Source organism: Mariniflexile sp. TRM1-10, assembly GCF_003425985.1.
Classification (GTDB): domain Bacteria; phylum Bacteroidota; class Bacteroidia; order Flavobacteriales; family Flavobacteriaceae; genus Mariniflexile.
This window is the reverse complement of record NZ_CP022985.1, coordinates 4,553,159-4,610,829: the sequence shown is the minus strand read 5'-3', so window position 1 is coordinate 4,610,829 and position 57,671 is coordinate 4,553,159. Positions and strand designations below refer to the sequence as shown.

46 protein-coding genes (2 of these 46 running past the window's edge) are annotated in these 57,671 nt (G+C 34.7%); 28 read left to right on the top strand and 18 right to left on the bottom strand.

What is annotated here, in order from left to right; all coding sequences use genetic code 11:
• A protein-coding gene (locus CJ739_RS18950; RefSeq protein WP_117179145.1) for a sodium:solute symporter family protein crosses the window boundary here: on the top strand, window positions 1–764 show its final stretch. Its footprint begins 958 nt before the window's first position; only the last 764 of its 1,722 coding nucleotides appear in the window; its start codon lies off the left edge, out of view; the stop codon is at window positions 762–764.
• Window positions 765–993: 229 nt separating this feature from the next.
• The gene (gene acs, locus CJ739_RS18945) at window positions 994–2,901 is read left to right on the top strand and encodes an acetate--CoA ligase (protein WP_117178184.1); all 1,908 of its coding nucleotides are present in this window, start codon (window positions 994–996) and stop codon (window positions 2,899–2,901) included.
• 125 nt (window positions 2,902–3,026) lie between these two features.
• Here acs and CJ739_RS18940 read toward each other — a convergent pair whose 3' ends face one another.
• The 4 genes from CJ739_RS18940 to CJ739_RS18925 all read right to left on the bottom strand — a co-directional run bounded on the left by CJ739_RS18940 (window position 3,027) and on the right by CJ739_RS18925 (window position 7,543).
• Window positions 3,027–4,043 (bottom strand): alpha/beta fold hydrolase, encoded by a 1,017-nt coding sequence (locus CJ739_RS18940; protein WP_205419379.1) that lies wholly within the window; start codon window positions 4,041–4,043, stop codon window positions 3,027–3,029.
• Window positions 4,044–4,116: 73 nt separating this feature from the next.
• Complete coding sequence (locus CJ739_RS18935) at window positions 4,117–4,779, bottom strand: 3'-5' exonuclease (RefSeq protein ID WP_117178182.1); 663 nt, start codon at window positions 4,777–4,779, stop codon at window positions 4,117–4,119.
• Window positions 4,780–4,790: 11 nt separating this feature from the next.
• Window positions 4,791–6,710, bottom strand: coding sequence for a DUF294 nucleotidyltransferase-like domain-containing protein (locus CJ739_RS18930; protein WP_117178180.1), 1,920 nt, complete (start codon window positions 6,708–6,710; stop codon window positions 4,791–4,793).
• A 218-nt stretch (window positions 6,711–6,928) separates the two neighbouring features.
• Window positions 6,929–7,543, bottom strand: a complete 615-nt coding sequence (locus tag CJ739_RS18925; protein WP_117178178.1) for a fumarylacetoacetate hydrolase family protein — start codon at window positions 7,541–7,543, stop codon at window positions 6,929–6,931.
• Between the two features lie 214 nt (window positions 7,544–7,757).
• Between CJ739_RS18925 and ahr the strand changes: the two genes are divergently transcribed.
• From ahr to CJ739_RS18910, 3 genes are all read left to right on the top strand, one after another.
• Window positions 7,758–8,765: an NADPH-dependent aldehyde reductase Ahr gene (gene ahr, locus CJ739_RS18920; RefSeq protein ID WP_117178176.1), complete on the top strand. Its 1,008-nt coding sequence runs from the start codon at window positions 7,758–7,760 to the stop codon at window positions 8,763–8,765.
• Between the two features lie 236 nt (window positions 8,766–9,001).
• Window positions 9,002–10,774 (top strand): ABC transporter ATP-binding protein, encoded by a 1,773-nt coding sequence (locus CJ739_RS18915; protein ID WP_117178174.1) that lies wholly within the window; start codon window positions 9,002–9,004, stop codon window positions 10,772–10,774.
• 11 nt (window positions 10,775–10,785) lie between these two features.
• Window positions 10,786–11,304, top strand: a complete 519-nt coding sequence (locus tag CJ739_RS18910) for a DinB family protein (protein WP_117178172.1) — start codon at window positions 10,786–10,788, stop codon at window positions 11,302–11,304.
• 262 nt (window positions 11,305–11,566) lie between these two features.
• Here the strand turns inward: CJ739_RS18910 and CJ739_RS18905 are convergent, their stop codons facing one another.
• Complete coding sequence (locus CJ739_RS18905) at window positions 11,567–12,808, bottom strand: multidrug effflux MFS transporter (RefSeq protein ID WP_409446129.1); 1,242 nt, start codon at window positions 12,806–12,808, stop codon at window positions 11,567–11,569.
• Window positions 12,809–13,078: 270 nt separating this feature from the next.
• Between CJ739_RS18905 and CJ739_RS18900 the strand changes: the two genes are divergently transcribed.
• The 8 genes from CJ739_RS18900 to CJ739_RS18865 all read left to right on the top strand — a co-directional run bounded on the left by CJ739_RS18900 (window position 13,079) and on the right by CJ739_RS18865 (window position 20,700).
• A complete protein-coding gene (locus CJ739_RS18900; protein ID WP_117178167.1) occupies window positions 13,079–13,540 on the top strand; it encodes an FKBP-type peptidyl-prolyl cis-trans isomerase in 462 nt (153 codons plus the stop codon).
• A gap of 20 nt (window positions 13,541–13,560) precedes the next feature.
• Window positions 13,561–14,145 carry a Crp/Fnr family transcriptional regulator gene (locus CJ739_RS18895; RefSeq protein ID WP_117178165.1) on the top strand — a complete coding sequence of 195 codons (585 nt, stop codon included), beginning with the start codon at window positions 13,561–13,563 and terminating at the stop codon, window positions 14,143–14,145.
• An 85-nt stretch (window positions 14,146–14,230) separates the two neighbouring features.
• On the top strand, window positions 14,231–14,584 hold the full coding sequence (locus CJ739_RS18890) for a SnoaL-like domain-containing protein (protein WP_117178163.1): 354 nt from the start codon (window positions 14,231–14,233) through the stop codon (window positions 14,582–14,584).
• Between the two features lie 22 nt (window positions 14,585–14,606).
• The gene (locus CJ739_RS18885) at window positions 14,607–15,185 is read left to right on the top strand and encodes a YceI family protein (RefSeq protein ID WP_117179141.1); all 579 of its coding nucleotides are present in this window, start codon (window positions 14,607–14,609) and stop codon (window positions 15,183–15,185) included.
• Between the two features lie 118 nt (window positions 15,186–15,303).
• Complete coding sequence (locus tag CJ739_RS18880) at window positions 15,304–15,918, top strand: DEAD/DEAH box helicase (protein WP_117178161.1); 615 nt, start codon at window positions 15,304–15,306, stop codon at window positions 15,916–15,918.
• A gap of 73 nt (window positions 15,919–15,991) precedes the next feature.
• Complete coding sequence (locus tag CJ739_RS18875; RefSeq protein ID WP_117178159.1) at window positions 15,992–17,605, top strand: helix-turn-helix transcriptional regulator; 1,614 nt, start codon at window positions 15,992–15,994, stop codon at window positions 17,603–17,605.
• A 1,151-nt stretch (window positions 17,606–18,756) separates the two neighbouring features.
• Complete coding sequence (locus CJ739_RS18870) at window positions 18,757–20,043, top strand: serine hydrolase domain-containing protein (RefSeq protein ID WP_117178157.1); 1,287 nt, start codon at window positions 18,757–18,759, stop codon at window positions 20,041–20,043.
• A 114-nt stretch (window positions 20,044–20,157) separates the two neighbouring features.
• A complete protein-coding gene (locus CJ739_RS18865; protein ID WP_117178155.1) occupies window positions 20,158–20,700 on the top strand; it encodes a transposase in 543 nt (180 codons plus the stop codon).
• 417 nt (window positions 20,701–21,117) lie between these two features.
• Here the strand turns inward: CJ739_RS18865 and CJ739_RS18855 are convergent, their stop codons facing one another.
• From CJ739_RS18855 to CJ739_RS18835, 5 genes are all read right to left on the bottom strand, one after another.
• Complete coding sequence (locus tag CJ739_RS18855; RefSeq protein ID WP_117179139.1) at window positions 21,118–22,470, bottom strand: DEAD/DEAH box helicase; 1,353 nt, start codon at window positions 22,468–22,470, stop codon at window positions 21,118–21,120.
• A gap of 261 nt (window positions 22,471–22,731) precedes the next feature.
• Window positions 22,732–23,847 carry a sensor histidine kinase gene (locus tag CJ739_RS18850; RefSeq protein WP_117178153.1) on the bottom strand — a complete coding sequence of 372 codons (1,116 nt, stop codon included), beginning with the start codon at window positions 23,845–23,847 and terminating at the stop codon, window positions 22,732–22,734.
• 128 nt (window positions 23,848–23,975) lie between these two features.
• Window positions 23,976–24,404, bottom strand: coding sequence for a response regulator (locus CJ739_RS18845; RefSeq protein ID WP_117178151.1), 429 nt, complete (start codon window positions 24,402–24,404; stop codon window positions 23,976–23,978).
• Entirely contained in the window at window positions 24,401–26,755 is a 2,355-nt protein-coding gene (locus CJ739_RS18840) for a PAS domain-containing sensor histidine kinase (protein ID WP_117178149.1), read from the bottom strand. Before CJ739_RS18840 ends, CJ739_RS18845 begins: the two co-directional genes overlap by 4 nt.
• A 357-nt stretch (window positions 26,756–27,112) precedes the next feature.
• The gene (locus CJ739_RS18835) at window positions 27,113–28,003 is read right to left on the bottom strand and encodes an aldose 1-epimerase family protein (RefSeq protein ID WP_117178147.1); all 891 of its coding nucleotides are present in this window, start codon (window positions 28,001–28,003) and stop codon (window positions 27,113–27,115) included.
• 262 nt (window positions 28,004–28,265) lie between these two features.
• On the opposite strand from CJ739_RS18835, the gene pabB reads away from it, so the two are divergent.
• On the top strand, window positions 28,266–29,537 hold the full coding sequence (gene pabB / locus CJ739_RS18830) for an aminodeoxychorismate synthase component I (protein ID WP_117178146.1): 1,272 nt from the start codon (window positions 28,266–28,268) through the stop codon (window positions 29,535–29,537).
• Here pabB and CJ739_RS18825 read toward each other — a convergent pair.
• On the bottom strand, window positions 29,534–30,226 hold the full coding sequence (locus CJ739_RS18825) for a hypothetical protein (protein WP_117178144.1): 693 nt from the start codon (window positions 30,224–30,226) through the stop codon (window positions 29,534–29,536). The genes pabB and CJ739_RS18825 overlap by 4 nt on opposite strands.
• Window positions 30,227–30,382: 156 nt before the next feature.
• On the opposite strand from CJ739_RS18825, the gene tilS reads away from it, so the two are divergent.
• The 4 genes from tilS (at window position 30,383) to CJ739_RS18805 (ending at window position 37,244) form a co-directional block, all read left to right on the top strand.
• Window positions 30,383–31,693 (top strand): tRNA lysidine(34) synthetase TilS, encoded by a 1,311-nt coding sequence (gene tilS / locus CJ739_RS18820; RefSeq protein WP_117178142.1) that lies wholly within the window; start codon window positions 30,383–30,385, stop codon window positions 31,691–31,693.
• Window positions 31,694–31,882: 189 nt separating this feature from the next.
• A complete protein-coding gene (gene ade / locus CJ739_RS18815) occupies window positions 31,883–33,508 on the top strand; it encodes an adenine deaminase (protein ID WP_117178140.1) in 1,626 nt (541 codons plus the stop codon).
• A gap of 240 nt (window positions 33,509–33,748) precedes the next feature.
• Window positions 33,749–34,705 (top strand): YheT family hydrolase, encoded by a 957-nt coding sequence (locus tag CJ739_RS18810; RefSeq protein WP_117178138.1) that lies wholly within the window; start codon window positions 33,749–33,751, stop codon window positions 34,703–34,705.
• A 226-nt stretch (window positions 34,706–34,931) separates the two neighbouring features.
• Entirely contained in the window at window positions 34,932–37,244 is a 2,313-nt protein-coding gene (locus tag CJ739_RS18805) for an FdhF/YdeP family oxidoreductase (RefSeq protein WP_117178136.1), read from the top strand.
• Between the two features lie 222 nt (window positions 37,245–37,466).
• On the opposite strand, the gene CJ739_RS18800 is transcribed toward CJ739_RS18805, so the two are convergent.
• Window positions 37,467–38,012 (bottom strand): fasciclin domain-containing protein, encoded by a 546-nt coding sequence (locus tag CJ739_RS18800; RefSeq protein ID WP_162880269.1) that lies wholly within the window; start codon window positions 38,010–38,012, stop codon window positions 37,467–37,469.
• 207 nt (window positions 38,013–38,219) lie between these two features.
• On the opposite strand from CJ739_RS18800, the gene CJ739_RS20420 reads away from it, so the two are divergent.
• The 9 genes from CJ739_RS20420 to CJ739_RS18760 all read left to right on the top strand — a co-directional run bounded on the left by CJ739_RS20420 (window position 38,220) and on the right by CJ739_RS18760 (window position 52,203).
• Window positions 38,220–38,387: a hypothetical protein gene (locus CJ739_RS20420; RefSeq protein WP_162880268.1), complete on the top strand. Its 168-nt coding sequence runs from the start codon at window positions 38,220–38,222 to the stop codon at window positions 38,385–38,387.
• A 207-nt stretch (window positions 38,388–38,594) separates the two neighbouring features.
• Window positions 38,595–41,111, top strand: a complete 2,517-nt coding sequence (nirB, locus tag CJ739_RS18795) for a nitrite reductase large subunit NirB (protein ID WP_117178131.1) — start codon at window positions 38,595–38,597, stop codon at window positions 41,109–41,111.
• Between the two features lie 122 nt (window positions 41,112–41,233).
• Entirely contained in the window at window positions 41,234–41,611 is a 378-nt protein-coding gene (nirD, locus tag CJ739_RS18790; RefSeq protein WP_117178129.1) for a nitrite reductase small subunit NirD, read from the top strand.
• 17 nt (window positions 41,612–41,628) lie between these two features.
• Window positions 41,629–42,213, top strand: coding sequence for a DUF4202 domain-containing protein (locus CJ739_RS18785; RefSeq protein WP_117178127.1), 585 nt, complete (start codon window positions 41,629–41,631; stop codon window positions 42,211–42,213).
• A gap of 15 nt (window positions 42,214–42,228) precedes the next feature.
• Complete coding sequence (locus tag CJ739_RS18780; RefSeq protein WP_117178125.1) at window positions 42,229–44,046, top strand: sensor histidine kinase; 1,818 nt, start codon at window positions 42,229–42,231, stop codon at window positions 44,044–44,046.
• A gap of 445 nt (window positions 44,047–44,491) precedes the next feature.
• Entirely contained in the window at window positions 44,492–45,154 is a 663-nt protein-coding gene (locus tag CJ739_RS18775; RefSeq protein WP_117178123.1) for a response regulator transcription factor, read from the top strand.
• A gap of 556 nt (window positions 45,155–45,710) precedes the next feature.
• Window positions 45,711–47,138, top strand: coding sequence for an MFS transporter (locus CJ739_RS18770; protein WP_117178121.1), 1,428 nt, complete (start codon window positions 45,711–45,713; stop codon window positions 47,136–47,138).
• 119 nt (window positions 47,139–47,257) lie between these two features.
• Window positions 47,258–50,779, top strand: coding sequence for a nitrate reductase (locus CJ739_RS18765; protein WP_117178118.1), 3,522 nt, complete (start codon window positions 47,258–47,260; stop codon window positions 50,777–50,779).
• Complete coding sequence (locus CJ739_RS18760; RefSeq protein WP_117178116.1) at window positions 50,776–52,203, top strand: rubredoxin domain-containing protein; 1,428 nt, start codon at window positions 50,776–50,778, stop codon at window positions 52,201–52,203. The genes CJ739_RS18765 and CJ739_RS18760 overlap by 4 nt, the downstream gene beginning before the upstream one ends.
• Here CJ739_RS18760 and CJ739_RS18755 read toward each other — a convergent pair.
• The 6 genes from CJ739_RS18755 to tsaD all read right to left on the bottom strand — a co-directional run bounded on the left by CJ739_RS18755 (window position 52,196) and on the right by tsaD (window position 56,645).
• Window positions 52,196–52,696 carry a TrmH family RNA methyltransferase gene (locus CJ739_RS18755; RefSeq protein ID WP_117178114.1) on the bottom strand — a complete coding sequence of 167 codons (501 nt, stop codon included), beginning with the start codon at window positions 52,694–52,696 and terminating at the stop codon, window positions 52,196–52,198. The two genes, CJ739_RS18760 and CJ739_RS18755, sit on opposite strands and share 8 nt — an antisense overlap.
• Window positions 52,697–52,804: 108 nt before the next feature.
• Window positions 52,805–53,449, bottom strand: a complete 645-nt coding sequence (locus CJ739_RS18750) for a DUF4159 domain-containing protein (protein WP_117178112.1) — start codon at window positions 53,447–53,449, stop codon at window positions 52,805–52,807.
• A gap of 231 nt (window positions 53,450–53,680) precedes the next feature.
• On the bottom strand, window positions 53,681–54,394 hold the full coding sequence (locus CJ739_RS18740; RefSeq protein ID WP_117178108.1) for a 16S rRNA (uracil(1498)-N(3))-methyltransferase: 714 nt from the start codon (window positions 54,392–54,394) through the stop codon (window positions 53,681–53,683).
• A complete protein-coding gene (locus CJ739_RS18735; protein WP_117178106.1) occupies window positions 54,394–55,032 on the bottom strand; it encodes a peptidylprolyl isomerase in 639 nt (212 codons plus the stop codon). Before CJ739_RS18735 ends, CJ739_RS18740 begins: the two co-directional genes overlap by 1 nt.
• A gap of 94 nt (window positions 55,033–55,126) precedes the next feature.
• Window positions 55,127–55,576: a hypothetical protein gene (locus CJ739_RS18730; protein ID WP_117178104.1), complete on the bottom strand. Its 450-nt coding sequence runs from the start codon at window positions 55,574–55,576 to the stop codon at window positions 55,127–55,129.
• Window positions 55,577–55,622: 46 nt separating this feature from the next.
• Window positions 55,623–56,645, bottom strand: a complete 1,023-nt coding sequence (gene tsaD / locus CJ739_RS18725) for a tRNA (adenosine(37)-N6)-threonylcarbamoyltransferase complex transferase subunit TsaD (RefSeq protein ID WP_117178101.1) — start codon at window positions 56,643–56,645, stop codon at window positions 55,623–55,625.
• Window positions 56,646–56,803: 158 nt separating this feature from the next.
• On the opposite strand from tsaD, the gene CJ739_RS18720 reads away from it, so the two are divergent.
• A protein-coding gene (locus CJ739_RS18720; RefSeq protein ID WP_236951558.1) for a translocation/assembly module TamB domain-containing protein crosses the window boundary here: on the top strand, window positions 56,804–57,671 show its beginning. It continues 3,533 nt past the right edge of the window; the window shows 868 of its 4,401 coding nt (coding positions 1–868); the start codon lies at window positions 56,804–56,806; its stop codon lies beyond the right edge, outside the window.

The following is a 57,671-nucleotide window of genomic DNA, read 5'->3' as shown; positions in this document are numbered from 1 at the left end:
TATCAAATAAATCATATGCTACCATGCCAGAATGGTTTAAAAAATGGGAAACTACTGGTTTAATTGTATTTGATGATAAAAACAACGACGGACACATTCAGTATCTAGCGGATGCTTCAAAAAACGAATTGGTTGTAGATAATGATATTATGGTGCTTGCAAACCCCGAAATTGCCAATTTACCCGATTGGGTTATAGCCTTGGTAGCAGCAGGTGCCTTAGCAGCAGCCTTATCAACAGCAGCAGGTCTGTTATTGGTTATTTCATCTTCGGTTTCACACGATTTAATCAAGAAAATGATCAACCCAAACATCTCAGATAAAGGCGAATTAATAGCAGCACGTTTATCGGCAGTAGTTGCTGTTTGTGTAGCAGGATATTTCGGAATCAACCCACCGGGGTTTGTGGCTGCAACAGTTGCATTAGCGTTTGGTTTAGCCGCAGCATCCTTTTTTCCAGCTATTATTTTAGGGATTTTTTATAAGAAAATGAACAAAGAAGGAGCTATAGCAGGTATGATAGTAGGTATTTTATCTATGCTGTTTTACATGCTTAAATTCAAGTTCGATTGGTTTGGTGGCGGCGGAAAAGCCGATTGGTGGTTTGGAATTTCACCTGAAGGTTTTGGAACTGTAGCCATGATTCTTAATTTTATTGTATCCATAGTTATTATGAAATTTACCCCAGAACCTCCACAGGATGTACAGGATATTGTTGAAAATATTCGTATACCTAATGGTGCTGGTGAAGCAACAGGGCATTAATTGACAATTGACGATTAAGAATTAAGAATTAGGAATTAAGAATTAGGAAAGGGTTGGATTTTAAAGAATATTAATATTCAACAAGTTGAGGTCTAAGCTTTTCCAAAGTTCAAAACTTAGGAAAAGCTATCTCTCTGATTCGTAAGGTTCATTTTCAACCCTTGATTCGCATTAATAGTTAGCAACTAAACAATTAAATCAACTCATAAACAAATCAACAGAAAAAAAGATGAGTAATTATCATATAAAACATTTAGAAGAATACTATCAAGTTTATAGGAAATCGATAAGGGAACCCGAAAGTTTTTGGGAAGAAGTAGCCGAAGAACATTTTGTTTGGCGAAAAAAATGGGACAATGTACTAAGTTGGGATTTTACCAAACCTGAAGTCAAATGGTTTGAGGGTGCGAAACTTAATATCACCGAAAACTGTATTGATAGACATTTAGCAACACGTGCCGATAAAACCGCTATATTGTTCGAACCAAACAATCCTGATGAACCTTCAGAGCATATTACATACAGTCAGTTGCACAAACGCGTCAATCAGTTTGCCAATGTACTTAAAGCACAAGGTGTTCAAAAAGGCGACCGTGTGTGTATTTATGTGCCTATGATACCCGAACTTGCTATTTCAGTTTTGGCTTGTGCACGTATTGGTGCTATTCATTCGGTGGTGTTTGCTGGGTTTTCAGCAACTGCATTAGCGACAAGAATCAACGATAGTGACTGTAAAATGGTTATTACTTCCGATGGGTCGTACCGTGGTGCAAAATCCATTGACTTAAAAGGCATTGTAGATGAAGCTTTAGAAAAATGCCCTGGCGTAAAAACAGTTTTAGTAGCAAAACGTACAAACTCCGAAGTTACCATGAAAGAAGGACGCGATTTATGGCTGCAACCTCTTTTAGACGCTGCTTCAACAGACTGTAAAGCCGAAATAATGGATGCCGAAGATCCGCTGTTTATTTTATATACATCGGGTTCAACAGGGCAGCCAAAAGGTATGGTACATACCACGGCAGGCTATATGGTTTACACTGCTTATACGTTTAAAAATGCATTTCAATACCGAGAAAACGACGTGTACTGGTGTACTGCCGATATTGGTTGGATTACAGGACATAGTTATATAGTATATGGTCCCTTAGCAAATGGTGCGACTACCGTTTTGTTTGAAGGGGTGCCTAGTTATCCGGATTTCGGACGCTTTTGGCAAATTGTACAAAAACATAAAGTAACCCAGTTTTATACCGCGCCAACCGCTATTCGTGCTTTGGCAAAACAAGGGGTTGAGCTGGTGGAACAATACGATTTATCATCTTTAAAAGTATTGGGAAGTGTTGGTGAACCCATCAATGAAGAAGCATGGCATTGGTACAATGATGTTATCGGAAAAAATAAAAGCCCTATTATAGATTCTTGGTGGCAAACCGAAACAGGAGGGATCATGATAACGCCTATACCGTATGTAACCCCAACGAAACCAACCTATGCGACGTTACCATTTATAGGGGTACAGCCAGCGTTAATGGACGAACATGGTAACGAACTTAAAGGCAATCAAGTAGAAGGGCGTTTGTGTATTAAATTCCCATGGCCATCGATAGCACGTACCATTTGGGGAAACCATGAGCGTTATAGAGAAACCTATTTTTCTGCTTTTGAGGGCATGTATTTTACTGGTGATGGCGCTTTGCGTGATGAAGTAGGCTATTACCGTATTACAGGTCGCGTAGATGATGTCATTATCGTTTCGGGGCATAATTTAGGAACAGCACCTATTGAAGATGCTATAAATGAACATCCAGCAGTTGCCGAATCTGCCATTGTAGGCTTTCCGCACGATATTAAAGGAAGTGCTTTATATGGCTATGTCACATTAAAAGATACAGGCGAGAGTAGGGTTCATGATAATTTACGCAAAGAAATAAACCAGCTTATTTCCGATAAAATCGGACCCATTGCAAAACTTGATAAAATACAGTTTACACAAGGCTTGCCAAAAACACGCTCAGGTAAAATCATGCGGCGTATTTTACGCAAAATAGCTTGTAAAGACACCAATAATTTAGGTGACACCAGTACGTTGTTAAACCCAGAAGTGGTGCAGGATATTATGGATAATGCGCTGTAGTGTGTTATCAATTTAATAATTTAGGGCCTGCTGATAAAGTCAGGCCCTAATTATTTCTATATGTTTGATGATGAATAATTAATAATCTTCAAATTCTATAATACCAGTTTTTAGGCTGATACTCATTAAACCATCCTTTGTTCACCATTAGTTTTCTCATAATTGATGCCGTCTAAGGTCGTTAAGAAATCGTGAAGGTGTATGTTGAATTCTTCAGGTTGTTCAAGATTCGATAGATGGCCTGCATTATCAATAACACAAAGTACAGATTCTTCAATAGCTGCTTTCATCAATTCCGATTGGGCTAGCGGTGTTACTTCATCTTCTCTACCGCAGAGAATCAATGTTGGAACGGTTATCTTATCCAAAAAGGAGCAGGTTTCCGAACGTTCGGCAAGTGCTACCAATCCCTTTTTGATAATATGTTCAGAGTTAGCAAATACAACGTTTCTCACTTGCTCTACCAATTCCTTTTTGTTTGTTATTGAATATTTGTGGAAAACACTTTTAATAAATCCATCGTTGAAATTAGCTGTTCCCTCAGCTTCTATTTCATCAATAGTCTTATAGCGTTTTTCTTTTGTTTCAGCAGTATCGGCAATACATTGTGTATCACATAAAATCAACGCCTCAAAGCGTTGGGGAAATCTTTTTATGGCATTCAGCGCTATAAATCCTCCCATAGACAATCCACAAATAATGGCTTTATCAATGCTTAATTTATCCATAAATTGTATCAAATCATCAGCAAACAAATCAATGCTTAAGGATGTTTTTTCGTCCGTTGATTTTCCAAATCCTCTGATGTCACAAGCAATTAAACGATATGAGTCTTTAAAAAAGCGAAGCTGAAGCTGCCACATCGTTTTGTCGAAGGGAAAACCATGTAAGAAGATAATAGGAATGGTTCCTTCACCAACATCATCATAAGATAAATTAAAATTATTTACAGGTATGGTTAAATCGTAACCTTTAGTTTCCGTTTCCATAGTATTATGTTTTTTAAATTTGAGTTTATAAACACCTAAATTGATTAATGATTCATAGGGTGTTTCATGTGTTAACTTTATAACACTTACAAATTTACTTATGGAACTATCTAGAGATTTTACATAATTAGTAGCAAGAATTACATAATTCATACTTTGGTAATCATGCCTGGCAATTAACAATTAACAATTGGCAATTATCAAATAACAATAATCAATAAACTGATTACCTGTCCAATAAATTACTCCAATTTAAATGCCTGTGCTTATTTAATCGGGCGATAGTCTTTAAGAAGACCAAGGCAGTTATTAGGGCGTCACCGGTAGCGGTATGGCGATCCACAGTAGGGACATTTAGTTCTTTTGCCAAATCGTCTAACGAATACGATTTGTCTTTTTGCCTATAAATAATATGAATGGACTTTTTGTACAAAACACCAGTGTCTATAAACTTATTTTTTAGCTTGCCCAAGCCGTGTCTTAAAAGCATTTCATTAACCATGTTTCTATCAAAATTAGCATGATGTGCTACTAAAATATCACTTTTAATATATAATAAAAAGGCTTTTATGGCTTCCAATTCCGATATTTTTTCTTGAGAACCTGTTTTCATTAACCCATGGATTTTTACGGTTTCGGGCTTAAAAACATCTTGGTCTAAATAGAGTTCCAAACTGTTGTTTACCTGAATGGTTTTCCCAACAAAAGACACGGCACCAATAGATAATATGCGGTCTTCTTTTTTATCGAATCCAGTGGTTTCGGTATCAAAAGCTACAAAACGTGTGTTTGTAATAGGCACATTTTTGTTTTTTTTAAAAGAGTTGATGTAATCGTTCCAAAAATCAGGAAAATCTTGTCTCTTCTTAAATAACCAATCAAAATTCATTTGTTGTTATATTACATAAAGTTTTTTAAATCGAATCTCATTTTTAAGGTCTCCTGAATTTCCTGAATGGGTTTAAAACAACGTCTTAACTTTAGTTTTTCTTCTTTTGTAAGCGTTTCCAATTCAATAAATTTTCCGGAGTTATTATGTAATAAACCTTGTTTTGTTTTAAATTTCAATAAGGCCTTAAAGGCATACGCACACGATTCGTAAAGTTCTTTATTGTTGGGTTCTATTTCAGCGAGCTTTTGAAAACGTTCAGATGTATTATTAATGCCTTTTATATTATTGCTTAAAATAAGTAACCTAGCAGCATCTATTAAAGGCATTAAGGCTCTGCTTTTTATATTAAAAAGGTCTTTTTGCTCACCGCTTTCTTCAACTAAAAACTGTTTAAAAAAGCCAAGTGGTGGTGGGTTTTTAAGGGCATCTCTACCTAAAAACTTGAAGAAGAGTGAGGTTTTACTTAATGTTTTGTAAATAGAGTTTGAAAGCTCGTCAACCAGCGTTTCATCGCCATAAACACAGTTGTAATCAAAAAAGATGGAGGCTAATAAAATGGCTTTTTCATCGGGATTTAAAATCCAGTTTTCAAATTGTAATTTCCATTCTGTTATGGATTTGCACCATTCTATATTACTCGCCATCATATCGGCTTCGCAGTATTCAAATCCGATTTTGTTTAACGATTTGGTAACTAATTTGGCTAATTCTAAAAAATAAGCTTGGGTTCCTTGGTAGTTTTCTTTTTGAACATCCTGAAAAACAATGGCATTATCTTGATCTGTAAAAAGCAATTGCTCTTTCCTGCCTTGGCTACCTATAGACATCCAAGAAAAAGCTACTGGTGGCGGTGTGGGCATTTTTTTTATAGCCAGTTCGATCGCACGAATGGTAACGGCATCATTAATTTGGGAAATGATTTTGATAATGTGCGAAATAGGAATATTTTGTTCTAAATAGTTTTTTAAAAGCGTATTGGCTTTAAGTCTGGCAGTTCTTAATTTTTTGCTGCGTTTGGCACGTTTTATTTCTTTTAGAATAACCGAAGGATTGTTACCTAAAGTCACCAAAACATCATGATGTGTTAATACGCCAATGAGCTTAGAGTTTACCGTACCGTCTTTGGTTATGCACAAATGCCCTATATTATGTTTAATCATTTGTAACTGGCCATCGGCTACCGTTAAATCTTTTTTATTGGTGATAACTGGCGAACTCATAATATTGGAAACGGGTGTCTCTATAGAGAATAAACCCGTTGCAATTTTGTTTTTAATATCGCTATTTGTAATGATGCCTACAGGTTTTATGTCTTCGTCTACAACGATAATACAGCCAATTTTATAGGTACTCATTTTTATGGCAGCATCTTTTAACGACGATTTAAAATCGCATGTAATGGGGTTTTTAGTATAATTAGCCGTTTGAAAACTAACAACATCCTGTGACGTGCTGGGTATGTAATCGGCAAAAATTTTACCGGTTTCTTCGGCCGTATAGGGGTCGTATGCATTGGTTGCAAATGCCGTAATTAAAAATTTATAAACACTGGCATTATTGCTTGTAACAGATTGAAAGGTGTCTATAGGAATGGCATATACAATGGATTCCTCGTTGGCCGTTGCAGTAAGTTTGTAATCTTCTTTTGCAATGAGTGGACGTACACCAAAAATATCGCCGGCATCACTTATGTTAACTATTTCCTGTACGTTGTTAGTGTTGGTGTGAAACGAGGTAATGGCACCATTCCGTACCATATAGAAGTGTTCATTAAACGCATCACCTTTTTTAAAGAGCGTGTCACCTTTTTCTAAGTAAACAATGGAGACTTGTTTCGAGATTTCCAACAAATCATCCTCTTTTAAAATATTAAAGGGTGGATAGTTTTTTAAAAAATCATAAACACGTTCTGCAATAGAGTTCTTCATGCGTCTTTTTTAAAGTTATAAAGTTATAGAGTTATAGAGTTATAAAGTTATAAAGTTATAAGGTTATAAAGTTGTAAGGTTGAGTAAGTTAGAAAGTTAGATGGTTAGATTTTTTAGATAATTAGAAAGTTGAAAAGTTTTAAAAGACTCATAGCTTCTTTTCTATCTCCTGCTTCCTGCCTTCCGTCCTCCGTCTTCTGTCTTCTACAAAAAAAACATTAAATCATTTTAAAATCCAAAAGCAATTCACCTTCAACAAAACACTGGAGGTGGTCGCCTTTAAAAATTTCACCAGCGCCCACGGCAGGTGTTCCTGTAAATATTAAATCACCAGGTTCTAAAGTCATGTATTTTGAAGTAAACGCAATGATATCACTAAAGGTATAAATCATTAACGACGTGTTTCCAACTTGTTTTTCTTCACCATTAATAACTAAATTAAAATTAATGTCATCCAATTTAGGAAAGTTAGAAACCGGTTTAAAATTAGAAATAGGTGCAGCACCATCAAAACCTTTACCTAAATCCCAAGGGCCTTTAGTTTCCCTGCAAGCATTAAAAACATCTTTAGCGGTATAATCGATACCAACACCAATTTCTGATATATATGAAGCGGCATCTTCTAAACTGATGTCTTTTCCTTTTTTACCAATTTTGATAACCAATTCAATTTCATAATTCAATTGATTGGTAAAGCTAGGATAAACCACATCTTTATTATCTCTTACAAGACTCGATTCCGGCTTGGAAAATATAATTTGATTGCCTGTTTTATTGCCACTAATTTCTTCTTTGTTACTTACGTAGTTTTTTCCGATAGCCAGAATTTTCATAATGTTTAATTTAATTAAAATTTAGATTGTAAATTTAATAAAATATGAAGTTTAATTTCGCTTCTTTAGTTATATTTATTAATGTAGGTTTTCGTATCTTCATAAGCAATAATTTAATATAGAAATTATGAAATCGCCATGATTTGGAAACCCAAACACCAATGAAAATAAAGCGATACCATATGACCATTAAAAAACAAATAATTATCAACATATGAAAAAAATTAATGCGTATGCTGCGAAAGAAGCAGGTGCAATACTAGAAAAATTTCAATATGAATTGCCCAAAATAGGCAAGGAAGAAGTCGATATTAAAGTGCATTACTGTGGTATTTGTCATTCTGATTTAAGTATGATTAAAAACGATTGGGGCATGAGCCAATTTCCGTTGGTTCCCGGTCATGAAATTGTTGGTGAGGTTATAGTGTTAGGTAGTGATGTTAAAGGTTTAAAAATCGGTGACAAAGTTGGCATGGGATGGAGTTCCAGTGCTTGTATGCATTGTAACCAATGTTTAGAAGGCAACCAGCATTTGTGTGGGAGTTCACAAGCCACTATTGTAGGACGCCATGGTGGATTTTCCGATGTGGTGCGAGGGCATTGGTCGTGGGTTATTCCATTACCTAAAGGGTTGGATATGGCAAAAGCAGGCCCTTTATTTTGCGGTGGTATTACTGTTTTTAACCCCATCGTGTTGTCTGGTGTAAAACCAACCGATAAAGTAGGTGTGATAGGTGTTGGCGGACTGGGGCATATGGCTATTAAGTTTTTAAAAGCTTGGGGTTGCGAGGTCACAGCTTTTAGTTCCAACCCAAATAAAAAAGAAGTGATTTTAAAAATGGGTGCGCACCATGTGGTCGATTCAACAAAACCAGAAGCTTTGGAAGGTATTGCGGGCACATTAAATTTTATTTTAAACACGACCAATGTATCACTTGATTGGAATTCTTTTTTAACTACTTTAGCACCCCAAGGTAAATTGCATACTGTGGGTGCCGTTTTAGAACCTATGGCTATTCCAGCGTTTAGCTTAATTATGGGTGAAAAATCGGTAGGAGGAAGTCCCATAGGAAGTATTGCTTTAACCAAAAAAATGTTAGAGTTTTGTGTTAGACACAATATATATCCTACGGTGGAAGAATTTAAAATGGAAGACGTTAACAAAGCCATAAAACATTTGGAAGATGGCAAAGCTCGATTTAGAATTGTACTAAAAGCATAAAAATTGATTAATTAAAAATGACTCACTATGGCAAAATCACATGACGCTAAGAAAACGGTTAAAAAGGAACCCCTTTTAACACCAAAAGAAAAGAAAGCAGCGAAACTTTCAAAAAAAGCAAAACGCACTTAAAGTTTAAATCACTTTAATAATTTAACATCAAGACCACTTTATTTAAGTGGTTTTTTATTTAGAATAGTTATTTTTACCACTCATTTTATTACAAGCTATCTATAATGCAACACCTAAAAGCGTACCCAAAGAATCCAGATAAAACAAAACCCAAAGTAACTATGGCGCAAGCCTTTAAAACCATTATTTGGCCTCGGCGCAATCTGGTTTTTATCGGGTTGTTTTTAATAGTGATTAAAAGTATATCCGGGTTAATTTTACCATGGCAAAGTAAAGTATTGTTGGATGAAGTGATACCAAATAAAGATTACTCCCAACTTTATATCTTAATTGCTATTGTGTTAACGGCTATTTTGGTACAAGCAGTCACCTCGTTTTTATTAACACGTATTTTAAGTGTACAAGCGCAGTATTTAATAAGCGAATTACGAGCACAGGTTCAAAAAAAGGTCTTATCGCTGCCCATTAGTTTTTTCGATAACGCAAAATCAGGGGCATTGGTATCGCGCATTATGAGCGATGTTGAAGGGGTTAGAAACCTAATTGGTACGGGCTTGGTGCAATTGGTTGGTGGTAGTTTTACGGCCATAATTTCGCTAATTATTTTAATAAAGATAAACCCGTGGATGACACTTTTTGTGTTTGTACCACTTTCGGTTTTTGGATACATTGCCCTTAAAGCCTTTAAATACATTCGTCCTATTTTTAGAACACGAGGGAAAATAAATGCCGAAGTAACAGGTCGTTTAACAGAAACCTTAGCAGGTGTGCGGGTTATAAAAGCATTTAATGCCGAAGTGCAAGAACAAATGGTGTTCGAAAAAGGGGTTGATAAACTCTATCAAAATGTAAAAAAGAGTTTAACGGCAACGGCTTTTATGACGAGTTCTTCAACATTTCTAATAGGAGTTGCCACCACAGGGATTATGGGCATTGGTGGTCATTATATGATTCAAGGCGAAATGACGACGGGTGATTTTCTGTTCTTCACATTAATTCTTGGTTTTATGATTGCGCCCATTGTACAAATGAGCAATATTGGTAGTCAACTTACCGAAGCATTGGCAGGATTGGACAGAACCGAAGAGCTTATGAATATGACTGCGGAAGAAGATAACAAACAGCGCCATATTCACCTAAAAGAGATAAAAGGAGACATTGCATTTAATGATGTGTCATTTTCTTATGAAGCAGGCAAAGAGGTACTGCATCATATCAACTTTACTGCTCCTGCAGGTTCGGTAACAGCATTGGTGGGAAGTTCGGGATCTGGAAAATCGACTATTGCTGGCTTGTCGGCTACCTTTTTAACACCCAAATCGGGAATAGTTACTATTGATAACCAAGACTTATCTAAAGTAAAATTAAGTACCTATCGCCAATATTTAGGCGTGGTTTTACAAGATGAATTTTTGTTTGAAGGAACCATTAGGGAAAACATCATGTTCCCTAGACCCAACGCCACGGAAAGCGAATTGCAAAGTGCCGTTAAAGCAGCTTATGTAAATGAGTTTACCGACAGGTTTGATGATGGATTGGATACTTTGATTGGCGAACGCGGTGTTAAATTATCGGGCGGACAACGTCAACGTTTGGCTATTGCGCGTGCTATTCTTGCTAATCCAAAAATCATTATCTTAGATGAAGCAACTTCAAGTTTGGATACAGAAAGTGAAGCGCTAATTCAAAAAAGTTTATCAGAATTAGTAAAAGACCGAACGACGATAGTCATTGCACATCGTTTGAGTACCATTAAAAAAGCTGACCAAATACTGGTTATAGAAGCGGGTCATATAGTAGAACGTGGTACACACCAGGAATTGATTGCTCTAGAAGGCAGATATTATGACTTATATACGTATCAAGCGAAAATTTAAAATAGTTTATTATGAAAATTTCAGAAGTAAAACCAAACGAATTTAGTGAGTTCTATGCTAATTATTTGGCATTGGTACCTAAAGAAACAACATTGATTGATGGTTTTAATAAAGATTTAAAAGAGGTTGTTGATTTCTTTCAACATATTCCTGCTATTAAATTAAATTATGCCTATGCGAAAGAAAAATGGCGTGTTAAAGAAGTTTTTCAGCATTTAATAGATACCGAACGTGTTTTTCAGTACCGTTGTTTTTGTATAGCAAGACGTGATAAAACACCATTGCCGGGTTTTGAGCAAGATGATTATATAGCGCCTTCCCAAGCAAAAAATAAAAGTATAGAATCGTTGGTAGAAGAGTTTAAGTCCGTGCGACTAAGTTTTATAGCCTTGCTAAATTCCTTAAGTAATGAAGATTTACAATTTTTAGGCAATGCGAATGGCAATACTATGTCTGCAAGAGCTGCTGCGTTTATTGTTTTAGGGCACAATCAATGGCATATTAATATTATAAAAGAGCGGTATTTGTAAACCTTGCAGTATGTCCTCTAAAACTAAATAACAATCGAATTCAGGCAAAAACCACCTCGTCTTCGGTTTCTTTCGCTGAAACCGAATCCACTCCTCCTTTTAAAGGAGGAGAATTTAAAAGGCAGTAAATATTATAATCATATCTGCCTATAAATTGAAGTTACAAATGGCTCCTTCCCTTTTTTAAGGGAAGGTGGATTTAAATCAGATAAGATTTAAAGACGGAAGGGTAAAACATTTTGAAGGTTAATATATAACTAGACTAAGCTAAACTCACGGCACGTTTTTGGTTTTTTAGAAATAGAAACACAAGCAGTGACAGGATTCCAAAAACAGAAAACCCCATAAACAGAGGTAGAACCGATATTTTAACAAAACTACCTATGTAATTGGCTATGGGAACCGCCATAACTGTAGAAATAAATCCGTTTAAAGCAGCTCCAATACCGGCTATATGTCCTAAAGGTTGCATAGCTAAAGCTCTTAAATTTCCAAATAGAAATCCCACTGCAAAAAATTGCAATGCAAAAAATCCCACTAAAACATAGATGCTTGGGTTGTTTCCAGACCAGAATAACATAACATATAAAATTGAAACAATACAGTAGGCAATAGTTGCCATGAAGCCAATACGCCTCATGCCGAATTTAACAACCAAGGTGCTGTTTAAATAAGTAGCCAGCCCAATAGAGATTGCTAAACTTGCGAAGATATACGGAAACATGTCTGCTAAATGGTACTGACTTTCAAAAATTTGTTGAGAGGTACTTAAATACACCATAAAAGACCCGGTTATAAAGCCTGAAACTAAGGTATAAGCAATGGCTTCAGGGTATTTAAAAAACTCTTTGATACCATTTGTAAATAAATGGGAAGTAAATTTGATGCGTTTTTCCTTAGGAAGCGTTTCAGGTTGGCGTTTCCAAAACCAAAACATAATTAATATTCCGATGACCAGATTAAAATAAAAAATGGCTTCCCAATTAAAAAAGTAAAGGAAAAAAGTGCCTAAAGTCGGTGCAATTACAGGAACTAATATAAAAAACATCACCACGATAGATACTATTTTAGCCATATAATCGCCACTATAAGAATCTCTTACCATAGAAATGCTTAAACTTCTGGGAGATGATAATCCGATGCCCTGCAATATTCTACCAATAATCATCACCTCAAAACTTTTGGTAGTAACACAAATAATGCTAGCAATTATAAAAACGATGAAGCCAATAAAGACAATAGGTTTTCTACCAAAGCTATCTGATAAGGGACCAAAAATGAGTTGTCCGAACCCCAAACCTAAAAAAATCATGGTAATAAGCAATTGGTTATCGTTTGGGTTGGTTATATGCAGTGTTGTGCCAATATCTGGCAAAGCAGGCAACAGCGCATCAATAGACAGTGCTACAATAGACATTAAAGAGGCCATTAAAGTAACAAATTCGAATTTGAAGGTCTGTGATTTTTGCATGGGGCAAAAATACTTTATTATAACTGAACTCATCTTAACTTTTTGTTTTTAACCGAAAATGAGATAAAATTTGTACAGATGAGACGCTTTTTGCTAGGCATAGCATCGCTACGCACAAAAAAAGTAACGAAATATGGATAAATTTTAGCCATTTTTTAGGAAATAGAAAAAGTCAAGATGAGTTCACAGATAAGAAAGTAATACCATTTAATATTTGAGTTAAGATATTATTAAAATGAAGCTTTCTTATGCTAAATAAAATATATTTGTTGCTTCATGTTAAATTCAAAATAAAATCTCACGATGAAGCACATCATTTTTTCTTTTGCCTTATTTTTATTTTTTTCCTGTAGTAGTAATGATAAAGAAGACAAAGAAATAGATTATGTTGCATTGAATGAACAACAAATTAGCGATTATATTGCAGAAAATAATTTAGATGCCCAAAGAAGCGATAGTGGGCTTTATTATATCATTGAAGAACCAGGAACAGGGGATCAACCTACTTCAACTTCTGATGTAACAGTTGCTTATAAAGGTTATTTTTTAAATGGTTCAGTATTTAATCAAAGTAATGCCCAAGGAATTTCATTTAATCTGCAAGAAGTTATTAGAGGTTGGACAGAAGGGATTACCTATTTTAAAGAAGGAGGACGTGGTAAGTTGTTAATACCTGCACACTTAGGTTATGGTAATGTTAGTAGAAAAGGCATACCAGCAGGATTTGTGCTTATTTTTGATATTGAACTTATCGCTGTCAATTAAATAGAAATTATTTTAGTAGTATGACTATACAACCCTTATTAAAATACATAAGTAATTATATAGATTTAACCCCAAATGAGATAGCGATTTTAGAATCTAAAATCACCGTTAGAAAGTATTTAAAAGGGCAATATATTGTGCAACAAGGCGATATCTGCAAATATGAATGCTTTGTGTTATCGGGATGTACCAAAACATTTTATGTTGATAAAGAAGGGCAGGAGCATATCCTTATGTTTTCTATTGAAGATTGGTGGACCTCGGATATGGGCAGTTTTATAACCCAAACACCAGCCGATTTTAATGTTCAGTGTTTGGAAAATTCAGAGTTGGTTATGTTTTCTTATGATGTTATTGAAGATTTATATAGGGACATACCAAAACTAGAACGTTTTTTTAGACAGATTATAGAAAGAGCCTTTGTAGCTTCACAAAAAAGAATTGTTAGAAATTTTAGTCTTTCGGCAAAAGAACAATACCTTTATTTTAGAGACCAATATCCTCTAATCGAACAACGCATCCCTCAGTATATGATAGCATCCTACCTTGGCATTACTAAAGAATTCCTGAGTAAAATTAAAAGTCAGCTTATTTTGGAGCAATGAATATTAAACTAGTTTAACATCATTTAATAATCTATGTCATTTTTTGCACCGTATCTATTTTAGATATTTGTATCAGTAAATTAGTATGGATTTTTTAATCGAAAAAATAAGCGCAGTAAATGATTTAATCCTTCAAGGTAAAGGATTGGAAGCTTTTGAAAATTATTATCATGATAATGTGGTTACGCAAGACAATGATGATGAAGTGTTTGCAGGTAAAGAGATAAACAGAAAGCGCAAAGAAGCATTTTTTGATGCCATAACCGAATTTAGATGTGCAAAACCATTAAAAGTAGCTGTAGGCGAAAAAACAACGATGGTAGAATGGCAATTTGACTTTACACATCAAGACTTAGGTTGTAAAAAATTCACACAAGTGGCTGTTCAAGAATGGCAAGACGGAAAAATTATTAAAGAAAAATTTTATTACGGATTATAAACAAAAACAAACAATGACAAAAATGAAAAAAACAATTAAAAACTTAGTAATCGTAGCTTTTGTAGCATTTACAGCATTCGCTTTCACAAATAAAGCAGTTGAGAAAAAAGAAATTAAAACCGACAAAAGCAAAGTCGTTTGGAAAGGTTATAAAGTAACAGGTTCCCATGAAGGTACGATTGCTATCAAATCGGGTTCTTTAACGTTTGATGGTAATAAATTAATTGGTGGCGAGTTTGTAATTGATATGACAACGATTAGCTCAACAGATTTAGAAGGAGAATATAAAGGGAAATTGGACGGACATTTAAAAGCTGACGATTTCTTTGGTGTTGAAAATCACCCAACATCAACCTTGGTATTTACCAAAGTAACCGCTTCAGGAAAGAATGCGTATAATGTTACTGGCGATTTAACCATTAAAGGAAAAACAAACCCAATAACTTTTACCATTTCAATTTACGGAAGTAAAGCAACGACATCTTTAAAAATAGATAGAACAAAATACGATATAAAATATGGTTCTGCAAACTTTTTTGATGGGTTGAAAGATAAAGCTATTTATGATGAATTTGATTTAGTAGCAGATTTAGAGTTTTAATTAAAAGGTGACTAATAATTATATACAGTAAGTAAAAAGAACGTTTAGAAATGAACGTTCTTTTTGGTTTTAATAGGGTTTTAAAAAGCTTATCTTTGTTTACTTATAAAATACCACTATGTCTTTTAAAAAAATAATAGAACCACTTAAAGATAACTTACAACAAAACGGAATTACAGAACCTAATCCACTTCAAACAAAAATTCTTTCAAAAATAAAAGGAGGCAAAAACTTGTTTGTAATTGCACCAAAAAACTCAGGAAAAACCACAAGTATTGTAATAAGTGTTATTAATAAATTAAAGGAAGCATTTGAAGATGCACCACGTGCTTTAATATTTGTAAAAGACAAAGAAGAAGCTTTAAACCTTGCCGAAATATTCAATACTTATAAAAGAGGCACCGACTTGCGTGTGTACTGTGCTTATGAAGAACATAATCTTGAGCTGCAACGCGAAGAACTTTATTTAGGAACCGATATTGTTATTGCAACCCCAAAGCGCCTAAATAGAATATTTTATCTGAATGGCATTAATTTGAACAAGCTGCAAATGTGTATTGTCGAAGACGCCGAATTTTTATTTAGAAATAATAATTTTGCTGAGGTAACCAGAACGCCCGAAAGTATAGGCAGGTGTCAATACCTAGTGTTTTCCGATAAGTTTGATGATCGTTTTGAGCGTTGGCAAGATAGTTTTATGCATCTTTCCGAAACCATAAAAATGGGCAAATAGCTAAAGCCTTTTATTTAAACGAGTTCGATTTAAAATTTTATTAAATTACGCTAAACTTTCAAAAAGTAAAATTTTGTTTAAGTATCTCAACAAGGTTAACATACAAGGAGTTCTTTTTATATGCATTATAGTATGTCATATTTCAAGCCATTCCCAAAGTAATGAAGACGATTATTACATTCGCTTTGTTGATTCTGCCGATTATTATATAGATGACTATCCTAAAAAGGCCCAAGCTTTTTTAGATTCCATTCCCCAACCCATCGAAGACAAGATTACTGGTCGAGTTGCCGACTACTATGACATAAAAGCTTTAATACATGATGAAAGAGGTGAATATGCACAATTGTATCAAAGTTATATTTTGGCGATAAAGTATGCTGATAAAGAAAAGAATTATGAAGTAGCAGGCTGTGCCAGTTTAGAGCTGTTCGCGAACTTATATTTTGCAAAAAAAAACGCAGTAGCATATAAGTATTTAAATAAAGCAAAAGCTTATTACGAGTTAGATAATAATACTAATGGGCTTCTTGAAGTTAAACAAATGTATGCCTATGCTGAGTTTTCAAACAAAAACTATAAGAAGTGTAATGAGTTAATATTAAATAATTTAGAGACATATAAAGCCGTTAAGGATGATGCTTATTTCTATATGTTTGCAACCTACATGCTAACTTCAAATTATATAGAGTTAGGGAATTTAAACAAGGCTTATACGTATATAAAAGAATTTGAGAGTTTAAAAGATAATTCAACCATCGTAAAATATAACTATGCCTCTTTTAAGGTAAGTATGGACATAAACTTTGCAGAACATTATCTAAAGAATAAAAAGCTAGACTCAGTTTCACATTATTTATCGAAGGCTTCAGAACTTCGAAGTTATATGGGTAATGATTTGGTAAGGAAATATTTTAACCTTAAGGCAGACGTTTATAAATCTTATGGTAAAATTGAAGAAGCCAAAACATATCTTGATTCTATAGCTGTTTTTGAAAGGAAAATGTTTGATAACAATTTAGAAGCTAGTTTTCAATTAAACAATACATTAATAAAAACCGAATCGGAACTGGAAAGTGAAAGTGTTAAAAAATTTTGGAATGGTTTTTTGGCGGTATTTTTATTTTGCCTGTTGTCTTTTTTAAGTATTTTCTATTTAATTTATTATAGAAAGCATAAATGGAAATTGAAGGATTCTATTAATAAGATGAATAATTTATCCTATTTAAAATCGAATAACGAAAAGCTAACAGGAAAAGTGCTTGGTTTGGAAGAATATATCCTTAATTTAAAAAAGGAAGTTAAAGAGGTGTCTATGGTACATGATGTACCGGTTCAGCGTGAAAAAATAAAAGACCTCTATAAAAACCTGCTACATAATTCCTCAACGCTTTTAGATAAAAGTGAAAACCATTTAGAATTGGTTAACGAACTTAATGTTGAATTTTTTAACAGGATACAATCTAAGTATCCTCAATTAAACGATTCGGAAGTAATTACCTGTTATTATTTGTTTATGGACTTTAAAAATAAAGAAATTGCCTTGTTTTTGAATATATCGGTAAGAGCCTTAGAGAGTAAGCGGTATAGAATTTCTAAAAAAATCGATCTTAACACAAAAAAAAACTCATTGCTAGAGCATCTTAAAGAAACGTTTAAGGATACTAAAATAGGTTCGACCATTTAATCTTTGAAATGACCGCAATAAAACACCCTTTTTTCCTTTCTACTTCAAAATAAAGTGCAACCGTAGGCATTATATAAAGATGCCATTCCAATTATTGTTTATTTTTAATTTAAACGAATTCATCATGCAAAACCTTTATTTTACTACAGTGCGTAGTAAATGCGTAGTAAATATTTAACATCATTAATAACAAATGTTAATATTTGCACTGCTATTAATCAATAACTGATTTTTTCAGTGACTTATATGCTTTTGTTTTCTAGTGGTTGGAATTTGATTAAATTTTAAACGTTATCATGTTGGAATTTTAATCTGAAACAAAAGTAGTTATTGACAAAAAAGTTGTTTTTTGGGATTAAAAAAGGGGCCTGATTAGGCTCCTTTTCCATTGTAAACTTTTTAAAATATATAACACACATATAGCTTATGTGTATTCAATAGAATAATAATTAAATTAACAGTAAGCTATATATCGATGGCATTCGATAAAATTAATAACCGCCCAAGGAGAGCTTATAATACCAATTAAAGATAATGTAGAGAGTCAAGTACGAATGCAGGATAGACTTTAAGTTTGGGTTAAATTTGGTTGGTTAATTTCTTGTAATCCGAAAAAGCTCTCTACATGTTACAATCCCTTTTCATTCATTTGGAAAGGGATTTTTTTGTTGGTTTTTGGTGGGTTCTCGGTTCAAGGTTTCGGGTTCAAGGTTCTGGGTTGGTCGAAAAAGGGAAAGGCAAATCGTGATAAGTATCTTTTCGTCGTTTAAAAAAAACTATCTTTCTAACCATCTAACCATCTAACCATCTAACCATCTAACCATCTAACCATCTAACCATCTAACTGTTCATGCTGCATGACGTTTCAAACGTATGTACGATTGTTTTAGGACGGTATTATTTTTTTGCATTTTTTGGAGTTTTTGCAACTTTTTGGATGTTTTGTAGAATTTGTAGTATTTGGAGATTCTGGAGGTTTTTCTATAATCTGTAGTTTCTACATTTTTAACAGTAGGCTACTTTATGTACGGAGTATCTACGGGGTTGGGTGCTGGGTGCTGGGTGTTGGGCTTTTTTTTTTGTTTTATTGATTTAAATTATCATTAAAAAAGTAAATTAGCTATTCAATTATTCAAAAATCAACTAAACCCATGAAAAAATTATTTGTTATTCTTCTTTCTACGTTTTTGTTTACTGCTTGTTTTAAACAGAATTCTGAAACTAAAGAAGAAATACTTCCAGAAGTTTCTGCCGGCACCGTTGGAATCTCCCAAGAGCGCCTTAACCGTATCGATACGTTACTAACAAACGCTATTAAAGATCATAAAATACCCGGTGCCGTAGCGTTAATCGCAAGACACGGAAAAATTGTTTACCATAAAGCCTTTGGGATGGCAAATAATGCCTCGCAAGAAGCCTTGCAATTAGATCATATTTTTAGAATCGCATCGCAATCTAAAGCCATTACGTCTACAGCGGTTATGATGCTTTGGGAAGAAGGGAAGTTTGGTCTAGACGACCCTATTTCTAAATACATTCCAGAATTTGCCAACCCACAGTTGTTGGAATCTTTTAATGAAACAGATTCGTCGTACACCACCAAACCAGCCGATAAACAAATTACTATTAGAAACCTGCTTACACACACCTCGGGTATTGGTTATGGGCAAATCGATGGTGACCCTACTTTCAAAAAAATATATGCCAAAGCAGGCATTGTAGATTTATTTACTACCGAAGATGTAAAAATTGCCGATAATATTAAAAAGTTAGCAAGTCTACCATTGCACCACAATCCTGGTGAAAAATTTACGTATAGCGAAGGATTGGATGTGTTGGGGTATTTTGTTGAAGTGGTTTCAGGAATGCCTTTTGACGTATTTTTAAAAACCCGCATTTTCGACCCTTTGGGAATGAACGATACCCAATTTTATCTTCCAGAGTCTAAATACAACCGCTTGGTAACCGTTCAAACCAAGGAACAAGATAAATGGGTAAAATATCCGGTGACGTTTTACGATACCGATTACCCAAAAACAGGTGCCAAACAATTTTTCTCAGGTGGTGCGGGACTTACCAGTACCGCAAAAGACTATGCTACTTTTTTGGAAATGTATTTAAATCAAGGCGAACTTAATGGTGTTAGGCTTTTAAGCAGAACCACCGTAGAAACCATTTTAACCAACCAAATACCATACATTTCTGAAGAGATATCTGCGGTTCATGGATTGGCATTTGGACTTGTAGATGCCAAAAAACACGATTTAGGAGGTAACAGTAGTGAAGGTACATTTGAATGGGGCGGTTATTTTAACACCCAATATTTTGCTGACCCTAAAGAAGACCTTATTGGCATCCTTTTAAAGCAAACACAAAAAGTAAATGATGATACTGGTGGAAAGTTTAGGCTATTGGTAAATGCTGCTATTGCGGATTAAATATATTCCTGCGAAGGCAGGAATCTTTTTAAAAGCGTTGTAGAATACGAATATGAATTTTCCAAATAAAAAAGTCCCATAGGGGCAGGTCGTGACCTGCCCGTAAAATTTATTATGAAAAATAGAAAAAGGAATCGGTTGAAAGGATATGATTATTCCAAGGATAATTTATATTTCGTCACAAATTGTGTGAAAAATAATTTGTGTTGTTTGGGGTGTGTGATTCCCGTAGGGGCAGGTCGCGACCTGCCCGTACATCATCCCGAAAATCATCATCCCGAAATCCAATATGAGGTTGAATTAAATCAATATGGAAAAATTGTTGATGAAAGAATCCAATGGTTAATTAGCCAATATCAATATGTTAATATTCATAATTATGTCGTAATGCCCAATCATTTGCATTTAATTTTAGAAATTGATAGTCAAAAAGTGAAAGAGCAAGATGTGAAAATAAAATCCCTTTCCAGTCTAATGGGTGCCATGAAAACAACGTCATCTAATAAAATCCATGAAGCTGGCTTTGTAGATTTTGCATGGCATCGTTCATTTCATGACCATATAATTAGAGACGAAAAATCATATGCCAATATTTTTAATTATATTTCGAATAATCCTAATAATTGGCATAAAGATAAGTTTCATAAAAGAGATTAGAACAATTCCAATTGTGTAGGTTGTGGCTCTTTGGGAACTTCTGCTCGTCCCCAAAAGTTCATAATATTGCCAAATTGTTTATCGGTTATTCTTAAGGCACTTACTTTACCTAAAGGGGATAATAGTTTTTTATGCGAGAATATTGCATCATACTAAACCCATTTTTGATGATGTTTTTTCTAAAGCCCGCTGTATTTTTGCGGTCTTTTGGTAAGTGTTCCCAATAAAGCAGACTTTGTTTCGGTATTAAGTTATTGGTCATCATAATGTTATAAACAGCTTCGTCTACAAGCGATAAAGAAACTTTTTACAAGCGTAATTAATGGGTTTTGAAGTCAGCATATGACGCCGTTACAAATACATATAATGGTTTGTTGTACCCTGGATATTTGGATATATAGGACAAGCTTAAGCTGTTTACTTCTTCTTATGCCGCTTATTATAATTCTTATCCCCTCTGGTTTTGGGCTTTTTGTATTTAGCAGCAATTTTGAATTTGTACGAACCTCCTAAATTTTCTTTTGAGTTTTTTTCAGATTTCTCATGAAACGCAGGGCCAGGAGCATCTGCATCACTTCGTTTTATGGGGTTGTAATGTTCCTTTATTTGTGGGCGTTCTTCTTCAATGAGTTCGGTAGACACTTCAATATTTTCAGGGAAATCCACTAACGAAATACTCATGTTCATTAAGTCTTCAATCTTTGTAACCGACTCTTGTTCGCTTTCCGTAGAAAGTAAAATAGCCGTGCCTTCACGTTCGGCTCTACCCGTTCTACCTATACGATGCATATAGTTTTCGGGGTAATCAGGAGTGTCAAAATTGATGACATGGGATACGTTATCAATATCCAAACCACGTGCCATCACATCGGTAGCTACCAATATGCGGTTATCACCATTTCTAAATTGCTCAATACTACGCAAACGGTAATTTTGGGTTTTGTTGGAGTGTATCACACACAATTCTTCATGGAATAGCTCGTCTAATTTTTCAAATAAGCGGTCAGCCATTTTTTTATTAGACACAAATATTAAAACCTTAGTGAAAATTTCAGTATCTATTAATAAGTGTTTAAGTAAATTGACTTTCGTATAAAAATTAGGCACATTGTAGCGCGATTGGATGATATTATCAAGGGGCGTACCTGAAACGGCTATAGAAACACGCTCCGGACTTTTAAAGAAATCGTTAATTATGACATCGACATCTTCTGTCATGGTTGCCGAAAACATGATGTTTTGACGTTTCTCAGGCAATAGATCGAAAATATTAATCAATTGGTGTCTAAATCCTAAATCGAGCATCACATCTACTTCATCAATCACCAATTTTTGTATCGATTTTAATTGTAACACACGGCTTAAAGCCAAATCATACAACCTACCTGGGGTTGCTACCAAAATATCTACACCTTGAGCGATGGCTTGTTTTTGGGTGTTAATGTTGGTGCCACCATAAACACCTAACACACGGGTATTCATGTATTTTGCAAGATTTTCAATATCGTTAACTACTTGCACCACCAATTCGCGGGTGGGTACTAAAACCAAAATACGCGGACTTTCTTGTGTTGAAAATTTTAAATGTTTTAAAATAGGCAACATGTAAGCAAAGGTTTTACCAGTGCCTGTTTGTGCAATACCAACAATGTCGGTTCCGGAACAAACCACGTTAAAAGCCTCGGCTTGTATGGGTGTTGGGGTTGTAAAGCCTAAATCGGTTAAGGCCTTATATAAAGGGGTGTTTAAATTTAAATCTTCAAAAGTCACGGTGCGCTGTTTAACTGGCAAAGTTACGTTTATTATTTTTTAGTTGATAAAGCTCGTTTAAATAGTTTGCTTATGGGAATTAGATTCTTTTCAATTAAAGTTTAAGAAACTGTTTAAATTTTATCTAAAAGTTATTTTTTGTTTCTTTTTGCCCCATATTTCGTTGAATTTTTTTCTAATAGCTCAGCTATTAAAAAAATCCGCCTCATTTGATCCAAAAATAATTCAAAAAAGCATCAATAAACAAAACTTAAACAGTTTCTAAGATCTGAAATTTAAAATAAAGGTTGTTCCAACATTCACTTCACTTTCTAAACTTATATTGCCTCCTAAACTATTCATATAACTATTCACCAAGTATAAGCCTATACCTTTACTGTCCGGGTGGTCATGAAAACTTTGGTTTAACCCAAAAATTTTTCCGCCAACCTTTTCCATATCAAAACCAAGTCCGTTATCCGAAAAAATAATACGAACAAAATGATCCACTTTTTTAGAGGTAATAGTAATTATTGGAGTAATCCCGGGCCTAGAATATTTTATGGAATTGGAAATTAAATTGAGAAATATACTTTGCAGATAGAAAGCATTGGAATTTATATTTGGCACTTCCGAAAAATCTATATTAAAAATAGTTTTTGAATCTTTGATCAAAGCCCTCAAAGGTTCAATGGTAGTGTCAAGGATATTTTTTAGAGTGATATTTTCAACTTTTACGTTCAGTTTATCTTCTTTATTTAAAAGATCAATATGCTCATTTAAAGTGTTTTTCAACTGAAAAGCCGACGTTTCCAGCATCTCTAAATAAACCAGGGTCTCTTCATTTTGGATTGTCGAGGTATCTATTAAACTTACTAGCGAAATTAAATTATTTACGGGAGTCCTTAGGTCGTGGGAAGTTGTATAGGTTAATTGTTTGAATTCGGCATTGACTTTTGTAAGATTTGCAAGGAGCGTATTTCGCTCTTCCTCCAATTTTTTAATATGGGTGATATTTTTTGCAATGGCATAAATTAAATTTTGCGATGGTTCGGGAATAGATGTCCAGGTAAGCCATACAATTTCACCATTTTTCGTGATATAACGGTTTTGAAAGTGTAACAATGGAACTCCTTCCAAAATCAGGGCCCGCGTTTCAGCTGTATTGCGCTTATGCTCGGGATGTACAAAATGGCTTATGGGACTGGCAAATAATTCTTCCCGGGTATATCCCATTAACTTAATAAATGCAGGATTAACTCTTCTAAAAAACCCGTCATAGCCCGCAATGCAAAGAAAATCTGTTGATGATTCAAAAAAAGGTTCAAGGTTAAAGTGTTTATCAATATCTAATGACGTTTTCTCAGAAATTGGTATGTTATGGTATTCGTTTTTCATTTACCCTTAGGAGTATTAAAAGTTATTTAAAAAATTAACCTGAGGGAGGGTTGAATTATGAGCTTACTGACTGTATTTTAATTTTTATGCTACTGCTGTGGTGATTTCTATGTTCGACAATTAAAAAATTACAATGGGGAACTATTGTGTCTTATCTTAAACTCGTTTAGAAATTCTTTTGTAATTGGTTTTTCCTTCATGGCCACTATGTTTTTATCATTCTTTGTTGTAGCCACATCCCGCTCGTCAATTGATGAGGATATAATGTATACCCTACAATATTTTTTCAGTACAGTTGACAATTTATCATATGCTACAATAAACTCAAATCCGGACATCCCAGGCATGTATATATCTACAAAAATGACTTCGGGCAACTGGGAAATGTGTTCCTGATTTTCCTGTAAATATTTTAATGCCTCAAGAGCAGAAGAATATTGCAACACTTTTTTTCCGAAATGGTTCTTTGTAATCAAACGGGAAGCAATATAGAGGTCTATGAGGTTATCGTCTATAATCATTACATTTTCAAACCGGTATGATTGTTCTTCTTTCATTCTTTTAAATTTTTTAACGTAATTACAAAGGTGGTTCCTACTCCTTTTTCAGACTTAATATCAATAGTTCCATGCATTTTATCCAGCGTTTCCTTGACTATATAGAGCCCAACACCGGAACCGTCGGTATTGCCCGGCAAACGATAAAACATTTCAAAAATTTTATCGTGAAATTCAGGGTCTATACCAATGCCATTATCGGAGATACTGAGGTTTAATTCATCCTTGTTCGATGTGCCGGTAAGTTTAAGATATCTTCCGGAAGCCTCTTTTGTATGGTATTTAATAGCATTGGAAACAAGATTTTCAAGAACTGTATTAAAACGATGCCAATCGGAATAAAAGGGGTGTTTCTCGTCAATATCAATCTTAAAAGAAATGCCACTGGCATCTTTTATGTTGCGTACTGAGTTTACAATGTCATGGATGGTTTTCTTAAGGGGGATGTTTTGAGTTTCAAGTTTGGTGCGGTTATTTTGTGAGTAATTGAGGATGTTTTTAATGAATCCGTCCAGGCGGTTTATGCTAGTCCGTATCATTTTTACCTGTTCAAGGGTGTCAGGTTCCTTGCTGTCTTCTTCAATAAAAGAAATTAGACCGAGAATAGAGGTGAGTGGGGAACGTAAATCATGAGAAACACTATAGACAAAGCGGTCCAGTTCTTTATTTGTTTTAACCAGTTCCTTATTAGAATGGCATAATTCTGTCGCCCGTTTTTCATTCTCCTCATTTTGATGAGCGAGTTCTTTGATTAATTTTCCGAGTTTTTCATTTGTGTTTTTTCGTTCGGTAATATCGGTAACCATGGCCAGACCTCCTTTATAAATACCTCCATCATCAAAAAGTGGATTTGATGAAATTTGAGTCCAAACGTCTTTACCAGATTTTGAAATATATTTAAACTGTAATTGATCCGTATATCCTTTTTTTTTCTTTTGCATTAATTGACCAGCAATTTGCTTTGCATCTTCGTCCATAAAAAAATAGATGTCTTTTCCCGTCATCTCATCTTGGGTATATCCCAGAATTTCACAAAGTTTATTATTGACAAATGTGGTCCTGTTGTCTTCATCTATCACCCAAATACCTTCTTGTGCAGTTTCCACGATCTGACGAAATTTTTTTTCGTTTTCCTTGAGAATCTTTTCTGATTTTCTGCTTTCAGTGATATCAATCAGTACATTAACAGCACCAATTACCTGCCCAGTTGAATCCGTATAAGGTACTGGATAGGGCAATACATTTAGCTTATCACCATTGGGACGCTCTATAGTCATTTCCTGATTGGTAATTTTGCGACCTTCCTTTAGGGCTCTAACCATTGGGTACAAGTCGATAGGAAGTGGTTCGCCGTTTTTACTGTAGATTTTCATAGATCCGCACCACATATCTACGCCTATTTCTGGTTCTCTACCCCATAAGGTTACCGCTGCCTTATTATATAGTAGGATGCGTCCTTCAAGGTCACAGGAATAGGTGGCAATCGGTAAATTTTCAATGAGCTCCTTATAGCGTTTTTTGCTTTCCTCAATTTTTTTGCGTGCCAGTACCAGCTCAGTCACATCCGATGCAAAAAAAAGGATTCCATCTATAATACCCTCCTCATTTCTATTCGCCTGATAAATAAAGTTCAAATAGGTGCCAACAAGTTCTCCGTTTCTATGATGGTCAAATTGTACAAGCATCTCATTAGCCGAAAATGTTTCCCCGGTTTCATAAACCGTGTCTAAGATTTCTAAAATCCCCTGTGCCTCAAGTTCTGGTAATACGTCCTTTACGGTCTTACCAATAACATCTTCGACACCTATTAACTCTAAATACAATGGATTTGCCAATTCATACACATGATCAGGACCTTTTAATATACCCATGCAAGAAGGCGCTTGAAAGTATAGATCATTGAAACGCTGTCTTTCAATGTCAAGCGATAATTCCAATTGTTTTTTATCTGTTACATCTTCAATTGAATGTAAAATGTGGGTAATATTGTTAGTATCATCAGTTAATGGAATATTCCAAACATTGGTATATTTGATTTTAAATTTTGAAGTCCCACGAATAGGGATGTCATATTTTTGAAGCGGCATTTTATCCGATTCCTTTTTGGAGATCACAAAATGCAGGGAGTTTTTTAATTTTTCAACGCCTTTTGAAATCCTATCTTCCGGGTTTTCAGGAAATGCTTCAAAAATACCTTTCCCTATTAAATCTTTTTCAGTTGAATTTACTGCTTCCAGATAAGCATCATTAACTGCTACAATGGTGAATTTTGGAGCGTCAGGAAGGAGAATTAAATTAGGGTGGGGCAAAAGTTGAAAGATATGGTCAAATTGGGGGAGGAAGCGCATCATTTTGTAGGTATTAAAACATTTGAGGAAATGCAAGGTAGGGTATTTATATCACCTAATTTTTTTTATTCTTAAATTTTTAATAAAATCAATATGTAGGAAGATTTTTTAAGTTTTATTGGGAAGGAATAGAAATTGTTGAAATAGTTTCTTTGGTTTTAAAATCTTGATTTAAGTTATGTGTATTATGCTATTTAGTTAAATTAGTTTAAAATAGTCCGTTTATAATTTTATGTGAATTCTTATAGGAAGTATTAATTGTTATTCTTTGAAAAAGTAAATTTGCTTTTCGGCTAGATGTAAATCATTGAAAACGGTTCATATTCATAGGATAAGCGTAACCCGAAAAATTAATTATTTTCAAATAAGAAGATTCTCATTAACCTCAATACCATACCCAGCCATAAAAGTCTCATTAGCAGCCAAAGTTAAAATCCCTTCCTTGGTTTTTAAGTCTTGATTGGTGGCTTCATTATCGGCAATTCCTAACCAAGGTTCTATACAAACATAATCGCCTGTTGGTTTTGCCCAAATACCCAAATAGGGAAAATCATTATAACTAACCGATAGTACTTCACCATATACTTTACTTTTTAAAGCAACTTTTTTAGATTTCAAATCTTTAAAAATAAGGGCGTCTTCATTAAACAAATCGTGGGTTAGTGGTAGTTTGTTTGAATGATTAAAAACTGGTTTTGTTTCTGCTGAAATGAGTCCGTTTGCCATATTAATAAGATGGGTTTTTGAAGTTTCGGCATGTTCAAATTCTAAGAAATAATCTTCATACTGTTCATTTTCAAACACTGGACATTTAAATGCAGGATGTCCACCAACCGAAAAATACAGGGGTTTATCATCTAAGTTTTTAATGGTATGAATGACGTCAATGCGGTTGCCAACCAGCTTATAAGTGATATAAAACTCAAACTTAAATGGATAATTTTTTAAAGAGTCTTCACTGTAACTTAATTTAAAGCTGAGACTATCGGACGTTTGTTGGTGTAAAATAACGGCGTTGTTATTTCTAACGATGCCATGTTTTGGTAGTTTATATTCTTGGTTTTCAAAAATATAAGTATCGTTTTTTAATGCACCAATAATAGGGAATAGGTTAGGGGCAAAACTCCCCCAAACGGTTGGGTTGGCGTCCCACATAAATTCCGTGTTGTTTCTTACGGAAGTGATTTTGCACAATTCAGCACCTATTTTTTTTACTGCTATTTTAAGTTGCTTGTTTTCTAATGTTACCATGTAAGTGAAATTTAAACTAATGTACAAAACTTGTAATTTTTTAAGGAACTGTTTAAGTTTTATTTATTGATGCTTTTTTGAATTATTTTTGGGTCAGATGAGGCGGATTTTTTTTTAATAGCAGAGCCATTAGAAAAAAATTCAACGAAATATGGGTCAAAAAGAAACAAAAAATGGCTTTTAGATAAAATTTAAACAGTTTCTAAGGAATCTAACTAACTTTACAGCTTAAATTTTAGAATTGAGAACAAAATACGCCCATATGGTTAAAAACCCCCCATTATTTAAGCTGCAATTATTGCATTGGGCACAACAGTTTGATGACGTTGTTTGGTTGGATTCCAATGATTACGAACAGAACTACTCCAACTACGATGCGGTTTTGGCAGTTGATGCCTTTACAAGCATTCAAACCGATTACCATGAAGCTTTTGAGAAGTTAAAAGAATACCAAACCCATGTAAACGATTGGATTTTTGGTTATTTGACGTACGATTTAAAAAATGCCGTAGAAGACTTAAAATCAAATAATTTTGACGGCTTGCAATTCCCGGATTTATACTTCTTTCAACCTAAAAAGCTATTCTTTTTTAAGGGAAATCAAGTTGAAATGCAGTATTTAAATATGATGGACGACGAATTTGAAAGTGATTTGAAGGCGGTTCAACAAATGAACGCATCCACAAATCAACAAATCAACAATCCTATTAAAATAAAGCTCCGCATTCACAAAGACGAATACTTCGAAAAGATAAATGCTATGTTGGGCCACATCCATCGTGGCGATATTTACGAAGCAAATTTTTGTCAGGAATTTTATGCCGAAGACACGGAAATAAACCCTTTAGAAACCTATAATAAGCTTAATACGATTTCAAACCCGCCATTTGCCAGCTTTTTAAAGATTAATGACAAGTATTTGCTATCGGCATCACCGGAGCGCTATTTAAAAAAGCAAGGCAACACCATCGTTTCCCAACCCATAAAAGGCACAGCCAAACGTTCCGAGAATATTGAAGAGGACAAGCAGCTAAAACAGGAGTTGTTGGACAACGAAAAGGAACGTAGCGAAAACATCATGATTGTAGATTTGGTACGTAACGATTTATCTAAAACCGCCATTAAAGGTAGTGTGGAGGTAGAAGAATTATGCAAAATTTATACGTTTGATCAAGTGCACCAAATGATATCGACTGTAAAATCTAAAATAGAATCTACAACCCACGCCGTAGATGTTATAAAAAGCACATTCCCAATGGGAAGTATGACAGGAGCTCCAAAAATTTCGGCAATGAAGATTATTGAAGCATTGGAGGAAACCAAACGGGGACTCTACTCGGGCTCAGTGGGATATTTTTCACCAACGGGCGATTTCGATTTTAATGTGGTTATAAGGAGTATTTTATACAATGAAACCAAAAAATACGTGTCTTATTCTGTTGGAGGCGCCATCACAACAAAAAGCGACCCGCTAAAAGAATACGAAGAATGTTTGGTTAAGGCCAAAGCCATGCGTGAGGTTTTGGAAAATTAATCGATGTGGTTGTTGAAATTCTTTTTAATTTCATCAAAAATATGCACAATCCTTTTGGTTTCTATTGATTTAATTTTTGAAATTTCTTCAAAACTGAGTTTCCCAAAAACAAATAAATCTACAATATTCGACACATTTAGTGGTAGCCAACTGTATAAATTGCCTAAGGTTTTTTTATGATTGTTTAAAGAAATGGCGTTGGTGTCAAGTGCATTTAAAACAGAATTACTGTCATCATCATATAAAAATAAATGCTTGGAATGTCCGTTTTGCTGATACGAAATATCATCTAAATCTTCATTCATTACATAATCGAAACCGTCATCAATGGTGTAATTTTCTTCTAAGGCATCCAGTTCTTCTACTAAAATTGAGTTCGTGCTTATCGTGTTTTTATGAAACGCTTCTTTTTTGAAAATAGCATCCAAATCGGCATCAACTATTTTAAAAAGTTTCAGTTTTAAAGTATTTGTGTCAATATCAATATCGTAACCTTTTTCATAAAACTTTGCGATACTTTCGTCTATGATACCGTTTGAGGCATACATTTTTTTAGGAATAATACCTGTAGATTCTGCAATATAAAGTCTGTGTTTAACATAAGGATGTAATTGTTGTGAAGCAGAAACCACTTTTTTGTTAAAAGCAGTTTGAGTTGCTTTTTCGTTTAATCTTTCTATTGAACTCATAATGCCTGAATTAAATATGTGTTTCTAAATTTACAAAATTCTGTAGAATATATGATGATGAAAATCAGTTTTAACTTAGGGCTTCAAAATTTGTAAGCAGCTAAACTTTGTGCTTTTGCTTCTTTGCAAGATTAAAATAAACCTTAACTTTGAAATATGATAAAGACCTTTCAAGACCATATAGATTCCAAGCTTTCATTTTTAAAAAGCAGCAAGTTACTTCTTGCTATTTCTGGAGGGATTGACAGTATGGTTTTAACGCATTTATGTTATAAAACAGGCTTAAATATTGCTCTGGCCCATTGCAATTTTAATTTAAGGGGAAAAGAAAGTGATGCTGATGAAGATTTTGTGTTGCAACTGGCAGAAGATTTGGAATTAGAGGTTTTTGTTGAAAATTTTGATACAGAGGCTTTTGCCGAAGATGAAAAACTGAGTATTCAAATGGCAGCAAGAATGTTAAGATATCTTTGGTTTTCAGAACTTACAAAGCAGCTTAATTTTGATTATATTTTAACTGCTCACCACGCAGATGATAATCTTGAAACATTCTTTATTAATTTATCAAGAGGAACTGGTTTGGATGGTTTATTGGGGATTCCTGAGGTAAATAATAACATTGTGAGGCCATTGCTGCCTTATTCGAGGGAAGACATTGAAAATTATGCTAAGGAACATAAACTAAAGTGGCGGGAAGATAGTAGTAATAGCTCAACCAAATATTTGAGAAACAAATTGCGTCATGATGTGATACCAATACTTAAAGAAATAAACCCTCATTTTTTACAGAATTTTGCCAAAACCCAAACGTTTTTAAATGATTCTAAATTTATAATTGAGGATAAAATTACAGATGTTACTAATAAAGTAATCAAATCAATTGATGCGTACACTGTTGTATTAAATATAGAGGAAATTAAGAAATTAAGTCATCCTAAAGCCTATTTGTATGAGCTATTAAAGAATTTCGGATTTACGGAATGGCACGACGTCTTTAATTTATTGGATGCACAATCAGGAAAGCAAATCCTGACAAACACACACCGATTAATAAAAGACAGGAATAGTTTGTTGTTGAGTGAAATCCATGCGGATGATAGTCAAACCATACACATTTCAGAAACAGATAAAATAGTCGAAACCCCTTTTGGAGTGTTAGTTTTTGAAGAAGCGGATGCGGTTTTAGAAACCCCGAAAACAGTTATTTATGTCGATAAGGATTTATTAAAATTTCCTTTAACACTTAGAAAATGGGAAGAGGGTGATGTGTTTTATCCACTAGGAATGACAGGAAAAAAGAAATTAAGCAAATATTTTAAAGACGAAAAATTCTCGTTGTTGGATAAGGAAAACACCTGGTTGTTATGTTCGGATGATGCCATTGTTTGGGTTATAAATAAAAGAGCAGATAACCGATTTCGAGTTACAGACACTACAAAGCACATTTTAAAAGTTGAATTGAAATAATTTGCCATACTGAACACAGTTGAAGTGTCTTATTAACTAAAAAACTTTAGTACATGACAAAAATCCAAATATATTCAGATGTCAGTCTGAGCGCAGTCGAAGACATTGGAAATATTGTTTTTAATTGTATTTCGACTGAGCTATGTGACACTTTCTATTTTTGTCATGTACTAAACTAAAAATCATAATTTGAAACTACAAGGCAACATCGTCGACATCCAAAATAAGCGCATTTTTAAAGGTGAAATCACTATTAAAAATGAAAAGATTTTTTCTATTGAAGAAAAGCAACATGATGTTGAAGTTTATATACTTCCTGGTTTTGTTGATGCACATATCCATATAGAAAGTTCTATGTTGGTTCCTAGTGAATTTGCACGTTTAGCCGTAATCCATGGCACCGTAGCAACGGTTTCAGATCCGCACGAAATAGCCAATGTGTTAGGTGTTGAAGGTGTTGAGTTTATGATAGGGAATGGTAAAAAAGTACCATTTAAGTTCCATTTTGGAGCACCTTCTTGTGTGCCTGCAACAACTTTTGAATCGGCAGGAGCCGTTATAGATTCAGATGCTATAAAAACACTTTTGGAGAACCCCGATATCAAATATTTGGCAGAAATGATGAATTATCCCGGCGTGTTGTTTGATGATGCCGAAGTGATGAAAAAAATAGCTTGGGCTAAACATTATAATAAGCCAGTGGATGGGCACGCACCGGGATTAAGAGGTGATGCTCTTACCAAATACATTCATGCGGGTATGACTACCGACCATGAATGTTTTACCCATGATGAAGCTTTGGAAAAGTTGCAAAAAGGCATGAAAATCCTCATCCGTGAAGGCAGTGCTGCCAAAAATTTTGAAGCTTTAATAGGTTTAGCATTTGAACATTTTGAAAACATGATGTTTTGTAGTGACGATAAGCATCCAGACGATTTAATACTCGATCATATTAACAAGCTTTGCACCAGAGCCGTAGCCAATGGTATAGACGTGTTTAAAGTGCTGCAAATGGCATGTGTTAACCCAGTGAAACATTATAATTTGGATGTAGGCTTACTACAGGTAGGCGATGCTGCAGATTTTATAGTTGTTGAAGATTTAATAAATTTCAAAACCATTCAAACCTATATAGCTGGGGAGTTGGTATTTGATAAAGGAAACTCTTTAATCAACCCCGTTTCTTTTGAAAACCTGAATCATTTCAACTGTAATAAAAAGGAAGTTTTAGATTTTAGATATGAGTCTTCCTCAGTGAAAATCAGGGCTATTGAAGCTTTAGACGGCCAATTGGTAACCAATGAAATCATTGAAGAAGCTTTAATTAAGGATGGGAATATGATTTCAAATACCGAAAAAGATATTTTAAAAATGACGGTTGTTAACCGGTATCAAAACCAAAAGCCAGCGATGGCATTCATAAAAAACTTTGGCTTAAAAGAAGGAGCTATTGCGTCTTCAGTTGGACACGATTCGCATAATATTATAGCGGTTGGTGTTTCAGACGAAGCTATTTGTAAAGCGGTTAATTTACTTATTGAACATAAAGGGGGTATTTGTGCGGTTTCTAATTCCGAAGAAAAAATAATTGCGCTTCCAGTTGCAGGTATTATGAGTGACAAAGACGGAGATACTGTTGGAAAACAATACGCAGAACTTGATAACATGGCAAAACAATTAGGGAGTACACTACATACACCCTACATGACCTTATCGTTTATGGCGTTGTTGGTTATCCCATCATTAAAACTCAGTGACAAAGGACTTTTTAATGGAACGGATTTTAAATTTACCTCTTTAACAATTAATAATTAATAATGAATAATTAATGGTTGTACGAAATATTGAATAATTTTCATCTAACAATCTAACAATCTAACAATCTAACAATCTAACAATCTAACAATCTAACAATCTAACAATCTAACAATCTAACAATCTAACAATCTAACAATCTAACAATCTAACAATCTAACAATCTAACAATCTAACAATCTAACAATCTAACAATCTAACAATCTAACAATCTAACAATCTAACAATCTAACCACCAAAATGCCAATAATAGAATCCACATACAAGCCGCCATTCTTTTTTAAAAAAGGTTTTGTTTCAACTGTATATTCGGGGTTAGTTCGTAAAGTTTCTTTGAAACAAGAACGCGAACGGATTACTTTAAACGATGGTGATTTTCTGGATTTGGATTGGAGTTTTTCAAAAGAAAAAAGCAATAAACTCATCATTTTACTTCACGGATTGGAAGGGCATGCCCAACGTCCTTATGTAACTGGTACAGCAAAACTGTTTAATAACCATGGTATAGATGCTGTTTGCGTGAATTTTAGAGGCTGCAGTGGTGAAGACAATTTAAAGTATTATAGCTACCATTCGGGAGCAACCCAAGATTTAGAAACGGTAATAAATGACGCTATTTTAAATAAAAAGTACTCTGAAATTTATTTAAAAGGTATCAGTTTAGGTGCCAACATCATTTTAAAATATTTAGGAGAGCGTGAGGTTGTACCACAGGAAGTAAAATCGGCCATAGCCATTTCTGTACCTTGTCATCTGTATGGTTCGGCTAAAGAACTACACAATTTTAAAAACATTTTGTTTCACGATCGGTTTAAAAAACACTTGGTAAACCGATTAAAAATCAAGCAAAAAAACTTCGATAAGGAGTTAAGTATTGAAGAGATAGCTTCAATTAAAACATTATATGATTTTGATACTATTTACACATCCAAAGCGCATGGTTTTAAAGATGCTTTGGATTATTATGAGCAATGTAGCAGTCTGCAATTCCTTCCTAACATAAAAGTGCCTACGCTCATAATAAACGCCCTTAATGATTCCTTTTTATCACCCGAATGTTATCCTGTAAAAGAAGCTAAACAAAACCCGAATTTATATTTAGAAATGCCAAATTTTGGAGGTCATGTTGGATTTATTGATAAAGGAAATGTTTATTACAATGAAAAACGCGCTTTAGAGTTTGTCAAAAATCATTAAATAGCTATATATTTAAGGATATTTTTGATTTTAATTATAAGAAGTTTTAGGATATAACAAAAATTGAAGCGTGTCACATGGAGCTTTTCGGCTGTGCTTAAGATAAACTAAAGTCGAAATGCGGATAAAAACAAGATTCCTAGTGTCTTCGACTGCGCTCAGACTGACATCTGAAATATATTAGGATTTTTGTAATGTACTAAAATGAGAAGTTTAAACGAGTTTAATGAGTTCATCTCCAAAAGACAAGGCCAAAACACCCGAAGGTTTTTCAAATTTAAAAACAAAAACGCCTCCAAAGAATAGTGTAGGTATGCCTGCTATAAAGGCAGCCGTTGGTCATGCAGTAAAATACATGAATCCTGCCGATGCCTTAAAAATTTCACTTAAATTAAATCAAAAAGGCGGGTTTGATTGTCCAGGTTGTGCATGGCCAGATCCAGACGATGCCCGTTCTTTTTTAGGTGAATATTGCGAAAATGGCATAAAGGCGATGGCAGAAGAAGCGCAAAACAAGACCATTGGTGCCGAATTTTTTGCGAACCATTCCGTTGATGAATTGGCTGGTTGGTCTGACTTTGAAATTGGGAAATCAGGGCGTTTGTCCGAACCCCTATTTTTGGCATCAGGAGCTACGCATTATCAGCCCATTTCTTGGGATGATGCTTTTAAAAAAGTGGGGACACATTTAAATGCTTTGGACTCACCGAATGACGCTGTGTTTTATACTTCTGGAAGAACCACCAACGAAGCCGCTTTTTTATACCAATTATTTGTGCGTGAGTTTGGTACATCCAATTTGCCGGATTGTTCTAACATGTGTCATGAAGCTAGTGGGAGTGCCCTTTCCGAAACGTTAGGAATCGGCAAAGGCTCTGTGACTTTAGACGATTTGTATAAAGCGGAATTGGTAATAGTGATGGGGCAAAACCCTGCTACCAATCACCCAAGAATGTTGACTGCTTTGGAAAAATGTAAAAAAAACGGTGGTAAAATAATGGCTATCAATCCGCTACCGGAAGCTGGCTTGGTGAAATTCACTAATCCGCAAAATCCTTATAAATTACTAACGGGTGGCACTAAAATAACCGATGTATTTGTACCTATTACTATAAACGGCGATGTCGCTTTTATAAAAGCCCTACTTATTAAATTACTTGAAAAAGAAACGATTGACGGCGGTGTGGTTGATGAAGGCTTTATAAAAGAGTTTACACATGGTTATGAAGCCTTTGTTTCAGATTTAAAGACTTATAATTTTGAAGACTGTTTGCAAGCGTCTGGTGTTTCAAAAGAAATTTTTGATGAAGCATTCCATTTAATCCTAAACAACAATAAAATCATTATTTGTTGGGCTATGGGTTTAACGCAACACCAAAATGCGGTAGATAATATTCGTGAGTTGGTCAATCTCTTGTTATTAAAAGGAAGCATTGGTAAAGAAGGCGCTGGCACGTGTCCGGTACGTGGGCATTCCAATGTGCAAGGTGATAGAACCGTTGGTATTTGGGAATCGGCTCCACAGGCTTTTTTAGATAAAATTGAGGCTAAATATGGTTTTAAACCAAGTCCTAAACATGGCTATTCTGTTATTGATGCCATAAAAGCGATGTACGAGAAAAAAGCAAAGGTGTTTTTCGGAATGGGCGGCAACTTTATTTCGGCAGTACCGGATACTTTATATGCTGCCCAAGCATTAGCCAATTGTAATTTAACGGTTCATGTGAGCACAAAATTAAATCGGTCACATTTAGTGACTGGTAAAGAAGCTTTGATTTTACCTTGTTTGGGGCGCTCGGAAAAAGATTATCAAAAAACGGGTATTCAGGTTCAAAGTGTTGAAAATTCTATGGGTATCGTGTCTTCAACCAAAGGTGTTTTAGAGCCTTGTTCAAAAAAAATAATAAGCGAAGTGGCCGTAGTTTGTGGTATGGCACATGCTACTTTAAAGAACAGAACCAAAATAAATTGGCTTCAGTACAAAGATGATTATAATTTGGTACGCCATGATATTCAAGAGGTTGTAGATGGATTTGACGATTATAACAGCAAACTAAAACAACCTTCAGGATTCTACTTACCTAATGGAGCCCGTTACAGAAACTTCAAGACCAAAACTGGGAAAGCCAATTTTTCACTGAACAGGTTACCAAAATGGAAACTTAAGGACGGGGAGTTGGTTATGATGACCATTCGCAGTCACGATCAGTTCAATACGACTATTTACGGATTAAACGATAGGTACAGAGGTATTTATAACGAGCGGCGTATTATTTTTATGAACCGTGATGATATGGCAACTAGAGGTTTTAAAGAACAACAGGTTGTTAATTTAAAATCGGAATTTAATGGTGTGGTTCGGGAAGCCCATAATTTTAAAGTGATTGGTTACGAAATTCCTAAAAATTGCTGCGCTACGTATTTTCCAGAAACCAATGTGTTGGTTCCTTTAGATAGCTTTGCACATACGGCAAAAACACCGGCTTCAAAAAGTGTTATTATTAGGGTAGAAGCTATAACCCCTGAGCGCTTGTCATAGTTAAATTTATTAAAACAAATCGAATGGAGCGCAGTCGAAATGTATTGATAATCTGATCAATACATTTCGACTGCGGAACCAATGATGTTTTTTAAAATTAAGACTTCAATAAGTATGGGAAACTAAATGTCATTTGATATTGCTTTTTTTAGAATAAAATGATACCTCAAATTGACATTAAAGTTTGCTTTTTAGCCTCTAAAATTAGAACGGGTAAAATAATTAATTAAATATAACATCCTCAGTGGGTGTAATGACGCCGTCAACAACGTGAATAATACCATTCTTTGCTTTAACATCACTTTTAATTATTCTTGCTCCACCAATATAGGCTGTTCCAAAAGGCTCATCATAAGAAACATTAATTTGTTGACCTCCTTGTGTCTCTATAATTTGGGAACTATTAAATTTTGATAGCATGACTTTATTCGGCAGAAAATGATACTTTAAAAATTTTATTAAATCTGCACGGTTAGTGGGGTTCGTTAAATATAAAAAATCTTTAACCTGCATTTTTTTAAAGGCTTCATTCGTTGGAATAAAAACGGTATGATTATCTGTCATGAGCATGGATGGCGCTAATCCTGAAATAAAAATTAAATTTGTAAATGTAGATAAGTTTCTATCCATTTGAGCTAATCCAATAGTTGTATAATTTTCAGGATTCTCAATGTCACTTAATACTTCATCGCTGCGCCATTGCGCTGATAGCGTACAGGTAAAAAATAAGAGCGTTACTAGAAGTAGATTTTGAATTTTTGTTTTCATAATTTCAATTTTTAAGATTTGCATTTGTTACCTTAATATAAGTACTATGGAAAAATCTTTTTTGCAGTATAAAATTTTTTTTTAACTCATATAATAGAGGCGTTTCGTTTAAATGGTTAGTCTCTTCTTACTTAGGTGCCTTTTTTAAAAATCGAAAATGATAAACGTTTTCACTTTTTGTTATAGAAGTGGTTTAAACTTTACGGTGTGGTTCGGGAAGCCCATAATTTTAAAGTGATTGGTTACGAAATTCCTAAAAATTGCTGCGCTACGTATTTTCCAGAAACCAATGTGTTGGTTCCTTTGGATAGCTTTGCACATACGACAAAAACACCGGCTTCAAAAAGTGTTATTATTACGGTTGAGGCTAATTAGGGGTATTCATGCTTTCCTAATTCTAACATCAAAATTTTGTTTAATACCTAATTTTTTTCATTTCAATTTGTGAAATCGTCAATAATTCAAGTTTGGTTAAAAATTAATTTATATTTATATTTAAAAAATAAGTAAAAATACTTAGATTTGTAATTAAATTACGTAGTTGTGTATTGCAGCTAACTCTAAACAATTAAAATTTAACTGATGAAAAAAATTATTGTTGTAGGAAATGGTATGGTGGGATATAAGTTTTGTGAAAAATTTGTAGACCTCGCAAAAGACAAAAAATTTCAGTTAACTGTTTTTGGTGAAGAACCTAGACCAGCATATGATCGTGTTCATTTAAGTGAGTTTTTTCAAAATAAAGATGCGAAGGCTCTTGAAATGGCCCCTAGGGAATGGTACGAATCGCATAATATTGAACTAATTACGGACGAACGCGTAACAGACATTCATCGTGTTTCTAAAAAAGTAACGACTTCAAAGGATGTAAACTATAAATACGATTACTTAGTATTGGCAACAGGTTCTGCGCCTTTTGTGCCAAATATTCCTGGTGTTGAGAAAAAAGGCATTTTTGTTTATAGAACTATTGAAGATTTGGAAGCGATGCTTTCATACGCCGATAAACTTAAAAAAGACAGAAAAGATACGATAAAAGCAGCTGTATTAGGAGGTGGATTATTAGGTTTAGAGGCGGCTAAGGCGGTTATGGATATGGGCTTTGAGCCACATGTAGTAGAGTTTGCGTCTAAGTTAATGCCGCGCCAGTTAGATACACGAGCTAGTAAAGTATTGCAGGAGAAAATAGAATCTTTGGGGATTCATGTGCATTTGTCCAAAGCCACCAATAAAATACTGGGAGATAAAAGTATTACAGGCATGGAGTTTGGCGAATACGATAAAATAGATGTTGAAATGCTTGTTATTTCAGCTGGAATTAGGCCTCGTGATGAGTTAGCCAAAACCTGTTTTTTAGATATGGGAACGCGTGGAGGTATCGTTGTTAACGATAGAATGCAAACATCCGATCCGGAAATTTACGCCATTGGCGAGGTTGCTTTGTATAACCAAATGATATACGGTTTGGTAGCTCCAGGGTATGATATGGCTGGGGTTGCCGTCAATCAAATTATAGGGAATTCCGAAGTTTTAATGGAAAGTGACATCGATATGTCTACCAAGCTTAAATTGATTGGTGTAGATGTGGCGAGTTACGGTGAGCCTTTTATGCCTGTTGAAAAGGGGTATTCTATTATTTATGAAAATAAAACCAAAAATTTATATAAACGTATTAATATCAGTCATGATGGAAAAAAACTTTTAGGAGGGATTTTGGTAGGTGATGCGTCTGATTATAACATGTTCCACCAAATTTATTTAAACGGATTGCCAATACCTGCGGATGCCGAAGAGTTAATTATTGGTAGCAGAGGAGAAGGTGGTTCATCGTTTGGTAGTGTGATGGATATTCCAGACGCGGCGCAGGTTTGTTCTTGTGAGAGTGTTACAAAAGGCGCTATATGCTGTTCTATAACCGAAGGCGATTGTCAAAATTTAGGCGATGTCATAGCCAAAACCAAAGCAACAACAGGTTGTGGAGGTTGTAAACCTATGGTGGTAGACTTAGTGAATGAAACCCTTAAATCTTTAGGGAAAGAAGTTAAAGAAACCCTTTGCGAGCACTTTAGTTTTAACCGTCAGGAATTATACGATTTAGTAAAAGTTAATAAAGTTGAAGATTACGATGAAGCGCTTAACCTATTTGGAGAAGGCGATGGTTGCGAGGTTTGTAAGCCAGCATTGGCATCCATTTTTGCGACCATTACTATGGAAACTCCAAACAAGCAAGTAGCTATTCAAGATACAAACGATCGGTTTTTGGCAAACATACAGCGTAATGGAACCTATTCGGTAGTGCCAAGAATTGCAGGTGGTGAAATAACACCCGATAAATTGATTGTTATTGGTGAAGTTGCTAAAAAATACGATTTATATACGAAGATAACAGGTGGTCAACGTATCGATTTATTCGGTGCCCAATTACATGAATTGCCACTCATTTGGAAAGAATTAATTGATGCTGGTTTTGAAAGTGGCCATGCTTACGGAAAATCGTTAAGAACCGTAAAAAGTTGTGTAGGTTCTACCTGGTGTCGTTACGGTATGCATGAAAGTGTGACCTTTGCCATTGAAATTGAAAACCGTTATAAAGGCTTGCGGTCACCACATAAATTAAAAGGTGGTGTTTCAGGTTGTATTAGGGAATGTGCCGAAGCCAGAGGTAAGGATTTTGGATTGATTGCTGTAGAAGGTGGTTGGAATTTATACGTATGTGGTAATGGTGGTGCAACACCAAAACACGCCATTCTTTTTGCTGAACAATTAGATGATGCCACGGCTATAAAGTACTTAGATAGATTCTTAATGTTCTACATACGCACCGCAGGTCCTTTAGTAAGAACAGCACCATGGTTAGAAAAATTGGATGGCGGTATTGAATACTTAAAGAAAGTGGTTATAGAAGATTCGTTAGGAATTGCTGAAGAATTGGAATTAGAAATGGAAGGACTTGTAAATAAATATGAGTGTGAGTGGAAACAAGCCATTGAAGACCCGAATATGGCAAAACGTTTCAAACATTTCGTAAATTCGGATGATACAGATGATAACTTGGTATTTGTACCAATGCGCGACCAAAAAATGCCAAAGGCTTGGTAATATTGTTTAAAAGTTGAATTGTTTAACTGTTGAAAAGTTGAATTGGTACTAACGATTACACAAATAAACGATTACACAATTACCCGATTACACAAATAAAGAATTGAATAAAAAAAATAGATATGCAAAATATACTTGAACAATATAAATCGGTTACGGAAGCTGAGGTTAAAACGTGGTTTGAAGTTGGTACGGTAAGTGATTTTCCTGAGAATAGCGGTGCTTGTATAAAGTACAAAACCAAACAAATAGCGGTGTATAATTTTGCCAGAAAAGATAAATGGTATGCCTGCCAAAACTTATGTCCGCATAAAATGGAAATGGTGTTGTCTTTAGGAATGATTGGCGATAAAGATGGTGTTGCTAAAGTAGCATGCCCCATGCATAAAAAGAATTTTTCATTGGAAGATGGTACTAATTTAGGTGGTGACGATTTAAAAATTGCGGTATATCCTGTTAAAATTGAAAGCGGAAATGTGTATATTGGCTTTTCAGATTAACATATATACACAAAAAAATGAAGCCAACAAGATTTGAAATTGCCATTGCATTAATTGATAAAAAAAATTCCGAAGACATTAACACCTACCATAGCCATGGTTTGGATTTTCCAAAAGAATTGTTGTACGCGCAACGTATGTCCCAAAAGTTGTTGCAGTTTAAACCCGATGCTTCAAGAGCACTTCAAATTGCAGCCAGAGCACAACATATTTGCCGTTGGAAAATAGCCAGGGATGAATATCCAATGGATCGAGTGGGCTATTTAAAGTGGCGTGAAACACTTAAAAAAATGCACGCTGATATCACAGCGGACATTTTAAAGGAAGTCGGTTACGAAGATGAATTCATTGAACGCGTGTCTTTTTTAATTAATAAAAAGCTCATTAAAAAGAATGAAGAAAGCCAAGCCATTGAAGATGTTATTTGTTTGGTGTTTCTAGATTATTATTTTGAAGAATTTGCAGCCAAACATGAAGATGAAAAGGTGATTGATATTCTTCAAAAAACATGGGTTAAAATGTCTGAAGAAGGACATGCAGAAGCGTTAAAAATTAAATATTCAGATAAAAGTTTGGCGTTAATAAAACAGGCTATTTCTTAAATACGATACATAACAATGACAAAAAACGGTAATTCATTAGATCAACGCACTTTTGATAGATTAAGCCGTTTGTACATTATCGCATTAAGTACTATTGCACTTTCTGTGATTTTGAGTCAAATACTGGTGCGTAAACATCTTAACGACCAACAAAGTGATTCTTCGGTTATAAATGTGGCGGGGAGGCAGCGTATGTTAAGTCAGAAATTAACAAAAGAAATCGTTTCACTTTCAACCGAAAACACTCCAAAGCAACGCATACTTCTTAAAGAAAAAATAAAACAAACATTAAAACTTTGGGAACAATCGCACCACGCGCTTCAACAAGGTAATGATAGTTTGGGTTTGCCCGGTAACAACAGTGCTGTAATTAAGGAGAAATTTAAAGTTTTAAACCCAACGTTTGACACTATTAGTAAGGCATCAAAATCTATTATTGAAAAAATTGAAAACATACCACCGTTACCGCTATCGGCATTTATAGATGATATTGAAAAGGTAAAGGAAAATGAAAGCCATTTTCTTTTGGTAATGGATCAAATTGTTAATCAGTACGATTTAGAAGCCGATGCCAAAGTGAGTTGGTTGCGTAAGTTAGAGATGCTGTTAATGGTGCTTACGCTACTTATATTATTAGGGGAATTTCTATTTATTTTCTGGCCAACAGCAAAATCGGTAAAATCAACCTTGGCCGAATTATTAATTGCTGAAAAGAAAGCTAAAAAAATGGCTTTTGATGCTGATGAATTGAGTGTGTCCAAAGAAAAATCCATTAAAGAATTACGGGCATTAAGCCATGCTATGGACGAAACTCTTTTGTTTGCCAGAATTACGCCTAATGGTGCTTTGGTGCATATGGGAAAGAAGTTTTCGCGTCTTTTTAAATTTACTAAATTTAGTAGTTCTGCTAATTTTTCAGAGATACTTTCAATAAATGAAACCGAACAATTAGAAATAGAAAATTTAATAGCTAAGCATAAAAAAACAGGCTGGCAAGGAGAAGTAAAGGCAACCACCAGGGATAATCATGATGTTTGGTTGGAAATGGCCATTATTCCTTTCAATCCCACCGACGACAAATCGGAACTCCTAATCATTGCATCCGAAATAACAGCACGTAAAGCTGCTCAAATTGAAATAGCACGCCTAACAAAGGAAAGTTTTGAGGAGAAAATGAACCAGCAAAAGGTGATTTCAAGTAAAATTATAGAGAATCAAGAAAAAGAGCAAAACCGAATAGCTAAAGATGTGCATGATGGTATTGGACAAATGCTTACGGGTTTAAAATATAATTTGGAAAGTATTGATATTAAGGACATAAATAAGACGGCTTCTAAAATTGAACATCTTAAAGAACTTACTTCAAACATTATAAAAGGTGTTAGGACCGCCACATTCAATTTAACACCACCGGAGTTGTCCGATCATGGTATTGTGCCGGCAATTACTAAGTTAACTCAGGAATTAGGGAAGCTTACAGCAAAACATATTGTACTGTTCAATAAAACCGATTTCAATCAGCGTTTAGACTCGTTGGTGGAAATAAATATTTATCGTATTGTACAAGAAGCCATTAATAATGCCATTAAATATGCTGATTCTACCCATATTTTAGTGTCTTTATCACATAGCGAAAACATACTAAGTATTGTTATAGATGACAATGGTAAAGGTTTTGATCCCAATAAGGTTAAAAATGTTAAAAATGGTGATGGTGGGATGGGAATGACCTTTATGCGGGAACGTATTAAATATATAGATGGCCGTTTATTTCTAAATTCAGAAATAGGGAAGGGAACACGGGTAACGTTGAATATACCTATAACAGATTAAGAGACTGTTTAAATTTTGTTTTGCAATGTTTTATAGGGTATTTTTTTGCCAGACAGGGCCGAGCGTATAAAAAAGGTCTGGGAGACCTTTTTAGCGAAGGAGCCAGGCTGCCGCGAGGGAGAGGTACATAGCTATGGACCGAAAAACGGCTGAAGTATAGCGGAAAAAGGCACATAAAAGAGCCAAAGGATAAAACTTAAACAGTCTCTAAGTATTGTTACGTAAAATTTTTTAGTTTTGTACTTATAAATAACATAAGCAGATGAACCATCCATGCCAAAAACGTCTTTAGCAGACAGAAGCATGATTATGGATGCACCATCTGACCATTGAAAAAACAAATAATAAAAGCAGATGAACCATCCATGCCAAGAACGTCTTTAACAGACAGAAGTATGATTATGGATGCACCATCTGACCATTAAAAAATAAATAATAAAAGCAGATGAATATTATAAATGTAGTTTTAGCAGATGACCACGTACTGGTAAGAGACGGTATTAAGGCGCTTTTAGAAGACCAAGAAGGTATTCAAGTTATAGATGAAGCTTCTAACGGCTTGGAAGCTCTTGAGGTAATAAAAAAGCACAAGCCCCATTTGTTGATAGTAGATATTCGTATGCCAGAACTTAATGGTATTGAGGTTGTTAAGGAGATTAATAAAAGATATTCTGATGTTAGAACGCTGGTGCTTTCCATGCATGATTCAGAAGAATACGTAGTTAAAGCCATTCAGGCAGGTGCCGATGGTTATTTGCTTAAAGGAGCAAGTAAAGAAGAATTTTTAAAAGCGTTGCATAAAGTTGCTTCTGGAGGAAAGTATTTTACTGGAGATATTTCGGCGATCATCATGAATAATTTTGTGAATGGAAATACCACCACTACGACTGTGGAAGAAAAACCAATAGCGGATCCATTCAACCTTACTAAAAGAGAAAAACAGATTTTAAATCTTGTTCTACAGCTAAAAAACAATAAAGATATTGCCGAAGAACTTCAAATAAGTAAGCGTACTGCCGAAGTACACCGTTTTAATTTAATGAAAAAACTAGACGTTAAAAACCTTATGGAACTAAGTAATAAGGCCAAGGAATTTGATTTGGTTTAATTTCTTCATTTTTTATTTAAAAATGTCAGTTTGAGCCTTTCGTAAGCTACACTTTTATCTTGAGCACAACCGAAAGGCGGCTGCCAATGACGTTCTTTAAAATTAGGACTTCGACAAGCTGTCTGACAAACTAAATGTTATTTTAGATTGCTTTTTTAGAATAAAACCTTAATATGACACTCTTTAATTTTTGTCATGTACTAGATTAAAAAACATAAGCTGAATTTTTACAGTCTTTAGAATATTTTCTACGTATTCTAATCTGACAATTCTAAGTTATTGTGATTTATTTTACAATAATTTCAAAGATCAAAACGGTATAACTTTCTTAGAAATTACTTATTCATTTGTTGATTTTATAGCAATTTGAAGTATTTAAGCTTTCGTTTTCATTGCCAATTATAGATAATCTTTTATTTTATTCTTTTATTTTTTAATAGATTCACAAAAAGCCATTTTAATAATTACCAATACTGCATTTATTATATAATACGTAATTTATATTTCATAAATTACGTATTTATACTTATTTTTGTACGTATAAAAAGTAATTATCATGAAAAATTCAGAATCACTTAAGGCTACAAAATTAAATTTATTCAATTTTAAATCGATTCCAACACGCACATTTTGGATAACGTCCATATCGTTCTTCATGTGCTTTTTCGCATGGTTTGGTATCGTTCCTTTTATGCCAGATGTGGTAAAAGATTTGGGTTTAACACCAACACAAAAATGGAACTCTATCATTTTAGCAGTTACAGGTACCGTATTTGCTCGATTACTTATCGGCAAATTATGTGATAAATATGGACCACGTTTATGTTACACGGCCCTTTTGATTTTAGGCGCCATTCCTGTTATTGCATGTGGTTTAGTACAAACACCTCTTCAGTTTTTAATTTGTAGATTGTTTATAGGTTTTATTGGTGCTTCATTCGTTATTACGCAAGTACATACCTCTTTAATGTTTGCCTCAAATGTGGTGGGAACTGCCAATGCAACATCTGCAGGATGGGGTAATTTAGGTGGTGGCGCCAACCGTTTAGGGATGCCATTAATTGCTGCTGCGGTGGTGAGTTTTGGAGTTGCCGATGCCGATGCTTGGAGATATTCAATGGTTATTGCGGGTGTGGTTTGTTTTTTAATGGGTTTGGTATATTACTTTTTCACACAAGATACTCCTGAAGGTAACTTTAAGGATTTAAGAGCTTCAGGAAAAATGGTGACTACTAAAAAAGATCAGGTTGGGTTTTTAACTGTGATTAAAGATTATAGAACTTGGATACTTTTTATTGTTTATGCTGCATGTTTTGGTATAGAGCTTACCGTATATGGTACCATGGATGATTACCTTCAAAACACGTTTCAATTAGAGCGTGTTACCGCAGGGAATTTTGTATTGTCTTTTGCCTTGATGAATATTTTTGCACGTACACTGGGCGGCTTTTTTGGCGATAAATTCGGAAAACTTAAAGGCTTAAGAGGTCGTGTACTGTTTCTTTCTGTTATACTGTCGTTGGAAGGAATTATGTTGGTAACTTTTTCAACAACCACAAGTATTGTTGTAGGTATTATATTCTTAATATTGTTTAGTTTAACAGTTCAAATGGCAGAAGGTGCGACGTTTTCGGTAGTACCGTTCATTAATAAAAAAGCCATAGGTTCTGTTTCTGGTATTGTAGGTGCAGGTGGAAATGTGGGTGCTTTTTTAGCCGCATTATTATTGAAATCTAAATCGGCAGCAGCAGAAAAAGCAGCTATTGTTGCAAACCAAGGTTTGGGAGATGAATTTGTAAAATCGGCACAATCTGCTGCTGCATCAAGTGCTGTTTCTAGTGGGTACTTCATAATTGGTTTTATCGTTATTTTATCAGGAGTCCTTGCTCTGGCTATTCGTTTTTCTACTAAAGAAGAAAAAGTAGCTGACATAGATTTAAGTGAAACAGCTAATGAATTGATTCCCGTAAAAGCAGATTATTAGTCTCATATTTTGCATATCTTTAAAAATCAAATACCCTTTTTATTGTATTTGTAATAATAGATTGGTAGCTTGTTTGGTGTTATTAAATTGCCTTAATTCGTATTAAAACGCTAGTGTAAATGTTAAAAAAGGAAGTAAAAACAACGTGTTCGTATTGTGGGGTTGGTTGTGGTATTATCGTTAAAAAAGATAATAACGATCGGGTTTTTGTTGAAGGCGATAAAGACCACCCTGTAAACAGAGGCATGCTTTGCTCTAAAGGCATGAATTTGCATTACGTAGTTAACGATACTTCCGATAGAATTTTATATCCAGAAATGCGTTGGAGCCGTTCACACCCTCGCGAGCGCGTTAGTTGGGACGATGCTTTAGATAGAGCAGCAAGCGTATTTAAATCTATTATAAAAAAACATGGTCCAGATAGCGTGGCGTTTTATGTGTCCGGACAAAGTTTGACCGAAGAATATTATATTGCCAACAAACTAACAAAAGGCTTTTTAGGAACCAATAATATCGATACCAACTCACGGTTATGTATGAGTTCTGCAGTGGTAGGATATAAAAAAACCTTTGGTGAAGATAGTGTTCCCGTGTCGTATGAAGATATTGAGTTGGCTGATTGTTTCTTAATTACAGGCGCAAACCCTGCCTGGTGCCATCCCATACTTTTCAGACGTATTGAGCAGCATAAAGAGAAAAATCCCGATGTTAAAATTATTGTTGTCGATCCTCGTAAAACAGATTCAGCAAATTTCGCCGATTTACACCTTCAATTAATCCCTGGAACCGATGTTATTCTTTACAATGCCATCGCGAGATGCTTGTTTAAAAGAGGTTTAATAGACGACGATTTTATAAAAAACCATACCGAAGGATTTACAGCTTATAAAGAGCAAATATTTTCAACGTCTATTAAAGATGCATCCAAAATATGCGGTGTTCCAGAAACAGATATTAGAAAAGCTGCCGATATTATAGGACTTTCAAAAGGCTTTATAAGTATGTGGGCCATGGGGCTTAACCAAAGTGTGGTAGGCACCGATAAAAATACAGCCTTATTAAACTTATCGCTTATAACAGGGCAAGTCGGTAAACCAGGTTCGGGACCGTTTTCGTTAACAGGGCAGCCTAATGCCATGGGTGGTCGTGAGGTAGGTGGTATGGCAAATCTTTTGGCAGTGCACAAAGATTTAATGAATGAAGAACACCGTAGGGAAGTCGCCCAGTTTTGGGGTGTGGACAAAATTTCACCAAAGCCAGGTCTAACAGCAACCGAAATGTTTGATGCTTTAGAATCTGGAAAATTAAAAGCTATTTGGATCGCTTGTACCAATCCGTTGGTAAGCTTACCAAATACACATCGTATTGAACGTGCCATGAAAAACGCCAAGTTTGTAGTGGTTCAAGATATTTCACATAAATCTGATACGGTTTCTTATGCCGATTTAGTACTTCCTGCTGCCGGTTGGTTGGAAAAAGAAGGTACCATGACGAATTCTGAGCGCCGTATATCTTATTTACCAAAAGAAATCAATGCGCCGGGTGAAGCCAGACCCGATGTTGAAATTTTCTGTGATTTTGCACAGAGAATGGGGTTCCGTGGATTTAACTTTAATAGTACAGAAGAAATTTACGACGAATATAGTTCGATGACTAAAGGCACAAAAATAGATGTGTCCTTTCTAAATTATGATAGATTAAAGAACGAAGGCACGTTCCAATGGCCAGTACCGGAATACAGACATGCTGGAACGCCTAGGCTTTTTCAAGATAAAAAATTCTATACCCCATCGCAAAAAGCTATTTTTAACGTAGCGACCAGTATTGAAAACACATCGCTACAGCCTAACGAAACCTATCCGTTAGTTTTAACTACAGGTAGGGTGCGCGACCAATGGCATACCATGACCAAAACAGGAAAAGTATCACGTTTAAAAACACATTACCCAACACCTGTTTTAGAAATTAATCCTGTTGATGCCTATTTATATAAAGTTAAAGATGGCGATATTACCGAAATTAAAAGTGAAAACGGTACCGTTCGTGTGCGGGCAAAAGTTACCGATAACATTGTAAAAGGCTGTGTGTTTTTACCAATGCACTGGGGAAAACAGTTGCAAAGTGATTTAAATAGAGCCAACAATTTAACCAACACGCACATCGATCCTACATCAAAAGAACCTGATTTTAAATTCACGCGTGTATCGGTTTCAAAATATAAAAAACCTGTTGAAAAAATAATAATTGTTGGGGCAGGAGCTGCGGCATTTAGGTTTGTTCAAAATTATAGAGAGTATAATGAAGTTGATGAAATCCATGTATTTTCAAAAGAGCCTAATTTATTCTATAATAGGGTATTGCTTCCTGAGTATGTCACCGAAGAATTAAGTTGGGAACAACTTCTTAAAATAAAACAGAAAGAATTAAGCAAGTTGAATATTAAGGTGTATCCTGAAACGTCTATTAAGGACATTGATTCCGATAATAAAATAGTTACAGACACTAACGGTGACCAACATACATTCAATAAACTTATTTTGGCTACAGGTAGTCGTGCGTTCATTCCTAAAGATGTTCAAATAGATTTACCGGGGCGTTTTACCATGCGTAATAAAAGTGATGCCGATAGTTTTAAAGCCTATTTAGATGCTACAGGTTTGCCTCCAGAAGAGCAACATGTGGTTATTGTTGGTGGGGGGTTATTAGGCTTGGAGTTGGCAGCAGCCATGAAGCACAAAAACGTAAAGATGACCATCATTCAGCGTGCATCAAGGTTAATGGAACGTCAATTAGACATGGTTTCCAGTAAATTATTAGCTTTAGATGTACAAGAACGTGGTATTCAAATATATTTTGATAACGAGGTGAGTACGGTGTTTGATGATGAAGATACAGGTGAATTAAACATTACGCTTAAGAGTGGTAAGTTTATAACCGCCAATGCCATTGTATATGCTATTGGTACCATTCCAAATATTGAAATTGCTAGGGAAAACGGTCTTGTTTGCAGTCGCGGGGTGAAGGTAAACCAGCATTTACAATCGTCTAACCCAGATATTTTTGCCATTGGTGAAATTGCCGAATTTAACAATCAGTTATTCGGAATCACATCGGCAGCCGAAGAGCAAGCCAATATTTTAGCAAACTTTATTGCAGGCGATGTTAGTTGTGCTTATAACGGTTCGGTTTTAATGAATATTTTAAAATTCAACGACCTAAACTTGTGTAGTATTGGTAATATAGATGTCCCTGAAAATGACGATTCGTACGAAGAAGTTATTTTCACAGATATATCAAAACGCTACTATAAAAAGTGTATCGTAAAAGACGATTTGTTAATAGGTGCGGTTTTAATGGGCGACAAAAACGAATTTGCCGAATTTAAAACTATGATTGAAAGCAAAATCGAAATGTCCGACAAACGTAACACCTTATTACGGGGGGCTTCCAACACCGTGCCAGTTTTAGGTAAGTTAGTGTGTTCTTGTAGTCAGGTAGGTGCGGGTAATATTGAAGAAGCTATAAAAGGAGGCTGTACAAACTTTACTGAGCTATGTAATAAAACAGGCGCAGGTTTAGGCTGTGGAAGTTGTAAAACAGAGGTTAGGGAAATTCTTAACAACACAAAGATATTAGCATGAGCGAATCGTATAGATTGATAGTAAATGGCGGTGTACTATCTCCAGGTGAGTTAAAGTATATTTGTGAAGCTGCCGAAAGTTTGGGCTTAAGCGCTATTTCGTTTGGCTCCAGACAGGATATTATTTTTCCCGAACCTATAGATAAAGAAAAACTAAAGACTTTCAATAAACTACAAATTGTGGCGCCAAATCATGAGCGTATTGAAAACATCGTGTCATCTTATGTGTCGTCAGATATTTTCCCAAGTACGTCATGGCTTACTAGTGATAGGTATTTATATGTTTTAGAGCAATTTAAACACGAATTAAAATTACGGGTTAATATAACCGATCCCAAACAGCGTTTAGTGCCGTTGTTTACCGGGCATATCAATTTTATAGCTTCCGAGCATGAAGACTATTGGTATTTATACATCAGACTTCCAGAATGGAAAAAAACAGTGATGTACCCAGCACTTATTTATAGTTGGGATTTAGATAAGGTGGAGTTGGCTATTGAAAATATGTTACAGGAAGAACCAGAAACTATTGAAACCATTTTCGAGTTGGTTAGCGATGCGATAGACACCAATAACAGAACCGTGGATTATCCATTAGAAGTGCCATTTTACCCGTTTCCTTACTATGAAGGTATGAATAGAATAGGTGACAAATATTGGTTAGGGCTGTATTGGCGTAACAACCTATACGATCTCTCTTTCTTAAAAGCCATGTGTGATCTATGTGCCGAAAACAAAATAGGAAAAATATCCATAACCCCTTGGAAATCCTTTATTGTTAAGGGGATTCCAGTGCAAGCTAAATTACAATGGGAGAAATTTTTGGGTAAATTTGGTATCAATGTACGCCATTCCATGCTCGAACTAAATTGGCATTTGCCAGTGAATGATAAAGATGCTTTAAGCCTAAAAAAATACTTGGTTACAAATTTCGACCAGAACGATATTAGTACCTATGGTTTAACATTCGGACTCACCAATTATGCCAGTAATGCCTATTATTTTACATCGGTTGTTATCGAAAAGAACAAGCAACCCGAAGCGTTAAATGGTTTTACAATTCGTGATACCTACAACTTATTATACGCTAAAAATTTCGACCCTAATACGCGCGACTACATCATGCATGTGCAAGATATTGATAAAGTGGAATTACCGGGACTGTTAATGGAATTGAGTCAGTTGTATTTTGATCAATTAGGAACTGAACGCGAAGAGGTATCTATAAAAGATGTAAAGAAAGAAAGTATTGAAGAAGAAGTATATCAATGTAAAGATTGCTTAACGGTTTATAACGAGGTTTACGGTGATATTACTCAAAACATCCCTCCAAATACTTCTTTTGAAAGTCTTCCAGAAACTTATGAATGTTCACTTTGTGAGGCACCAAAAAGCAATTTTGAGAAGAAGGTTTTGGTTAAATAAACTGTTTCGTTATTTCGTATAAAGCAATATTGGTAGCCTGAACCACATTCATACTGCTATTTAGTCCGAACATATCAATATGAACAACAAGATCTGAAATATTTAGAATAGCTTCTGAAACCCCAAAATTTTCATCACCAATAACGAGTGCAATGGGTTTTTCTGTTGAAAATTTCAATGTATGAAGCGGTTTACTTGTAGATGTGATTTCGAGCGATATCATTTGATAATTTGCTGCCTTTAAATCTTTAACCACTTTTGAAGCCGATTCGCAAATTTCAAAATCCACCACTTTTTCGGCAGCCCTAGATGTTTTTGTTATTTTTCGTCCTAAAGAAATACCAGCACCACAAAGTATGAGTTTTTCAACCCCGAAAGCATCGGCAATTCTAAATAAACTGCCAATGTTTGGCGCATTGGTAACGTTATCACACACCAGTGTTATTGGAAATTTACGTTTTTTAAAGTTGGTATTGTAGTGGGTTAGTTGCATTTTTTAGTTGGCAGTTTTCAGTAGCAGTAATCAGTAATCAGTATTCAGTAATTATTGTTTTTTTAGCGGCTTTGTGAGAATCGTAAATCGCAATTTTTAAATCAACTCTCAATGTTCAAACGCATATTTAACAATATTTGCACCCATTTTCAAGGCTTTTTCTCTTACATCGGCGGGATCGTTATGCACCTCGGGGTTTTCCCAACCATCGCCCAAGTCGCTTTCAAAAGTAAATAACAACACCAATCGGTCTTCAACATACATACCAAAAGCCTGCGGACGTTTACCGTCATGTTCATGTATTTTAGGCAATCCGTTTGGAAATTTATAAGCAGTATTAAAAATTTCGTGGTTTGAAGGAAGCTCTATTAATTCCTTATCTGGAAATACTTTTTTAAGTTCTTTGGTAATATAGGGTCGCATCCCGTAATTATCATCAATATGTAAGAAGCCTCCGGAAATTAAATAGTTACGGAGGTTTTCGGCATCGGTTTCACTAAAAAACACATTCCCATGTCCTGTCATGTGTAAAAAAGGAAACTGAAAAATATCCGAGCTTCCCACTTCTACATCTTGTGGTTTTGGGTTTATTTTTGTGTTGATGTTCGTATTGCAAAACGCTATTAAGTTGGGTAAAGCAGTCGGGTTGGCATACCAATCACCACCACCTTTGTATTTTACCACTGCTATTTCTTGCGCAGATAAAGTTAAAAGTAGAAAGTTAAAAGTTAAAAGTATGATGCCCTTTTTCATCTGCTAATTTTTATTGTTTTAATTTGGCTATGTTTCGACAAGCTTCATTTACTACCTTCTTTGCAAAATATATTTTGCATCTTGCTAATACTCAGTACAGGTTTTGAACACCCTGAATAATTATCCTCGCGTGTAAAAATGACACCCAAGACCCAATACCCAAGACCCAAGACCAAAAATAAGAGGCAAATATGAATTGACTTTCCCATAAAGTTGACAAAATAGTTAAAATTAAACATAAACCTCATTTACAAAAGCTACTGAATGACACGCCACGATGGCTGCTGTTTCAGTTCGCAACCTGGTGTCTCCCAAAGTTACGGGAATAAACTTGTTTTTTAGGGCCATTTCAATTTCTTTGCTGCTAAAATCGCCTTCGGGCCCAATTAAAATCGTGATGTTTTGTTTGGGTTTAAGTTGTTGCTTTAACGATTTTCTATCGGTTTCTTCGCAGTGCGCAATAAATAAATCACCATTAAAATCTTGCTTAATAAAGTCTTTGAAATTGATAGACTCATTTAGTTTTGGCATATAGCAACTCAGCGATTGTTTTGTTGCCGATTGCAAAATTTTTTCAAACCGTTCGGGCTTAATTATTTTACGTTCGCTGTGGTCGCATATAATAGGGGTGATGGTATCAATGCCAATTTCGGTGGCTTTTTCTAAAAACCATTCGTAGCGGTCGTTCATTTTGGTTGGTGCAACGGCTAAATGCAAACTGTAATCCCGTTTCGGTTGTTGGGATTTTGAGATAATCGTTACAACACATTTGTTAATATTAGGAATGGCAACTTCGGCAGTAAATAGCCAACCGTTGCCATTTGTAATATGTAAGGTATCGCCCGTATTTTTCCGAAGCACTTTTACAATGTGCTTGCTTTCTTCTTTTTCAAAAGAAAATTGCGTCGTGTTTTCAGTGATGTTCGGGTTATAGAAAAGTTGCATTAATTTATGGCTTCAACAATTTTTAAGACTTTAATTTCTGAAATTTCTTTTGGTTCATGCGTTTTTAACACCACATAATACCAGTTTTTTGAAGGAATGTCAATCGTAAATATAGCATTCAAACTATGATTTCCATTGATGATTTCGTTTTCAAAATCGGGGTACATATCGCCTTGTGCAAACCATCCTAAATCACCACCTTTATTAGCATTTTCATCCATAGAATAGCGTTTTGCTAAAAAATCGAAAGGCGCACCATTTTTATATTCGTTAATTATTTTAGTTCTTAAAGTATTCAAATCGGTTAAGCTATATTTTGTACCGTCTAGATAAATATAAGCAACACGGTAATTAGTGGTTTTTGTTTTTTCAACCACTTTATAGATGGTTTTCTCAAAATTTGTCTTTACGGTTTTTATGTCACCTTTAGAAAGCCCAAAAAGTTCTTTAGCAAATATGGTTTTGTGCTTTTCTTCATTAAAAGTAATCAATTTATTTTCTTTGAAATTTTTCAATTCCAGATAGTTGGTTATTTGCTCGGGCGTTTCAATAAATTCTAATTCTTTTTCGGTTGAATTTTGGGCATTTAAAAAAGCAGAAATGCTAATGGTTACTGCAAAAAGTAGGTTTTTTGTCATAATTCGGGTTTTAAATTTAGTTCCAAATTTAAAATTATTGCCCGAACATATAAATGGAAAAAAAATAAGTTTTTAAGAATGTATTGTTTACAACTTATTTATTTTTCTTAGCAAGAATTTGTTTTAGAGTTGATGCAATTAAATTGAGGATTAATAGAATTTGAGATAGAAAGAAAATTGTAAAAACTAATATAATAAAAGTGTTTTCGTCTAGCGAATCATAAAATAGAGGAAATTCACTTTCTGTTTTAATCTTATTAAAATACCATATGCCTATTATAAATACTAAAAAACACCCCATACTTATAATGAGATGAATTTGAGTTAAACGCAAATAAAGCTTTAAGGTTGTTTTATCTAGAATCCAATAAGCAAAACCAATGATTGAATATATGATTGCAAATATTATAGAAATATGAAGATTTGAAATTACATAATATGTATCATGGATGTTTATAACAATACCATCATCATTTGTTCTAAAATATAAGCCAATAATGAATATGATGAGGGCAACAAACCAAAAAAGTTTAAACGAATTCATGGTTTTAAATGTTTCATTTTAAAATATTCGTATTAGTAGCTAAAAATTAAATCTTCAATCTAGCCGAAGCTGCTATATTTTGTTCAGCAAAATCGCCTTCTAAATATTTCAAATACCCTACAATGGCAATCATAGCGGCATTATCGGTAGTAAATTCAAATTTAGGCACATAGGTAGTCCAACCAAATTTTTGTTCCCCATCCTTTAGTGCTTGTCGGATGCCCGAATTTGCCGAAACACCACCTCCAATAGCAATGTGTTTAATGCCTGTTTGTTTTGAGGCAAGCTTTAATTTGTCAATTAAAATTCCAATAATGGTGTATTGAATAGAGGCACAAACATCGTTCAGGTTTTCTTCAATAAAATTAGGGTTGGCTTTGGTTTCATTCTGAATGAAATACAGAATAGCCGTTTTTAGCCCTGAAAAGCTAAAATTCAACCCATCAACTTTTGGTTTGGTAAATTTAAATGCTTTCGGATTTCCTAATTTGGCGCGTTTATCGATTTCCGGGCCTGCAGGATAGCCTAAGCCCAAAATTTTTCCACTTTTATCAAAGGCTTCGCCAACAGCGTCATCAATAGTTTCACCAATAACAGTCATGTCAAAATGGTTATCAACCCTAACAATTTGGGTATGTCCTCCCGAAATGGTCATTGCTAAAAACGGAAAAGGAGGTTTGTTAAACCCGTCTTCATCAATAAAATGTGCCAGAATATGACCTTGCATGTGGTTCACGTCAATAAGTGGAATATCCAACCCGTAAGCCAACGATTTTGCAAACGAAGTTCCAACCAATAACGAACCCATGAGTCCAGGGCCTCTAGTAAACGCAATGGCATGTAATTGCTCTTTGTTGATATGAGCTTTTTTTAATGCCTGAGCTACTACCGGAACAATGTTTTGTTGGTGGGCTCTGGAAGCTAATTCGGGTACTACGCCACCATACTCTTCGTGTATGTTTTGGTTGGCAATAATATTACTTAAAATGCGTCCGTTGTGTATTACGGAGGCCGCAGTGTCGTCGCAAGAAGACTCAATTCCTAGAATATAAATATTTTGTTCAGCCATTAATTAAAATTAGGCATAATAATTGTTAATTTTGAAAAGAATAAAAGTCTAGCGCATTACTTTTATTCGTAATTGCAAAGATAATGCATTCCTAATAAATCAATAACTTAAAAAGTATCAAAAAGGCTTTTAAAATAGCATATAAAATAGCAGCTATATTGTTGCTTATTTTCATCATTTTGGTGTTGATACTTTCTATTCCTGCTGTTCAAACAAGTCTTGGTAAATACGCCACAAAACGTCTTAACGACGAGTTTAAAACCAACATAAACATTAGTAGGGTTAGTTTGCAACTGAATGGTGATGTAGAGCTTAAAAATATTTATATAGAAGATTATAAGCAGGATACGCTAATAAATATAGCCGAATTAAACACTTCTATTATCAGTATTAATAATTTAATTAAAGGTGAATTAACTTTTGGGGATGTTGATATTCAAGATTTAATTTTTAATATTAAAACCTATAAGGGTGAAGCAGAAACTAATTTGGATGTATTTGTTCAAAAATTTGAAGACGATAATCCACGAAAAAGTCCAAGCACCTTTTTATTATCGTCTAGCGATGTGTCTATTTATAATGGTATTTTCAGGCTCCTTGATGAAAATAGAGAAACTACAAAATTATTAGAGTTTACGAAGCTTAATATTAATGCCACTAACTTTTTAATTAATGGTAGCAATGTTAGCGCCCGGATAAATACTCTAGCGTTTAAAGATAGTAGAGGATTGGTTATGAAAAACATGATGACCAATTTTAGCTATACACTTACCGATATGACATTTGCTAATTTAGAGGCTAAAACAGAGCATTCAGTATTAAAAGGTGATTTAAAGTTTTCTTATAATAGAGAAGATTTACAATATTTTACCGATAAGGTTTTGGTGACTGCAAGCTTTAAAGATTCCCATGTTTTTTTAAATGAAGTTAACGTATTCTATAACGAGTTTGGGAAAAATCAATTGGTTAAATTAAGTGTTGATTTATCGGGAACTTTAAATAATTTACAAACAACCAATTTAAAGC

Bases quoted from the DNA above. Each gene is read 5' to 3' on its own strand.
- acs (WP_117178184.1), top strand. From the start codon at position 994: ATGAGTAATTATCATATAAAACATTTAGAAGAATACTATCAAGTTTAT.
- CJ739_RS18940 (WP_205419379.1), bottom strand. From the start codon at position 4,043: ATGAATTATGTAATTCTTGCTACTAATTATGTAAAATCTCTAGATAGT.
- CJ739_RS18935 (WP_117178182.1), bottom strand. From the start codon at position 4,779: ATGAATTTTGATTGGTTATTTAAGAAGAGACAAGATTTTCCTGATTTT.
- CJ739_RS18930 (WP_117178180.1), bottom strand. From the start codon at position 6,710: ATGAAGAACTCTATTGCAGAACGTGTTTATGATTTTTTAAAAAACTAT.
- CJ739_RS18925 (WP_117178178.1), bottom strand. From the start codon at position 7,543: ATGAAAATTCTGGCTATCGGAAAAAACTACGTAAGTAACAAAGAAGAA.
- ahr (WP_117178176.1), top strand. From the start codon at position 7,758: ATGAAAAAAATTAATGCGTATGCTGCGAAAGAAGCAGGTGCAATACTA.
- CJ739_RS18915 (WP_117178174.1), top strand. From the start codon at position 9,002: ATGCAACACCTAAAAGCGTACCCAAAGAATCCAGATAAAACAAAACCC.
- CJ739_RS18910 (WP_117178172.1), top strand. From the start codon at position 10,786: ATGAAAATTTCAGAAGTAAAACCAAACGAATTTAGTGAGTTCTATGCT.
- CJ739_RS18905 (WP_409446129.1), bottom strand. From the start codon at position 12,808: ATGAGTTCAGTTATAATAAAGTATTTTTGCCCCATGCAAAAATCACAG.
- CJ739_RS18900 (WP_117178167.1), top strand. From the start codon at position 13,079: ATGAAGCACATCATTTTTTCTTTTGCCTTATTTTTATTTTTTTCCTGT.
- CJ739_RS18895 (WP_117178165.1), top strand. From the start codon at position 13,561: ATGACTATACAACCCTTATTAAAATACATAAGTAATTATATAGATTTA.
- CJ739_RS18890 (WP_117178163.1), top strand. From the start codon at position 14,231: ATGGATTTTTTAATCGAAAAAATAAGCGCAGTAAATGATTTAATCCTT.
- CJ739_RS18885 (WP_117179141.1), top strand. From the start codon at position 14,607: ATGAAAAAAACAATTAAAAACTTAGTAATCGTAGCTTTTGTAGCATTT.
- CJ739_RS18880 (WP_117178161.1), top strand. From the start codon at position 15,304: ATGTCTTTTAAAAAAATAATAGAACCACTTAAAGATAACTTACAACAA.
- CJ739_RS18870 (WP_117178157.1), top strand. From the start codon at position 18,757: ATGAAAAAATTATTTGTTATTCTTCTTTCTACGTTTTTGTTTACTGCT.
- CJ739_RS18865 (WP_117178155.1), top strand. From the start codon at position 20,158: ATGAAAAATAGAAAAAGGAATCGGTTGAAAGGATATGATTATTCCAAG.
- CJ739_RS18850 (WP_117178153.1), bottom strand. From the start codon at position 23,847: ATGAAAAACGAATACCATAACATACCAATTTCTGAGAAAACGTCATTA.
- CJ739_RS18845 (WP_117178151.1), bottom strand. From the start codon at position 24,404: ATGAAAGAAGAACAATCATACCGGTTTGAAAATGTAATGATTATAGAC.
- CJ739_RS18840 (WP_117178149.1), bottom strand. From the start codon at position 26,755: ATGATGCGCTTCCTCCCCCAATTTGACCATATCTTTCAACTTTTGCCC.
- CJ739_RS18835 (WP_117178147.1), bottom strand. From the start codon at position 28,003: ATGGTAACATTAGAAAACAAGCAACTTAAAATAGCAGTAAAAAAAATA.
- pabB (WP_117178146.1), top strand. From the start codon at position 28,266: ATGGTTAAAAACCCCCCATTATTTAAGCTGCAATTATTGCATTGGGCA.
- CJ739_RS18825 (WP_117178144.1), bottom strand. From the start codon at position 30,226: ATGAGTTCAATAGAAAGATTAAACGAAAAAGCAACTCAAACTGCTTTT.
- tilS (WP_117178142.1), top strand. From the start codon at position 30,383: ATGATAAAGACCTTTCAAGACCATATAGATTCCAAGCTTTCATTTTTA.
- CJ739_RS18810 (WP_117178138.1), top strand. From the start codon at position 33,749: ATGCCAATAATAGAATCCACATACAAGCCGCCATTCTTTTTTAAAAAA.
- CJ739_RS18805 (WP_117178136.1), top strand. From the start codon at position 34,932: ATGAGTTCATCTCCAAAAGACAAGGCCAAAACACCCGAAGGTTTTTCA.
- CJ739_RS18800 (WP_162880269.1), bottom strand. From the start codon at position 38,012: ATGAAAACAAAAATTCAAAATCTACTTCTAGTAACGCTCTTATTTTTT.
- nirB (WP_117178131.1), top strand. From the start codon at position 38,595: ATGAAAAAAATTATTGTTGTAGGAAATGGTATGGTGGGATATAAGTTT.
- nirD (WP_117178129.1), top strand. From the start codon at position 41,234: ATGCAAAATATACTTGAACAATATAAATCGGTTACGGAAGCTGAGGTT.
- CJ739_RS18785 (WP_117178127.1), top strand. From the start codon at position 41,629: ATGAAGCCAACAAGATTTGAAATTGCCATTGCATTAATTGATAAAAAA.
- CJ739_RS18780 (WP_117178125.1), top strand. From the start codon at position 42,229: ATGACAAAAAACGGTAATTCATTAGATCAACGCACTTTTGATAGATTA.
- CJ739_RS18775 (WP_117178123.1), top strand. From the start codon at position 44,492: ATGAATATTATAAATGTAGTTTTAGCAGATGACCACGTACTGGTAAGA.
- CJ739_RS18770 (WP_117178121.1), top strand. From the start codon at position 45,711: ATGAAAAATTCAGAATCACTTAAGGCTACAAAATTAAATTTATTCAAT.
- CJ739_RS18765 (WP_117178118.1), top strand. From the start codon at position 47,258: ATGTTAAAAAAGGAAGTAAAAACAACGTGTTCGTATTGTGGGGTTGGT.
- CJ739_RS18760 (WP_117178116.1), top strand. From the start codon at position 50,776: ATGAGCGAATCGTATAGATTGATAGTAAATGGCGGTGTACTATCTCCA.
- CJ739_RS18755 (WP_117178114.1), bottom strand. From the start codon at position 52,696: ATGCAACTAACCCACTACAATACCAACTTTAAAAAACGTAAATTTCCA.
- CJ739_RS18750 (WP_117178112.1), bottom strand. From the start codon at position 53,449: ATGAAAAAGGGCATCATACTTTTAACTTTTAACTTTCTACTTTTAACT.
- CJ739_RS18740 (WP_117178108.1), bottom strand. From the start codon at position 54,394: ATGCAACTTTTCTATAACCCGAACATCACTGAAAACACGACGCAATTT.
- CJ739_RS18735 (WP_117178106.1), bottom strand. From the start codon at position 55,032: ATGACAAAAAACCTACTTTTTGCAGTAACCATTAGCATTTCTGCTTTT.
- CJ739_RS18730 (WP_117178104.1), bottom strand. From the start codon at position 55,576: ATGAATTCGTTTAAACTTTTTTGGTTTGTTGCCCTCATCATATTCATT.
- tsaD (WP_117178101.1), bottom strand. From the start codon at position 56,645: ATGGCTGAACAAAATATTTATATTCTAGGAATTGAGTCTTCTTGCGAC.